Source organism: Campylobacter sp. CNRCH_2015_1657, assembly GCF_025772685.1.
GTDB classification, from domain to species: domain Bacteria; phylum Campylobacterota; class Campylobacteria; order Campylobacterales; family Campylobacteraceae; genus Campylobacter_D; species Campylobacter_D lari_D.
Genome location: NZ_JAKMSO010000002.1, coordinates 1 through 57,671, shown reverse-complemented (window position 1 = coordinate 57,671; position 57,671 = coordinate 1). Strand labels below are relative to the sequence as shown.

Here is a 57,671-nt window from a genome sequence, read left to right as displayed (position 1 = left end):
ATTAAAGAAAGTTGCAATGCATGTCATTCACAACTTATTCGTCCTTTTAAATCAGAAACAGATCGTTATGGTATGTATTCAGTTAGTGGTGAATATGCTTATGATAGACCATTTTTATGGGGTTCAAAAAGAACTGGACCTGATTTATTGCGTATAGGTAATTTTAGAACTACAGATTGGCATGAAAATCACATGTGGGATCCAGTTTCAGTTGTTCCTGGTTCTATTATGCCAGCTTACAAACATATGTTTAGCAATAATGCAAATATAGAAACAGCTTATGCAGAAGCACTAACTGTAAAAAAAGTTTTCAATGTTCCTTATGATGTTGAAAATGGTACAAAACTTGGTACTTGGGAAGAAGCTCAAGCAGAAGTTAAAGCAGAAGCCCAAGCTATAGTAGATCAAATGAAAAATCAAGATGTTAAAGATGCGTTTGCTAGAGGTGAAATTAGAGAAATTGTCGCTTTGATTGCGTATCTTAATAGCTTGAAATAGGAAAAACTATGGATTTAGAACTAATAAGAGAGTTGCAAGCTTATGGCTTTTTTGCTCTTGTAGTATTCTTAGTGGTAGTTTTGTATTCTTATTGGTTTCATTTGTATAGATCTGAAAAAACAGGTAGAAGAAACTATGAAAAATATGCTGATTTAGCATTACATGATGAAATTGGCGATCGTGTTTTAGAGCAAAATAAAAGGAGTGCTTAATGCAATGGTTGAACTTACAAGATAATGTTAATTTATTATCTTTTATTGGGGCAATTCTTATCATATTGATTACGCTTGTTGTGGTAGGAAAATTGTTTAAAAGTATGAAAGAAGAAAAAAGTCAGGGTGAGCTAAGTGAACATAGTTGGGATGGTATAGGTGAATATAAAAATCCTATACCATTTGGCTGGGCTGTGGTATTTTTCTTAGCTATAGTATGGTGTATATGGTATTTTCTTTGGGGGTATCCTTTAAATAGTTATTCTCAAATTGGTCAATATAATAAAGAAGTGCAAGCGCATAATGAGAAATTTGCACAAAAATTTGCAAATTTAAGCAATGAAGATAAGCAAGAAATGGGTAAAAATATCTTTTTAGTTCAATGCTCTTCTTGTCATGGTATTACAGGCGATGGTATCAATGGAAAAGCTCAAAATCTTAATGTTTGGGGTTCAGAAGAGGGACTTATAGAAGTAATTACTAAAGGTTCTAAGGGCTTAAATTATCCTATGGGTGAGATGTTAAGTGCAGCAGATAATGGTATAGATGAAGCTGATATTCCTGCAATTGCTGCTTATGTTGCTTTTGAAATTTCAGCAATTAAAAAAACTGAAAATCCTCAACTTGTAGCAAAAGGAAAAGAATTGTTTGTCACTTGTACAGTATGCCATGGTGAAGATGGAAAAGGAACTATTGATGGTCAATTAGTGGCTCCAGATTTAACAAAATATGGTAGTGCAGAATTTGTAGTAGATGTTTTAAATCGTGGTAAAGCAGGTAGTATAGGTGTAATGCCTCATTTTAACAATGGCTTGTTAAATGAGCTTCAAAAAGAAGCAGTTGGCGAATATGTGATTTCTCTTTCAAGGGGCGAATAATGGAAAATTCAAACAGATGTGTATTTTCACTTTCAGGCGTTAGCGGAATGTTAATAGCAACTATTTTATTATTATCGATTTTAGCAGGATTAACTATTTTGGGTCTAAAAACACAACAAGATGTTATGCAAAAACCTTATAAAATAGAAAATGCAGAACAAATTAAAATGTTTGACTCTAAAAGAGAAGAACATATCATTATAAAGGAATGATTATGGTAAAAGTTCTTGAGTATTTAATCATAGCCGGTTTAGTTGTAGCGGCTGGAATCACTGCTTGGTCGGTTTTAACTGCAAATCATCTTTTTATAGGATGAAAAATATATTTAAAGGCGGTTTTTTAGCCGCCATTTTTATTTGTTTTGCTAATTTTTTACATGCTGAAATATTGTTAAATGATAATATCTTAAACACTGCGATAGAACAAAATATCACTACAAGTTCTAGACAAATTTATGAATTAACTGGAGTAAATATCGCTTTAGCATTAAGTGATAAAAAAGATTTTGAAAGTTTAAAAAATTATGAAGCTAATTTAAGTAAACCATATATTTTACTTGTATTTTCTAAAGCTTCACATAAGGTAGATATACTTGCAAGCGATGATGCTTTGGCTTTTTTTGATAAAGAAGGTGTTTTGAGTCCTTATCCTGAAAAAGGAACAATTTTACCTATACTTGCAAATCCTAAACAAAAAGATATTTATAATGCAGCTATTTTAAATGGTTATGCAGATATAGCCGATCAAGTAGCAAATTATTTTAATATAAAACCTTTTTATGGAAATTCAAATCGTGATACTTTAAATATCATGAGAATTTTAATCTATGGATTTTTATGTGTTGCAATTTTAATGCTAGTTCAAAGAAAAATCAAAAGGAGAAAATAAAAATGGAAAATAAGAAAACATTTTGGCCTTATGGTATTTTGATTTCTTTGGGGCTTATTGTTATAGCTTGTATTGTTACGATTTTTATTGCAAGTAAGGCTCCTGTGTATGAAGATAATTTTTATTTTGATTCTTATCAAAATGTAGAGTTAAATTATAATGAAATTCAAAACAGACAAAAGACTTTTGATGAAAATTTTAAGCTAAGCATTAAAGACAAAGAAAGCTTTATGCATAAGAAAAATCAAGTTTATTATATCAATGAAGGGCAAAATGAGCTTAGGATTGCAATTGAAAATTTAAAAGATTATGATTTAAGTAAGCTTCAAATCCAAACTTTACTTTCGCGTCCACATACAAATGTAAATGATGAGAATTTGCAAGTAAGATTAGAAGGAAGTGATTTGGTGTTTGATTTTAATATCAAAGAAAAAGGTGTTTGGCAAATACTTTTAAAAATCACTCAAGATGAAAATAGTGTAGGATTTTTTAAATTCTTTTTGCAGACTAAATAATGAAACTTTTTGTATTTAGCTCACTAAGAGCTTTAAGAAAGTATTATGAGAAAAAACTACAGGTTGATAGTTTAGTAGAACCGGCTATGAGTATAGCCGAATTTATACAAAAGTTAGTTTTTTCTCCGCATTTTCAAGCAACACACTATGAGTGTTTACTTTTGATGAAAAAGGCTTGTGAGCAAACTAAAAATTTAGAGCAAAGCTTAAAAATACCGAGTAATTTTTTTGCTTTCTTAAAAAATAATGCTTATTTATTTAGTTTCTTTAAAGAGCTTAGTTTAGAAAAAAAAGATATCAACTCATTAAAATTTCATGATGCTTACGCTCAGTATGATGAACATTTGCAAATTTTAGAAGAACTTTTTAAAAATTATCTTACCTTGTTAAAAGAGCAAAATCTATATGATGATATTTCTTTGCCGCTAGATTATGAAATTAATAGTGATTTTTTAAAAAATTATGATGAGATTATTTTTGATTTTCAAGGTTTTTTAAATGCCTTTGAAGTAGAGCTTTTGTTAAAAGTTAAGGAAACAATTCCTCTTAAAGTGCAGTTTAATTGCACTAAATTTAATAAAGATTTTTTAAATACTCTTAGCTTTTTACAAGGACTTTCTCTTAAGGCAAATTATGCTTATTTGTTTGATTTAAATCAAAAAACAATTTTAAAAGAAGAGTGCTTTTTTAAAGAAAGTAAAATTAGTTATAAAAGTTTTCATTTAAGATCTTTGCAAGCTGCTTTTGTTTTTGAAAAAATTAATTCTTTTTTAAAATCCGGTATAAGCGCAAAAGATATTGTAGTGATTACACCTGATGAGAATTTTGTAGATATTTTAAGACTTTATGATAAAAACAATGTTTTAAATTATGCAAGTGGAGAAAGTATTAAAAATACACTTTTTTATCATAGATTAAAGTCTTTGTATGAAAGTGCTAAAGATGATGAGTTTGAGTATGAAGAAAATGAAGAATTTTATGAAAGGTGTAATTTAAACAAACATTTGTGTAATTTACACTTTTTTTCTTCTAGTGTTGATTTTACAGAGTTTAAAAAGTTTTTTGATGAAAATATTTCTTTTGATTTTTTTGAGAATTTTATTTTTAATTTGCTAGAAGATAGTGATGAGGAATTAAAAAATTATATACATCAAGAGCTTATTTTTATCAAAGAGCTTGTAAAAACACACGAGTTAAGCTTTGTGCAAATTTTAGAATTATTTTTCATGCAAATTGATGGTATAAAATTAAGCAGTGTTGGTGGTGGTGAAGTTACTGTAATGGGGCTTTTAGAAAGTAGGGGACTTAGATATGACGGGGTGATTATAGTCGATTTTAATGATGAGTTTATCCCAAAAAGAGTTTCAAGCGAGTTATTTTTAAACAATGAAATTCGCAAAAAAGCAGGACTTATCACTCATGCTCAAAGAGAAAATTTACAAAGACATTATTATTATACTTTAATAGCCAAGGCAAAATTAGTTGGAATTTCTTATGTGGAAAATGAAGAAAAAATCAAATCAAGATTTTTAAACGAACTTGAACTTCCATTTTATGAAGACAAGACTTATAGTAATAATGCTTATGTGAAATATTTTCAAACTTATCCATGTACTTTTAATCTTGAGCCTATTGTAAGTATTAAAGCAAAGCACGATTATTTTCAAAACGATCTTTCTTTTTCAAGATTTCATCTTCTTGTGCATTATGGTTTGGATTATTATTATAAATATGTTTTAAGATTAAAAGAGCCAAAGACTTTAGACGATACACTTAGAGCAAATGAGTTGGGGAGTTTTATCCATAAGGCTTTAGAACTTTATTATACACAAAAATCTAAAAATCATTTTGATTATGAAGTTTTTATGCAAGTGGTAAAAAGCATTAAACAATACCGAGTTGATGCGCTAAATTTAGCTTTAATACAAACTATATTTAAAGAATTCCAAACACTTGAAAATGAGCATTTTAAGCAAGGTTATGTGGTAGAAAAATGTGAATTTAATCCACCAAGAAAAGAATTTATTGCAGAAAATGGAGTGAAAATTCACGCCATAGGCTTTTTAGATAGAGTAGATAATAATGGCAATGAAAGATTGATTATAGATTATAAAAGTGGTAAGGCAGATGAAAAGTCTTATCAACTTGCTTTTTATAAGTTTTTATTAGAAAATCAAAATACCCTATTAAATACAAAAGCTTGTTTTTATGATCTTAAAAATATCAAAATCATACATGAAAATGCTAAAAGTAAGAGCGTACAAGAACTTAAAGATTTGCTTAATGAGCTTGCTAAAGAACCTTTGGAAAAAGAATTTTTTAATCAAAAAAACGACAATACTTACAGCCCTTATACCATGCTTTATAAAAAGGAGTTTAAGCTTTGAGTTATCATTTTGAGCCTTTTTTAGCTTTGGAAGCTAGCGCAGGAAGTGGAAAAACTTTTGCATTAAGTGTGCGTTTTGTAGCTTTGGTTTTAATGGGAGCTAAGATTAATGAAATTTTAGCCCTTACTTTTACTAATAAAGCTACAAGCGAAATGAAAGAAAGAGTTTTTAAAACCTTTTTAGAATTTGATGTGCTTGAAAATGGAGAGAATAAAGCAGAGTGTAATGAGCTTATGAAAATGCTAGGTAAAAGCAAAGATGAGCTTATAGCTTTAAGAGAAAAATACAAAGATGAGTTTTTAAGATCTAAGCTTAATATCTACACTTTTGACAGCTTTTTTTCACAAATCATTCGTTCTTTTGCTTTAAATTTAGGTCTTATGAGTGATTTTGACATTATAGAAAGTCAAGATAGTTATAAAAATTTCATTTCTAAATTAGACGAAGAAGAATTAAGAGCTTTAGCTTATTACATTGTCCAAACAAAAAGTAAAAGTGATTTTTTGCAAAATCTTGAAAGCTTGTATGAAAGATCTTGTGAGATTAATTCTATACAAAATGCACATTTTCCAAATAAAACTTTTTTAGAAAAAAGCTTAAGTGAGTTTATAGCTTATGCAAGAAATTTAAGCACAGATAAAAACTATCAAAAAAATTTCGAATTTGAAAACATAGAAGATTTCTTTACTAAACCTATTATTTGTGATTTAGATAAAAAATATTTTGTAAAAGTCATCGATAGTGAATTTTTACAAAAAAGAGCAGAGTTTTTACAAAGTGCAAAAGAGTATTTTACCCAAATGGAAAACTACCGTATAAGTATGCTTGCAAAGCTTTTGGCGCATTTTAAAGAAGCAAGAAATGAAAATAATGCCAAGCAAAATGCACTGACTTTTTCAGATATAGCTTTAAAAACTCATGAGTTAATTAGTGATGAAACTAATAAAGATTTGATTTATTTTAGACTCGATGGTTATATTTCGCATTTATTAATCGATGAATTTCAAGATACTAATGTTTTGCAGTATCAAATTTTAAAACCCATCATTGCTGAGCTTGTTTCAGGCGAGGGAGTGAAAAAAAATAGAAGCTTTTTTTATGTGGGGGATAAAAAGCAAAGCATATATGGTTTTAGAGGGGGTAAAAAAGAGCTTTTTGATAAGCTTTTAAAAGACTTTCCGCAAATTAAATTAGAGCATTTAGATACTAATTATCGTAGTAAAAAAATCATTGTTGATTATGTAAATGAAGTTTTTAAAGATAAATTTTTTGATAGCTTTTTAAATCCTAGCTTTACTTTGCAAAAAAGCATTAAAGAAGGTGGATATGTGGAAGTTTTACAAAATCATATCCCGCTAAAAAGTTCTTTGCATGAAGCAAGTGGTAAAGAAGTTTTAAAAATCATTCAAAAGCTTTTAGAAAAAGGCGTAAAGCTTAGTGAAATTTGCATTTTGGTATGGATTAACAAAGACGCTACTTTAATGAAAGAATTTCTTGAAGAAAATGACATTAAAGCTTATACGCAAAGCAATGTAGCTTTGATGGATTGTATTAGTGTAAGAGTGCTTTTTGAGTATGCAAAGGCTTGTGTGCTTAAAGATGAGTTTAGTTTGTACTTTGCAAGTAGTATTTTAGAAAAAGAGCTTGAGTTTATCACGCTTGATTTAAACCGCAGTGTAGGTGAGATTTTAAAATACCTAGTACATGTTTTAAAGCTTGATTTAAGCGATGTTAATCTCATTGCATATTTAGAGTATGCAAGTGCTTTTGATAATTTTTTTGATTTTTTGTTTGCTCCATGCGAGTTAAAGTCTTTACAAGTTCAAGATGATGGAGTAAGTATTATGACCGTGCATAAGTCTAAGGGGCTTGAATTTGAAAATTTAATCGTACTTGATAGACTTAGTAAAAAAGCTCCGGATAATGAAACTTTAATGTTTGAGTATGATTTAGAGCAAGGTTGGGAAGTAAAATACCGACACAGTGCTAGAAAACATCTTGAAGATCAAAATTACAATACCTTTTTAGCTAAAAGAGAAAAACTTCAAGCAGAAGATGAGATAAATTGTCTATATGTAGCCCTTACTAGAGCTAAAAATTCTCTTTTTATCATAAAAAATGATGAGAGTTTTAAAACCTTTAAGAGCTATTTTCAAGACTATAAAGAAAAACAAATAGGCATTATAGAAGAACAGCTTGTTAAAACAAAAGAGCCTTTAGAAAATTTAGAACAAATAGAGAGCTTTGAAGAATTTCAAAAGGTAAATTTGCAAGAAGTCAAAGTAAAAAGTCATCTTTCAAGCACGCAAATACATTTTGGCTTGGCTTTGCATGAGTTTTTGCAATATTTTGATTTTAACACTAAAAGTAATTTTGAATTTTGCAAGCAAATGGTGTATAAAAAATACCGTTTTTATTTAGATGATGAAGCTTTTAATGAGCTTTTTAAAAGACTTACTATGCTTTTAAAAGATGAGAGCTTTAACGCGCTTTTAGTGGGTAAAAAGCTACTAAAAGAGCAAATCATCACTTATAAAGGTGAACAAAAACAACTTGATATGCTCGCATTTGATGATAATGAAGCTATCATTATAGACTATAAAACGGGTTTAAATTTAAACGAGCATAAAAAGCAAGTTTTACTTTACAAAGAAGCCATAGAAAAAATCTTAGCCAAGACTTCTACTAAGGCTTTTTTGGTGTATATTTTAAAAAATAAAGTGGAGGTAATGTATGTGTAGTATAGATAAAGAACAATTTTATGGTAATATTTCTCTTTTTCACGATAAAATAAAAAATGGAAACAATCATCGATATTTATCTTGGGAGCATTGCTATAAGTATTTTTATATCTATAGGAAGGATGTAGATTATGATTATGCTTCTTTGATGTTATCTTTTTATTTAGCTAGTTGGGGTATGTATAGAGGCTCTTCTTTTTTGTTGCATTATGATTATCAAATATATAAAACAATGCTAAAAGAGCTGTTAGATATTAACTTATGGGATAAGCATGATTGGATTCAAATAACTGAAGCAGGTAAAATTATAAAAGAAAATTTATTAAAGTATAAAGATAAAAATAAAGATAAAATTAGTGATATACTGATCACAAAAATTTTATTAGGAATTTTTGGCTGCACCCCTGCTTATGATAGATTTTTTGTAAATGGGTTAAAAAAGTATAATATAAACAACAATAAGATACCGATACAATATTGTGAAGATAGTTATATGGGAATTATGGACTTGATAGATAGATGTAAAAGTAGCTTTGAATTTCCAAAAATAAAATTAAAATTCAATGAAGATATATACTATCCGGATATGAAAATTATGGATATGTATTTTTGGGTTTTAGGACAACAAAAGCTTTAAATATTCTTAAATTAAGTATTAATTAAGCTAAAATAACTATAATCTCATTTTTAAAAAAATTTTTGGCAAAGGTAAGATGATGACAAAGATAACAAAGCCAAACGAAGTAAAACGCGAATGGATCGTTTTAGATGCTGAAGGAAAGCGTTTTGGTCGTCTTTTAACAGAAGTAGCGACTATTTTAAGAGGTAAAAATAAACCTTGCTATACTCCAAATGTTGATTGTGGAGATTATGTAATCATTATCAATGCTTCTAAAGCAGTTTTCACAGGTGCAAATAAAGCAGAAGATAAACTATACCACAGACATTCAGGGTATTTTGGAAGCGTAAAAAGTGAAAAATTTGGTGATTTATTAGAAAAAAATCCAGTTAAATTATATAAATTAGCAGTTCGTGGTATGCTACCTAAAACAAACCTAGGTAGAGCTATGCTTAAAAAATTAAAAATTTATGCAGGTAGCGAACATCCTCATACTGCTCAAATTGCTAATAAAGGAAAATAATCATGGCAACAACATACGCAACAGGTAAAAGAAAAACCGCTGTAGCTAAAGTTTGGGTAAAAGCTGGTAGTGGTAAAATCATCGTTAATGGTATGGATTTAAATACTTGGCTTGGCGGACATGAAGCTATAAAATTAAAAGTAGTTCAGCCTTTATTAGTAACTAAACAAGAAACTTCTATGGACATTAAAGCAACAACTTTAGGTGGTGGTTACAGTGCTCAAGCTGAAGCTTTAAGACATGGTATTTCAAGAGCTTTAGCTGCTATGGATGCAGATTTTAGAGCATTATTAAAACCAAAAGGACTTCTTACTAGAGATAGTAGAACTGTTGAACGTAAAAAATACGGTCGCAGAAAAGCAAGAAGAAGTCCACAATTCTCTAAACGCTAATATTTTTTGGATCCATTTTGGATCCATTTTCTCTATTTTTTTAAAAAAATCATATTTTTTTCATATATTTTTATTTTATTTAAAATCAAAGGATTTTTTGTTTAGAATAAATATTTATAATTCCAAGGTCCGATCAGGGAAACCTCCTTTTTGTAGTAAATTTAAGCCCCTTACCCAAAGGGGCTTATTTTATTTTAATCTTCTTTTTTATATAATCGCTCAATTTATTTTATAAGGATTGTTATGAAAAAAATTATAAGCTTAGTTAGTTTAGCTAGTGTTTTATTTGCTTTTGATACTAGCAAAATAGAAATAACCCCGACCTTTAACTATACAACACCAGAAGGAAATTTAGATCTTAAAAATTATGGTGGAGTTGGCTTAAGATTTGGCTATCACTATGATGATTTATGGATAGATCAAGCTGAACTTGGTTTAGAGTATTATGATAATGCAAAATATAATAATCCAAATGATAATACACATACAGATACTAGTGTTTCGAGATTTTATGTGAATGCTATTAAAGGAATTGATTTAGCTAATCATGTGTATTTATATGGATTATTAGGAACAGGTTATGAGTATTTAAGTCATGGGGCTTATGAAAATAAAAGTGGTATGTTTGCTCAATATGGTGCGGGTTTTAAATTCGCGCTTGGAGAAGATTTAGCTTTAAGACTTGAAGCAAGAGATCAAATTAAATTCAACAATGGCGAACATAATTTAATTTCTAGTGTTGGCTTAAGTTTTTATTTTGGCAATAAAGCTCCAAAAACCCCTAATGTTGAAACTAAGCAAATTGAAGAAAAGCCACAAGTAAAACAAATTGATAAAACATGTTCAGAGCCAAGAAAAGGTGCTTTGCTTGATCATATAGGTTGTGAAAAAACAATAGCCCTTGAGGGACATTTTGGTTTTGATCAGACTAATATAAATCCAGAATTTGCTCAAAAAATTCAAGAAGTAGGTAAGATCTTAGAAGAAAATCCTCAATACTATACTATTTTAGAAGGCCATACAGATAGTACAGGTCCTAAGGCTTATAATCAAAAATTATCATTAGAGCGTGCTAATGCCGTAGCGAAGGAACTTGAAAAAACAGGTGTTGCTAAAGAAAAAATTGTAACTAAAGGCTATGGTTTTGAAAAGCCAAAAGCAAGCAATGATACCAAAGAAGGTCGTGCGCAAAATAGACGCGTTGAAGCAAAATTTTTTATTAAAGAATAAACTTTGCTAAAAAAGACAATTTTATTTGATTTAGATGGCACTTTGATAGATTCTACAAGTGCCATTTTAGATGGATTTGATGCTGCTTTTAAAGCTTTTAATGAGCCTTTAAGAGATCATGAAGCTATTAAGGCTTTGATAGGTTTTCCTTTGGATGTAGCTTTTGAAAAGCTTGGTGTGGCAAAAGAGAAAACAAGTGAATATATTAATGCTTATAGAAATGTATATCAAAAAATCTATATAGAACAAACTTCTTTACTTCCTTTGGCAAAAGAAAGTGTATATGAGGCTAGTTTATTTGCTGATTTAGCTGTTGTTACGACTAAAAGTTCTAAATTTTCTAAACCTTTACTTGATCATTTAGGTATAGGAGAGCATTTTAAAGTTATTATAGGTAGAGACGATGTAACTTGTCCAAAGCCAGATGCTGAGCCTATTTTATTAGCTTTGAAGAAACTTTCTAAAAACAAAGAAAATGCTTTTATGGTAGGTGATACTCATTTAGATATAAAAGCTGCTCAAAATGCCAATATTATTCCTGTGGCTGTAAGTAGTGGTTATGAAAGTAAAGAAAGTTTAGCTAAATTTGAAATTCCGCTTTTTAAAAATACCTATGAAGCCATAAAATATATAAGAAATATCCGATAATTTCCCATTTAAACTCTATACCTATAAATAATAAAAAATTTTTATTATTGTTTAAGACAATTAAAGATAAAGTAGTTATTGACTTTAAGTAATTATTTAATTATAAGGATAGATTAAATGAGTAAAATAATGAAAACGATGGATGGTAATGAAGCAGCAGCTTACGCTGCTTATGCATTTACAGAGGTTGCTGGAATTTATCCTATCACTCCAAGCTCTCCTATGGCTGATTATACTGATATATGGGCTTCTCAAGGCAAAAAAAATCTTTTTGGAGTGCCAGTTAAAGTTGTAGAAATGCAAAGTGAAGCAGGTGCAGCAGGGACAGTTCATGGGTCTTTACAAGCAGGTTCTTTAACCACGACTTATACCGCTTCTCAAGGACTTTTGCTAAAAATACCAAATATGTATAAAATTGCAGGTCAACTTTTGCCTGGAGTAATTCATGTGGCAGCTAGAGCTTTAGCATCTCAAGCGCTATCTATTTTTGGAGATCATCAAGATATTTATGCTGCAAGACAAACAGGTTTTGCTATGCTTTGTTCGCATTCTGTGCAAGAAAGTATGGATTTAGCAGGTGTTGCACACCTAGCAGCTATCAAAGGTAGAGTGCCTTTTATGCATTTTTTTGATGGTTTTAGAACCTCTCATGAAATCCAAAAAATTGAAGTAATGGATTATGCACATTTTGATCGCTTATTGGATCGTAAGGCTTTATTGGAATTTAGAAATTCCTGTCTAAATCCAGAAAATCCAAAAACAAGAGGTACGGCTCAAAATGATGATATTTATTTTCAAACAAGAGAGTTGGTAAATAAATATTATGAAGCTGTTCCTGATATTGTTAATGAATATATGCAAGAAATTTCAAAAATTACAGGAAGAGAATACAGACCTTTTGTGTATTATGGGGATAAAAATGCAACGCGTGTTGTTGTAGCAATGGGTTCAGTGACTGAAGCTTTAAAAGAAGTTGTAGATTATTTGAGTAGCAAAGGTGAAAAAGTAGGGGTTTTAAAAGTTCATTTATATAGACCATTTAGTTTAAAATATTTATTTGATGTAATGCCTCAAAGTGTTGAAAAAATTGCTGTTTTAGATAGAACTAAAGAGCCAGGAAGTTTAGGCGAGCCACTTTATTTGGATTTAAAAAGTGCATATTATGGAAAAGAAAAAGCACCTTTAATCGTTGGTGGTAGATATGGACTTTCTTCAAAAGATGTGGATCCTGCTCAGTTAATAGCAGTTTTTGAAAATCTAAATCAAGCAAACCCAAAAGATGGTTTCACCATAGGAATTAATGATGATGTAACCTTTACCTCATTGCCTGTGGGAGAGAAAATTTCTTTGGGTGATGAAAGTACTATAGAGTGTTTATTTTATGGACTTGGTGCCGATGGCACTGTAGGTGCAAATAAAAACTCTATTAAAATTATAGGAGATAAAACAGATTTTTACGCGCAAGCTTATTTTGCTTATGATTCTAAAAAATCAGGTGGTTACACAAGAAGCCATTTAAGATTTTCTAAAAAACCTATTACTTCAACTTATTTAGTTTCTACGCCACATTTCGTAGCATGCTCAGTGGCTGCGTATTTAGAAATTTATGATGTTTTAGCAGGTATTAGAAAAGGAGGAACTTTCCTTTTAAATAGTATTTGGAGTGCGCAAGAAACTATTGAAAAAATTCCAAATGCGGTAAAAAGAGTTTTAGCGCAAAAGGAAATTAATTTTTATATCATTAATGCTACAAAACTTGCTAGAGAGATAGGATTAGGTAGTAGAACAAACACGATTATGCAATCAGCATTTTTCAAACTTGCTAATATCATTCCTTTTGAAGATGCGCAAAAATATATGAAAGAATTAGCTTATAAATCATATAGTAAAAAAGGTGATGCTATAGTTGAAATGAATTATAAAGCTATTGATGTAGGTGCAGATGGACTTGTAAAAGTTGATATTGATCCTTCTTGGGTAAATTTAGCTAATGAAGCAAAAGAAGAAACTATAGCTTATAAAGGTACTGAGTTTGTTGAAAAAATCGCAAAACCTATGAATGCAGCCAAGGGCGATAATTTACCAGTTTCGGCATTTTTGGGCTATGAAGATGGTAGTTTTGAGCATGGTACTACTGAGTATGAAAAAAGAGGCGTTGGTGTTATGGTGCCAAGATGGATAGAAACTAATTGTATTCAGTGTAATCAATGTGCTTCAGTATGCCCTCATGCAGTTATCAGACCTTTCTTGATTGATGAAGAAGAATTAAACAATGCTCCAGCAGGTGTAAAAGAACACAGCTTAAATGCAAAAGGCGTGAAAGAACAAAAATTAAATTTCAAAATTCAAGTTTCGCCGCTTGATTGTACAGGTTGTGAGCTTTGTGTGCATGAGTGTCCTACCAAAGAAAAATCTTTAGTGATGGTACCACTAGGTGAAGAGCTTGATCATGGTGAGCAAGAAAATGCAGATTATTTATTCAAAAAAGTAAGTTATAAAGATAATATTTTAAATAGAGAAAATACCAAAGGCATCCAATTTGCTCAACCTTTATTTGAATTTCATGGAGCATGTCCAGGGTGTGGAGAAACTCCTTATATTACTTTAATTACTAGATTATTTGGTGAAAGAATGATTGTTGCTAATGCAACTGGTTGTAGTTCTATTTATGGCGGCTCAGCTCCTTCAACTCCATATAGAAAAAGCAATAAAAATGGTCATGGACCTGCTTGGGGCAATTCTTTATTTGAAGATAATGCTGAATTTGGTCTTGGTATGAAAATAGCAACTGAAACTACAAGACATAAAATAGAACACATAATGAATGAAAGTATGCAAGAAGTACCTAACGCACTTTCTGCATTATATAAAGAGTGGATTGCAAATAAAGAAGATTCTAAAGTTTCTTTGGAATTAAGAGATAAATTAGTTCCATTGTTAGAAGAAAATAAGCAAATCAAAGCAGTTAATGATATTTTAGAACTTAAAAGCTATTTAAGTAAAAAATCACATTGGATTTTTGGTGGTGATGGCTGGGCTTATGATATAGGTTATGGTGGACTTGATCATGTTTTGGCAAGCGGTGAGAATGTAAATATTTTAGTGCTTGATACTGAAGTGTATTCTAACACAGGCGGTCAGAGCTCAAAATCTTCAAGAACAGGTTCAGTAGCACAGTTTGCTGCAGCAGGCAAGCCAGTACAGAAAAAAGATCTTGGTCAAATTGCTATGACTTATGGTTATATTTTTGTGGCTCAAGTAAATTCTAATGCAAATTATGCACAATTGTTAAAAGCTGTAATGGCGGCAGAAGCTTATGATGGACCTTCTTTGATTATTGCTTATTCTCCTTGTATAGCTCATGGTATTAAAGGTGGACTTGGAAATTCAGGAAATCAAGCAGAGTTAGCTACAAAATGTGGATATTGGCCAACTTATATTTATGATCCGCGTTTAGAAGCTGAAGGTAAAAATCCTTTAACAATTTCTTCAAAAGAACCTGATTGGGATTTATATGAAAGCTTTTTAATGAATGAAGTTCGTTATAATTCTTTGAAAAAATCAAATCCTGAGCAAGCAAAAGAATTATTTGAAAAAAATAAAGCAGAGGCACAACGTCGTTACAGACAGCTTAAGCGTTTAGCAAGTGCTGATTTTAGCAATGAAAATTAATTTTGTTTCGAATTTTTATTCTTGTTTTATGGGTAATTAATGCTTTTGGTGTTAATTATCCATTTTTAAATCAAAATTGTTATGTTGATAATTTAATTTCAATTCAAGATCCTTTTTTTAAAAAGACTACAAATATAAAATCTAATTTTTCTTTGCAAGCTATTGTTTCAAATAAGATTAAGATTAATGATAAGTGGTATGCTTTAAATGATTATATTGATGGTTTTAAAATAGTTGAAATTAGAAATTCTCAAGTTGTATTAAAAAAGGAAGAAAAAATAATGGTTTTAAATTTGTATGAAAAAAATGGTATTTTTATGTATTAATTTTTTGTTTTTTACAAATGTATTTGCCATGCAGTGTAATCAGCATTTTTTTAATATAAGAGTAGAAAACAAAACTTCTTTGCTTGAAATTTTAAATGAACTCGGAAGAGAGTGTGATTTTAGTATTATCATCAAAGATATTTTTGCTCAAGAAAAATTAATGCATGCTCAAAATTATTTACATATAAAGAAAATGTCTTTAAGAGAGATTTTTAAGCTTTTATTGGTGGAAAACAATCTTGCTTATGAATACGATAAAAATGCTTTAAAAATTTATGGAAAACAAGTTAAAACTTTTAAAGTGCATTATATAAGTTCTATTAGAGAAGGACAAAGTATTACTAAAGCTTCAGTGGATTCTAGACCAAAACAAGGAGATTATGATAATTATAAAGAAGTAGATAATTTAGTTATTAGTACTGATAAATTTGATTTTTGGGAGAAAATTTCAGAAGAAATTCAAGCTTTGTTGGATGAAAATACAACTAAACCTATTGTCAATACTAATGCAGGAATTATTACTTTAAATGCAACTCCATATGAACTTGCAAGAGTTGGAAAATATTTAGATGACTTAAATAAAAGACTTAAAAAACAAGTTTTAATTGATGTAAGTATTGTTGCTGTGCATTTAAATAAAAATCATTCAAGTGGAATTAATTGGCAAGAACTTGCTTTTAAACTTAATGGTGATGATAATGATTTTATAATTAATAAAGATGGTGTTAGAAATATTAACTTAAAAGCAAATATTGAAACTAAAGCTATTTTAAATTTATTACAAGAAAATGGTAAAACAACTATACTTTCTAACCCAAAACTTATGGCTTTAAACAATCAGCAAGCTATTATTTCTATAGGCGATACAATAAATTATCAAGTAAAAGAAAGTTCTAAAGGAACAGAAAATGGTACAGTAGTTAGTGAAATATATAATAATTATTCTATTTTTGTAGGAATTTTACTTAATATATTGCCTGAAATTTCAGATGATCATAAAATTATGCTTAGGATTAATCCAAGCTTGAGTGATTTTAAATATAGTTTTGATAATCATAGACAAAGCAAACCAAGAAATATAGCGCCAGATACTATACAAAAAAAGCTTTCTACTGTAGTTGAGGTTGATGATGGACAAACTTTAATTTTAGGCGGATTGATTAGTAAAAATACCATTAATAATCATAATGAAATAAGCATTTTATCTAAAATTCCACTTTTTGGAGCTTTATTTCAAGGAAAACAAAATTATGAAGATATTAGCGAAATAGTTTTTATTATCAAACCAAGTTTAGTAAAAACTAATAATAAAATTTTAAGTTTAAAAGATCTAGGTTTTCAGCATGAAGATGATATGTTTTAAAATCTTAATATGTTTTTCTTTTTTAAATGCTATAGAAATTCAAAACAATAGTTTCGATCAAAACATATTTTATGAAAAATTCATTAATCAACCAAACTATGAAAATGCTTTAAATTTAGCAAAATATTTTTATCAAAATAAAGAATACAAACAAGCAGTTTTTTGGGCTATAGAAGCTAATGATTTTGATTTATTGCAAAAAGAAGCTTGGCTTGTTTTTATTAATGCTAAAATAAAACTCGGAAGATATGAAGATGCTTTAATAGCTAAAAAAGAATACGAAAAGCTTTTGGAGATTTATTTTGAGTGATACACATCAAAAATTAAAAAACTTAAGTGAGTATTCTTTAAAAGAAATTGCTTCTCAATATAAAATGGAATTTTTAAATTTAAATCAAACTTTTGATTTTGAAAAATATCTTCACATTTTGCCTTTTTCTTTAATAGAACAACATGATATTTTTTGTTTTTATGAAGATGATGAAAATATCCATATAGCTTCCTTTAAACCATTGGAAGAGAATGTTTTGGAAAAAATACAAAATTTATATCGTTTTAAAACTATCAAGATTTTTCTTTGTGTTTTTACGCAATTTGAATTTTTGCTAGAAAGGGTTAAATTTTTAATTAAATTTCAAAATCATCTTAATAGATTAGAGCTTAGTTTGAAAAGTGATGAAAATAAAGATGAATTTTTATTAGAGCAGTTTTTGAATTTAATTTTAACTTATGCTTGTTTTTTAAGAGCAAGTGATATCCATTTAGAGCCTTTAGAAAATGAAGTATATATAAGATTTAGAATAGATGGAGAGTTAAAATATATACATAGTTTTGATGCAAAATCATACCAAGCCTTATTGATGCATGTAAAAATTATTGCTTTGCTTAATGTAGCTGAACAAAGACAAGCTCAAGATGGGAGTTTTTCTAAAATCATTTTAGAGCAAAAATATGATTTTAGAGTTTCAATTATGCCTTTATTATTTGGACAAAGCATAGTGTTTAGAATTTTAAAACAAGATGGATATGTTTTAAAACTTGATAAACTTTTTATCAAAGAAGAAAATTTAATTCAGCTGAAAAAACACACGAATGCACCTTATGGTCTGATTTTGTTTTGTGGGCCAACAGGGAGTGGTAAAAGTACTTTTATGCATGCTATTTTAAATGAAATTGAACAAAGTAAAAAAATCATCACCTTAGAAGATCCTATAGAATATAAACTTAAATATGCTCAACAAATTCTTTTAAATTCTAAAGCCGGATTTGATTTTCACAAAGCTTTAAGAGCAGTTTTAAGACACGATCCTGATGTGATTATGATAGGTGAAATTAGAGATGAGGATAGTTTGGATATAGTTTTAAAAGCTTCTTTAAGCGGACATTTAGTTTTAAGTACCCTACACACTAATGGCGCTATAGAAGCTATTTTTAGAATGAAGCATATGGGTGCAAGAGAATACTTAATAGCTCATTCTCTTAATTTAATTATAGCTCAACGATTAGTAAGAAAACTATGTGAATGTAAAGAGCCTAACAAGGAAAAATTTTACTTTCAAAATCAAGTTTTTGAAGGAAAATTTTACAAAGCAAAAGGTTGTGTTGAGTGTATGTATAGTGGATATAAAGGGCGTTTGATGGTAGCTGAATTTTTATTTTTAGATCATAATTTAAAAAATATGATAGAAAATAATGAAAATTATGAAAATATTTCAGCATACGCTTTAAAAAAAGGTTTTTTGACTTTAGGTATGGATGCTTTAGAAAAGGCGAAACTTGGCTTAACAAGTATAGATGAGTTAAGAAAGATTAGTTTTTGAAAAAATTTGTTATTTTTTATGTATTAAATAAAGAGCAAAAACAATATATAATAAGGGCTAGAAATTTATATGAAGCTAGAAATTTTGCGTTAAAGTCATTTGTAAATATTATTAGTGTTGAAGAATATTTCAAACCGATAAAACATAAAATCAAAGAAGAAGAGCTTATTTTCATTCTTAAGGATTTAAATATGATCTTAAAGGCAGGATTAAGCTTACAGGAAGCAATTTTAGAATTTTTAAAATCAAGCTATGAAAAACAAAATATTAAAATTTTTAATACAATTTATAATAAACTCAATAATGGAAGTTCTTATAATGAAGCCTTTAAAGATATTTTAAATTCTAGAGAATGTGCTATTTTAAAAATTTGTGATGGCAGAGAAGATTTACATAAGGCTCTTGATATTATTATTAGTTTAAAAGAAAAAAATCTTCATAGTTTTAAGCAGTTAAAAAAGGCTATAGCTTATCCACTTTTCGTTTTTATGTGTATTATTTTTGCTTTTTTTATTCTTATAACTTTAGTTTTGCCTGAATTTAAAACTTTATTTTTACAACTTGAATTGGATTTGCCAAAAATCACTCAAATTCTTTTTATTATAGCTGATTTTTTTAGTCATTTTTATATGATTATTTTATTAAATATAGGATTTTTTATAATACTTACTTATTCTTTTAGGAAGTCTTTGTTTTTTCATAGAATTCTTTTTTATTCTCCCATTTTTGGAAAAATAATATTTTATCAAGATAAATTTTGTTTTTTCTTAATTTTTTCATATTTATTAAAAGCAGGGGTGGATATAAAAAGAGCTTTTGAACTTGCTTGTGAAGGTATAGAAAATCAATTCTTTAAAAACAAAATGTTTATTATAAAGACTTCATTTGAATCAGGACTTGATTTAGCTCAAGCTTTTTATAACACAAAGCTTTTTGAGCCTTTTGTGATAAGAATGTTAAATTTAGCTTTAAAAAGTTCTAAATTAGATGAAAGTACTTATGAGCTTGCTTTGTTTTATGAATATAAAAAAGAAAATTATACTCAAAAGCTTTTGAGTGTTTTGGAGCCTTTGATGACAATTTTTATGGCGAGTTTGATTTTAGTTTTAGCCTTGGGTGTGTTTTTACCTATGTGGCAAATTAGTCAAGAAATTTAAGCAAGATAATCATAAGCAACCTTAGCTATAGTTAAAGCAACCATAATCAAAAAGAGTTTTTTGATAAAAGTTCCTTGCGTTTTTAAGACTAGTTTTGATCCTATAAAAGCACCTAAAATTTGACCTATACCCATTAAAATACCAACTTTCCAAAGCACCTCATAAGAGTATAAAAATACCCCTAAAGCTACTACATTGCTAGTAAAATTTAAGATTTTAGTATTAATGCTTGCATTTTTCATGCTAAAACCAAGAAATATCACGCAAGCAAAAATCCAAAAAGATCCAGTACCAGGTCCTAAAAAACCATCATAAAAACCAAGTAGCAAGCCAAAGATAATTTGAAAGCTTGTAGTGCTCATTTTAGCTTTATTATGTACATGGCCTAAATCAGGCTTGAAAATAGTGTAAAAAAAGATTAAAACAAGGCAAATTAATACAATAATTTTAACAGCATTTTGATCTATTAGTAAGACTGCATAAGTTCCAATGGCAGCACCAATAGCAGTAAATAAAATTCCCAAGGCTATCTTTTCTATATGCATAGATTTTCTATAAGCTAAAACCGCAGTGAGTGATCCAAAGGTGCTTTGAAGTTTATTAGTAGCTAGGGCTAAATGAGGAGGAATACCACAAGCAAATAAAGCAGGTATGGTAATAAGCCCACCACCACCTACAATCGCATCAACACAACCTGCAAAAGCAGCAACAAAGAATAAAATCACATAATAAGTTAATTCAAGCTCCATAAGCTTTCCTTGTTTTGTCCGATTCTATATAGAGCAAAATCATATTTTATAGGATCAGTAGGATCGAATTTTTTAAGACTTTGCGTAAGTTCTAAAACACTTTTAAAATCATAAATCTTACGCTTTAAAAGCTTAAGTTTTAATGAAACTTTATGAGTATGAGTGTCTAAGGGTATGAGTAAATCTTTTTTGTCTATATTTTTAAACAAACCTAAATCTAATTCATCTTTTCTTACCATCCACCTAAGATACATATTATATCTTTTTAAAGGACCTTTTGGAATGTTAAATTCTTTTGAAAAGAAAAATTCATAACCATAACTTTTATAAGGATTAAGCTTGTAAATTGTTTCTATGAAAGCTTTTATTGCTTGTGTTATGTTTTGCTCTTTTTGATAAGTTTTGGTAAAAATATTTTCTATACTATCTTCATTTTTTAAGCGCTTGAGTGTGATAAAAATTTGAGCTATATCTTGAGAGTTTTGAAAGCGGTATTTTAGATTTTTACATTCTTTTTTAATAATCTCATCGCTTTTCTCAAGCAAGGAAAAATCAAGTTTATTTAAAAAATTTACAATATTTTTAGCATTCCCATAGGCAAATAAAGCACAAAGCAAGGCTATATTTTCATCTTTATAAACACTTGCAATTTGCAAAGGATCAGGATGAGAAAAAAGCTCTTTTTGAGTGTTTTTGCTTAAAATTGCTTCATCTAAAAGAGCTTTAATTTGCATTAAGATTTTAAACCAAGCAAGGTTTCAAGCATTTGATCAACGGTAGTTACGATTTTAGCTGCAGCGCCATAACTTGCTTGATATTGTATGAGTGCTGCTAATTCTTCATTGGTATTTACACCACTTTTTGATTGGTATTCTGCATAAGCTGTATTAAATACCGTCATATTAGTCGCATGCGCAAAGCCATTGCTTTCAGCATCTGAAGCAATTTGGCCTGTAAATTTTCTATAATATCCATCTAAAGTCATAGTATCTACTGTACCATCTTTATTATAAAAATTTACTTTTTGATTTTGAAGTTGCAACATAGCATTAGCTACATCGTTATTTCCATCAACTCCGTTTGAACTAGCTTTTAAGCTATTTGGATCATTTCTAATGCTTGAATTTACATTAATGCTACTTGCATCTTGACCATTGAAAAATGAAGATACATTTAAAGCGCCTGGGAAATTTGTGCCATTGTCCTTAAAAGCTATTTTATAACCTTTTTTTAAGCCATTGATTTGGAAATTTCCACTATCACTTTTTCCATCATAATGATAAAAGGCTTGAAAATAATCATTTAAATCATTACCGCTAACACCATCTTTATTATCATCAACATCTGCATTGATTTGTTTAATAACATCTTCTATAGTGGTATTGACATCTATTTTTATAGTTCTAGTAGCTACTGCATTACCTTTTTCATCATAAACTGTGATGTCAAAGCTTCCTGCTTGGATGTTTTTATCATAACTCATTAAAGAAGTATCAGATTTTAAACCTTTTAAATCATCTGAATTTACTTTATCGGTTGCTGCTTGAGCATAGACATTATTAGTTTGGGTTATGAGTGTTTTTGTAAAGGTATTGAGCATATCTTTATACTCTTGTAATTTTCCATCGCTGTAAGTATCATGATTGCCATCATAATTTCTACCTCTAAGATCAAGTTGAGCACCAAGCTGCCCACCTGAAATTTTGCTTGTTAAATCATAGCGGTTTTCATCATTTACTTCATAATAAATTTGATAAAAACCATTAGGGTTGTTATTATCTAATTTTAAAGGGTGAAAGCTAGAGCCATTTACTATACTAAAACCTTGAATACTTAAATCATAGTATCTTCCAGAATCAGTCATAGTAGATTCTAAAGTACTATCTTGAGAGCTTGTTCCTTTCCAAGCAACAGCATTAACTAACTTTGAAAGTCTAAGTTCGAGCTCATCTCTTTTATCTCTTAGTTGATTTGCATTGTCGGTAGGTAAAACTTCTTCATTTTCAAGTTGTTTATTAATATTTGCAATTTCTTGACCAATGTTATTAATCTCATCTACGGTTTGTTGAATTTGCTCATTAACGGTTTGTTGCATTTTGCTAAGATCTTGTAATGTTTTTTGTATGTTTTGAGCTAATGTGTTTGCACTATTAACAAGATCTATTTTACTTGCTCCATCGCTTGGGTTAGAAGCAAAGTTATTCCACGCATCATAGTAATTTTTATAATCTTGTAAAATACCAGTTCCTTGCATATCAGGAAATCTTTGACTTGCTTCTTGTAAAATTTGTCCTAAATAATTTGTATAGTTTTGTTGAGTAGTGGCGTTTTTTAGCTCATAATAAGAATGCTCATCATGCAATCTTTTAATAGTATCAATTTGCGTACCTGTTCCTAGGTGTAAGCCACCTCTATCAAGAGACATACCTGAACTTTGCACCGCTCTTTGTCTAGTATAAAATACTGCATTTGCATTAGAGATATTGTTACCTGTAGTATTGATTTGAAGTTCAGCAGCTCTTATACCACTAACCCCTGTATATAAACTATCAAAAATTCCCATGACTTAGCCTTTAAACATTGATCTTAAATAATGAATCTGGAATTGTCTTATTATCCCCATAAGCATTATTTGTTCCATTTTGTTCAAACATTGTATTTAAAAGATTGTCGTAAAAATTTTTAATAATAAGAGCCAATTTAGCATATTCTTTATTTTTTTGATGTAAGGTGTTTAAATTTTGCTTTAAAAGAGCAAGTTTTTCTTTATCTTCATCATCTAAAAGTTCGTCTAAACCCTTATTGTTTCCTTGATTGCTAAGTTCTACTAAAGCCTTATCAAGATTTTTTTTAGCAATTTGAAAATCATTTACAAGTTTAGTTTTTTCTTCTACGCTTTTGCTAACATGTTGGTGATTAGCAGCTTGAATTTGAGCTATATCTTCTAAAGTAAGATTGATGAGTTTTTCTAAAATAGAATTTGTTTTGTCTAAGTGTTGTTTAACCATTTTTTATCCTTTCTTAGGCACTAACCCAAAAAAGGATAAAAATTATAATAAAGAATCTACTATTGCTTTTGAAGTGGCTTGCAAGTCTATTTTATACTCGCCATTCTTTATTTGTGAAGCAATAAAAGATGCCTTATTTTCTTCTACCTTTTGAGTTTCTTTTGCCTTGTTATTTTCTTTGTTTTCTGTTTTATTTATATCGCTAGTAGCAACTTGAGCCACATAGCTTTGATGTATAGGGTTTATCATTTTAAGCCTCCAGTTCTATTGAAAAACTCTAAGAACCATATCGACACTTAAAAAAATAACTTAACGCCTTTCTTTTAAATAATCAAATAATAATTTTGAAAAACCTAAACCACCACTTAATGCTTTACTCATAGTATCATTATACATAGATGAATAAATTTCATCACTTGCATCTTTTCCAAATAAAGAATTTTCTTGTTTTAAAGAAATATCCAAAACACTTTTGATTAAGAAAGCTTCAAAAGCATCGGTTTGTTCTTTTAAAGCTTTATCTTCATCATTTAATGCTTGTATATGAGTTAAATCATTTTTAAAAGCACTATCTGCATAGTTTTTAGCAGCCTTATAGCTATTATTATACTTGGTAATGTTTTCATAAAGCTCACTGCTGTAATTTTTACTCGCTAAATAATTATCAACTCTCATCATATCACCTCTAATTCAGCACTGATTGCACCAGCTCTTTTTAGATTTTGCATAATAGCTATGATATCATTTGGTGCTGCTCCAAGTTTATTTAACATTCTAGCTATGTTTGCTACTGTTGTTTTATTGTTTGTGATTTTTAAAGTATTAGATACAGGGTCTAAAATACCACCATCTTTCATATCGATTTCATTTTGTCCTAAAGCTACGGTATTGTTTGGATCAATTTTTATAGTAATATCTTTATGAGTAATTAATATAGGTTCAACTTCTATATTTACTCCCGCAACGATAGTTCCTGTTCTTTCATCAATGATTACTTTGCTCTCTGGGGTATAAGCTATATCTTGTTCTAATACTCTTGCCATAAATTCAACATGAGAAAATTCTTCAGGTTTTGTTAATTTTATAGTTCTAGAATCTAAAGCTTTTGCTATATCTGCGTCAAAAATAGTATTTAAAACTCTTTCTATATTATTAGCTGTTTTAAAATCTGCTTCTTTTAAGCTTAAAATCAAATCTTCACTTTGACTAAAGTTTTGTGGAATTTCTCTTTCTACCACAGCGCCATTAATAACATTTGCTGAGGTTGAGTGTGTTCCTGCTGCACCCGGTCTTGGGCTAAGTCCACCTATAGCTAAAGAACCTTGAGCTACTGCATAAATTTCTCCATCAACTCCTTTTAGAGCCGTCATAAGTAAGGTTCCACCTTGTAAAGATTTTGCATCACCTAAAGAAGCTACACTTACATCAAGTTTATCTCCGCTTCTTGCAAAAGCAGGAAGTTTTGCTGTTACCATTACTGCTGCTGTATTTTTTGATTTTATATCGCCTGGGCTAACTTTTACATTCATACCTTGAAGCATATTTGAAATAGATTGTAGAGTAAATTCACTACTTGTACCATCTCCACTTCCATTTAAACCAACAACCAAACCATATCCTATAAGTTGGTTATCTCTAACACCCACTACATTGGTAAGTTCTTTGATAGTAGCTGCAAAAATGCTTAGATTTAATACCAAGCAAAATAATAATATTCTCATCGATTCTTCCTTTAATCTATGCTATTTTCATAAAAATTAAAGCAAAAAAAGTTCCAAATTTATATAAAGGAGTAAAAACTTAGAGTAGTTGAGCCAAATTTTTTTTCTTTAGTTTTTTCATAATCTTGTATTTTAGTTGGAGTTTTAAAAGTGCTGTGGTGTTCAATGATAATGATTTTTACATTTGAATTTTGTATATTTTCTATCAATTTTAAAGTTTTTTCATAAATATCAAAAAAACCTTCTCTAATATCAAATGGAGGATCAAGATATAAAATAATATCTTCTTTGGAATTTTGAATAATTTGAGGAGTTTTTTTAAAAGTATCATCATTAAAACAAAGAGTATTTTGATCAACACCAGAAGCGTTTTTTAAAGCTATTTCATAAGCCTTTTTATCTTTTTCTATGGCATAACTTTTTAAACAACCATTGCTTCTTGCTTCTAATGCCATTAAAGCACTTCCTCCAAAGGCCTCTATAAAAACCTTATCTTGCAAAGAAAAACGCAAAACATTAAAAACACATGATTTTACTATGCTTTTAGTGCTTCTTGTGGTATCTAGGCTAGGAAGTAAAATTTTTTTACCCTTATAAATTCCACTTTCTATGGTGGTGTAAATTTTTTGAGCTTGTTTTTTTGAGCTTGTTTTTTTATCCTCTTTGTAATTTTTTAAAAAATCTCTTACGCTTTGATATTCTTGTGTTTTATGCATTATTACTTTCTTCTTTGATAAGATTTTTTAACTCTGTTTTATAAAGATCAAATATTGCATCGATTTTTTCATGACTTTCTTGGCGTAGTTGTTCTAAAATGGCTTCACATTTTTGATTCATAATTTTTTTCTCACGCATTGCTATTTTATAGGCAATATTTTGCAAGCTTACATTGAAATCATTTAAAGCACATAGCAACTCTTCTATGTTAAAAGGGTGAGTTAAGAAATTTGATTTTTTGTTGATGATAAATTGTGGCTTTTGTGTGTTGATTTTTTCATCACAGACTAAAAAATCACAATCTTTTTTTAAAACTAAAAAATCTTTTAAAGCAATTTCTAAAGTTTTTTCTAAAATTAAATCCTTGCATTCAAGAGCGATTTTCATTGACTAAACTCACTTTTAATTTGTGTTTTTTTAAAGTGTATGGTACTATACCTAGAGCTAAATTTGCAAGCTCTGCGAAACTTAAAATATAAAAATCTTCAAAATTTCTATTTGAAATTGCTTGTAATTCTTTAGAACACTTATCAAACATATAAAAAGAATAAAAATCTTCTACAACTAAAAAATCACAACCACTATCATAAGCATCTAAAATGATTGCTGTTGCACTTTTATAAGCTAATCGCGCATTTAAACTTAAGAACCCATAGCCACAACTCTTATATTTTCTTTCAAAATCAATTATATTTGCTTTAAGAATCTTAGCAAGTTCTAAAGAGCAATTAGCATGGGAAAATCCTTGATATACACCTATGTTAAATTTATCAAAAAAATATTTAATGTGTTCTGTTTTTAAGTATTTTAAAAAAAACTCTGGAGCGTATTTAATCTTATCGATTTTACTCATAATTTCATAAGAGCTATATTCGCAAGCTAAGATATTATTCTCATCCATCATTCTAGAATATTCATCTAAAATATCTTTAGGATCATAGTCAATAATAAAATAATTTTTACCCAAAGGTTTTTCGCATAATGTGCTTTCAACACCGACTGTATCTAAGACATTTTTGATAATATCAAAATAACAAAATAAATCATTATTGCTATTGGTATAAATTTTATACATTTTAATTCCTTAAAAAATACTTCTTGCAAGACCTGATTTTACAAGCATAACTTTTAATTCTTTGATGTAAGATTCATAGTCAAGCTCATTAGATGAAATAAAATTTTTGAATTTAGTATGATAATAAATTCCTTTTTCTTCATCTGCTATCAATTTTAAAAATTGTGGAGTTTTTTCTGGATATTTAAGTAGCATTTTATAGGCAAATATAAAGAAACTATCTCCTAGATATTCAGGTAGAAATTCTCTTACTTCGCTTGTATAATATAAAAAGTCATATTGCTTGTAAAGCTCTATATCATGTATGTCAATAAGTCCTTTAAAAAGCTCAAGTTTTTCTAAAAAATCACTCTTATCCATGATCAAGTCTTTAATAGCTCTTTTAGTATCGAGTGGTTCTATGATGAGTTCTTTTCCAAATCTTTCAATAATATTACTTAAATCTCTTCTTTGTCTAATGGTAACTTGATTAACTTTAATACAACTTTCTGGATTTTCTTCAAAATCAAAATATATATCATCTTTTTTAATCTGACTTAAAATATCATAAACACTTTTAAAATTTTTACTATCATAAACATATGGTTTATAATAAGCTAAATAATCACTATCTTTATCAAAACGAAAAATTCTTAAAGTTATTTGCATTTTTTATCCTTGGTATTATTTTTGATTATATACATTTTAAACTTATAAAAATTTGATTATTATATAAAATTAAAAGCTTTTTGTATAAAATATTCACATGGATAAAGAAAAATTTATTATAAATGCTTTTGCAAATTCTATCAACGGAGATGATGGAGCAATCATCGATGGATATTGTTATTCTAAAGATTTATTTTGTGAGGATGTGCATTTTAAACGCTCTTGGATGAGTTTAGAGCAAATTGGCGCAAAAGCTATGCTCGTTAATATTTCTGATGCAATTGCTATGAATGCTACACCAAAATACGCTCTTTTAGGGCTTTCTTTACCAAAATGTTTAGAAATGAAACAAGTTAAATCTTTGCAAAAAGGCTTGCTAGATAGCGCAAAAGAATTTGGGGTGCAAATTATAGGCGGAGATACTATAGCAGATAGGAAAATTAATATTAGTATAACTATTATTTCTAAAGTGAATAAAAGGGCTATTTTTAGAAAAGGTTTAAAAAAGGGAGATTTGCTTGCTTTTAGTGGGAAGTTAGGTGAGAGTTTAAAAGGTTTAAATATACTATTTCGCGGTGGAAAATTACATTCTAAACATCGTTTTATAAAACCAAATTTAAGGCAGAAATTTTTTTATGATATAGCAAAAAAAGTCAGAGTAAGTATGGATATTTCAGATGGTTTAAATAAGGATCTATCGAGAATGCTCTTTATAAATCAACTTGGTATAAAATTTCTTAAAAAATTAGATAAATTTAGCTTAAATAGTGCAGAAGAGTATGAAATTTTATTTGCTTTTGATAAAAAACATAAAGTATTTATACAAAATATGGCTAAAAAACATAGAATTAAACTAAATATTTTTGCAAAAACAACAACAGGAAGGTATAAATTTTATGGAAGAGAACATCATTTTTAAGCCCTTATATACTTTAAAACACAGCCCGATAAATGTGTATTTTTCAAAAAATAGTAATGATTTTGTAGTAAGAGAAAAGCCTTTGTATGAATTTAGTGGTAAAGGTGAACATCTTATTTTACATATACAAAAAAAAGATCTAAGCACCAGTGAAGCTTTGAGAATTTTAAGTGAGCAAAGCGGTGTTAAAATGAGAGATTTTGGTTATAGTGGTTTAAAAGATAAACAAGGCTTAACTTTTCAATATATTTCTATGCCTAAAAAATTTGAAGAGGGCTTAAAAAATTTTAAACATGATAAGATGAAAATTTTAGAAAGTTTTTATCATGATAATAAACTTAGAATAGGGCATTTAAAAGGAAATTCATTTTTTATAAGATTAAAAAAAGTTTCAAAAGTAGATGCTTTAAAAATAGAACAAGCTTTCAAAAATATCCAAGAACAAGGTTTTGCTAATTATTTTGGATATCAGCGTTTTGGTAAATTTCAAGATAATTTTTTACAAGGACTAGAAATTTTAAAAGGTAAAAAAATCAAAAATAAAAAAATACAAGAATTTTTAATTTCTGCCTTTCAAAGCGAACTTTTTAACAGATATTTGAGTAAAAGGGTGGAATTATCACATTTTATCAATGATTTTAGTGAAAAAGAAATAAAACAAATTTATGATTTAGATAAAGATGAAATCAAAAGTTTAAAAAATCAAAAGCAGTTTTTTAAGCTTTTAAAAGGTGAAGTTTTAGGGCATTATCCTTTTGGTAAATGCTTTGTATGTGAAGATTTGCCAAGTGAAGTAGAAAGATTTAATCAAAAAGATATTAGTTCTATGGGGCTTTTAATAGGCTCTAAAGTTTATGAAACAAATGAAGGTCTAGCTAAAAAATTAGAAGATGAGATTTTTTCTTTTGCATATGAGTTTAAAGATAAAATGCAAGGTTCAAGACGCTTTATGTGGTCTTATTTGCAAGATTGTAAAAGTTATTATGATGAAGAAAAAGCTCATTTTACTTTAGAATTTTTCTTGCAAAAAGGTTCATATGCTACAGTGGTTTTAGAAGAGATTTTACACGCAGATATTTTTGATCAAACCTATAATACATAATTTTAAAAATTGATATTGAGTATCAGTTAAAATTTATCTTTTATAAATTATAATAACAATTATCATTTTTATAAAAGGAAAGCTCAATGTCAGTTTTGGTTATAGGTGCAGATGAAATTACTCCAATTAAGGCAGTTTTGACAAATTTAGGCGCAAAAAGTATAGAGCATTGGGATGCTAGAAATGAAAATAGGGTAAATAGAAAACCTATTCCACAAAATACTGAATGCATAGTTATGCTTACTAGTTTTTTAAATCACAACACCATGAAAAAAATTAAAACAGAGGCAAAAAAACGCAATATACCTTTGGTTTGCGCTAAACGCAGTGTGAGTTGTGTATATTGTGAATATTGTAAGGTTTTTGGTCTTGATCAAACTTATGAATGTACAAAGAAGGCATAACATGTTTGGTTTTAATAACAAAGAGGATTTGGTACCTAAAATATTTAGAGATTTAGAACAAGAAAATATTAATTTTATTTTTTTGAATTTGTATAATTCTTTGGTGGAAAATGATCTAAAAATACCTTATATTTATGCAAAAAAAGCTACTAGTTTAAGAAATATTTTTGAGTTAAAAATCCAAAATATGATCACAGAAAGGGTTTTGAAATTTAGTAAAATAAAACAATTTTGTCCATATTCTCATAAAATCATCAAAGCATATAAAGAAGGAAATTTAAATAAATTACAGCTTGAAGCAAAGATGCCAAAATATGCTTTAGCTAGATTAATACAAAATGTTTTTATGTCATCAAATTTTATCTTAGATCCACAGGTGGCTTTTGAGTCTTTTGTGTATGATAAAATTTGTAAAAGCAATGTAAAGGCTAGGGTAGATATTCAAGAAAATATCATTATTATCAATGATAAAATGGCTATTATGCCTTCTTTTTTTGAAGATAATAAAAAGGATATAAATTTAGCTTTGCAAATTATCAAAAAAAATGTTTTTGAAATATTTTATATTGTGTATCCAAGAAATAAAAATTTTACTCAACATAAAGAAATAAGACATAATTTATGTGAAAATAACAAAACTTTGCTAAAATTAGTTCCCTATACTATTAATAATCAAATTTTAAGGAGATGTTAAATGTCAGTAGCAGTAATTTATGGTAGCTCTATGGGAAATACCGAAGGTGCGGCAAATATGATCGCTCAAAAATTAGGAATTTCAGATGTGTTAAATATTGCAGATATTAATGCAGAAAAAATCAATTCTTATGATAAATTAATCTGCGGAACTTCTACTTGGGGAAGTGGAGATTTTCAAGATGATTGGGATAGTTTTGATTTTTCAGCTTTAAATCTTAGTGGAAAAACCGTTGCAGTTTTTGGTATGGGAGATAGTGAAAGCTACTCAGATACATATTGTAGTGCTATGGGAAAACTTGCTCAGGCTTTAAAAGCAGCAGGTGCAAATTTAGTAGGTTCAGTTTCTACAGGTGGTTATACTTTTGAATCAAGTGATGCGGTAGAAGGAGATAAATTTGTAGGGCTTGCATTAGATAATGATAACCATGAGGATTTAACCGAAAGTAGAATTGATGCTTGGTTAGAACAAATTAAACCTTCTTTTTCTTAAATCTAGATGCCAAAAAGGCATCTTTTAAAATTTTCTTTTTTTTGTTTCACTTAATATATCTTGTGCTAAAGAATCTACTTCATTTGCAATAGCATTTGTATGTATTGCTGTTTGAGAATTTTGTTGTGTAAGTTTTTCTATAGTAGCCACTGACTCATTAATTTGGCTAATATCATTAGCTTCTTCCTTTATAGCTTCGCCCATATCATTTATAGACTGGGCTAAGATATTAGTATTAGCTTCAATCTCACCTAAAGACTTTTGAGTTCTTTCTGCTAAGTTTCTAACTTCATCAGCAACAACAGCAAAGCCACGACCATGTTCTCCTGCACGAGCTGCTTCAATAGCAGCATTTAATGCAAGTAGATTAATTTGATCAGCAATATCTGAAATCATAGTGGTAACACTTTTAATATCATTACTTTGTTTAACTACATCTTGTGCTTTGATAGAAATTTCACTCATAGTTGAATTCATTTGCTCTAAAGCTCTTGCACTTTCTTGTAATGATGAGGTTTGATGTGTGGCATCATTTGTAAGTTCATGCATACTTTGTTTGAGTGCTTCGGCTTTTTGATTTAATAACTCACCTTGGTTTAGTGATTTTGAAAGCATGTTTTTGATTTCATTCCCAAGGGCATTGATTGCTTTTTCAACATCGCCTTTTGGGGTATTAATAGCTGCAGTAAAATCCAATTGTTTATAACTATCAAATACCGCTTGAATTTCGTTTAAATTATTACCAATTTTTTGTTGTAAAGTATCAAGCATTTTATTTAAAACATCTATGAGTTCTTGAATTTGTGGATTGTTAGCATGAGAGCTAATGTGTAAATTAAGCTCACCTGTTTCTATTTTTCTAGCAACATTTACAGATTCTTCAATAGCTTTTGCATCTTTACTTAAAGCCTCTTTGATAATATTAATATTTTCATTAATCTCATCAGCCATTTTTCCAAATTCATCTTGAGTTTTTAGTTTAATAGGGTGTGAATGAATGTCTTTATGATTTAAATAGTTAAAGAAATTATGCAAGCCTGAAGATATAATAGCAATTGGCTTAAGATTATAAGAAATGATTATTCTAATAAAAATCAAAGTAATAAAAATAGCAATTAAGGAAATAATAATTTGTTCCATCAATGTTTGTTTAGCTGTATCACTGTAAAAATCATAATCAGCTATAGAGCAAATAGTATATTTTGGATTGATACTACCATTACAAATTAAAGCTTTGATCCCTTCTTCTTTAGTTTGAATTTTGAAAATATCCCTAGAAAGACTTTTGTTTGCACCTTCAGTTGTTTTAAAATAATTTGAAATAATATCTTTACTAATATTAGTTGAGGTTAAGATTTTGGAAGAATCGGTATGAAAAAGATAAGTTCCATCATCAGCTAAAACAGCAGCATGTGAATAAGGTGTTTTACCTATAGCCAAAACTTCTTCTGAGAATTTTTTCAAATCATAATCAGCAGCAACTACACCTATAACTTTTCCATTGTCTATAATAGGACTAGCATAAGAAATGGTTGGTTTTTGCATGCTAGATGATATGTAAGGATCTGTGACAATTAACTCTCTTTTTTCCTTGGCTTCTTTATACCATCCTCTAGATCTAGGATCATAACCACTTTCTGGAGTTTGATTATTGCCATTTGATCTAAATATAGTTCCATCTTCAAAACCCACATAGGTTAAATCAAAACCCAAAGAATTTCCTATAGAATTTAATAAACTAGTATATTGTGTTGAATTTAGATTATTTTTATTTTCTTTGATGTATTTTGTTAAAGAATTGATCACATTGCGTCTATCGCTTGCGTATAAATCAAATCTTTTGCTCACATCAAAAGCAACCTTTTGTTGAAACTGAACTAACAGTGTATGGCTATTGGATTTAGATTTAACATAATTAAAAAAACCTAAAATACATAGCAAAACTACAACAAAAATACAAACTAAGAAAGCTATTTTGTTGGAAAAATTACCTAGTAGGTATTTCTTAATAGAAGAGAGCATTTTTTCTCCTTGATAAAGTCAATATTTGACTTTATGATTATGATGGTTTGTATGATTTTATTAAAAAAATATTTAAAAAATTATAAAAAAATTAATTTTTATTAAAAAATATTATATTTTTAGGATATTTTTAAATAAAAAATTCTAATTTTTTAGAAAGTAGAATTTTATTATCGGTATATTTTGCCCATTGTATATTTAGAGCAAAAATACAAGCTTTTGCAAGTTTTGCAAAGGGAAATTTTTCATAATATATTTTTTCTTGTTCTGCGGTAGCTTTTCTAAAAATAGCTTTAATTTGCACTCCTTTAATAAGATTGATAATATTTGTATCTAGTGCTATATTAACTCCTACTTTTGGATTTTTATAAGAAAGCTGAATGTGTTTAGTATGTTCTTCGCTAGCAAAAATCAATGCAAGATTTTTATCATCAAAAGCATAATAGCAACTTGCGCAATATATTTCATCATTATCTTGCACGCTCAAGGTTAAGAGTTTTTGAGAATGAATGAATTTTTTAATTCTCTCATCCATTATTTTTAGCTTCTAAATTTAAGATCTTTTGGTAACTTAAATGAGTTAAAAAAATTACATAAAATACTTGTAAAAATAGTCCAAGTAAAGGAATGCTTGATAAAATAAAAAATATTAAAGTACTTATTTTAAAGTTCAAAGGTGAAGAGTTCTTATAAAAATTATTAAAAGAATTTTTATCCAAGACATTGCTTAATACATCTAAGAGTAAAAGTTTATGAAATAAATAATAAAAAACTCCATAATAAATCACAATACTTATAAAAGGTATGATTAGTAAAAAAGTAGCGATTATAAATAATACGCAAAAAGTCAATATAAATTTAAATGTTTTGAGTAAAACTTCTAAAGAATTTACTTCTTTTTGTATGAAATAGTTGTAGTATTTTTGATTTATTTTTTTTACTATATAAGGCGTTAAAAAAGAAATAATTAGCATGGATAAAAATACTGAGGCAAAAACTACTATGAAAAATCCACCTATGGCACTCAAAAATGTAAGTGAAAATTGTACTATGGAAAAGCTAAAAAACCAAGCCATGAAAGTTCCGCTAATGACATCTTCAATATAAGAAAAAAAGATATCATAGGTGTAGAATACAAGCAAGGCTAAAATAATCAAACTAACAAAAAAAGGCAAAAAAGAAAATTTTAAAAAAGGTTTACTAAAAAAATTTTGCAAGCTTAGATATAAAATATTCATTTTAATTCATCGTAATAATTTTGAAGTTTTTTGTAAATTTCTTTATAATCTAAGGTTTCTTTTAAAATTTGATTTAAAACTTCATTATCTTCTACACCATTCCATGTTTTTTTATATGTGCCTTCTTTATAGCCATTTTCTTGTCTGAATTGATTTAAAATATTTTTTCCAATATATGTTTTGTAAAGTTTAAAGAAATTTAAGCCACATTTTCTAGCTAGAATAAAATAGACACTTAAAAGCTCACCTAAATCATAATCAAATCCACTGCATTTATGGATAATAAGCTCAATATCATTTAAAATTCCATAAATATCTGCTTCATTTGGATTAGAAGTTTCTTTGCAAAAATCATCAAAAAAACTTACAGAAGAAACTTCTTCTGCTATGAAATTTTTATCATTAATTTGTTTTTCTTTGTATTCTTCTAAAATTAAACTCAAGATAAAATGCCATATATCTACTATTTCAATACATACATTATCCCAGTTTGCAGGAGTGTGTATACTTTTCCAATGCTTCCAAGCAAAAGAATCAATAAGTTCAGCACACTCCATATAAATGCATCTTCTAAAGCTAATTAATTTACCTTCTTTGGTATAGCCATTTTCCCATCCTATACCATTAGTATCATCATTTAATTTTTGCTGGAGTTCTAGCATGCTTTTTAAAATATCTTTTACTTGCATTTATTTTCCTTCTTAAGCGTAAAATCCAAATTCTTTATTATTTTCTTCTTCTTTTTTCTTTTCTTGATTGTTATATTGCTTCCAAATTTCTTCTAATAATTTAGCACTATCTTGGAAAATCTGTTTTTTAATATCTTCAAGATCAGTTTTTGTCATTTCTTTATTTATACTTTTATCCATAATATTAAATAACTCATGCAAGGTTGCTTTTTTGTGCTCTTCATTTTTTGGTATAGGCAGAGCATCGCCAATTTTCATCGCAGTGGTGATAAGCTCTTTTGGCTTTAAGGTTCCTACTCTTGAGTTTTTCATAAATTCATCAATTTGAGGCTGTACTTTGGCTACTGCTTCTTTAATTTCTTCAATTTCTTCTTGCGAAAGTTTTGTGCCACTATATGAAAACGAAAAACCAAATTGATTTCTTAAACTCAAAGATGCTGAATTTCCATCTTTATCTAATTTTGCTTCTTTTTTATCGTACATAGAAAAAGAAAGATGATTGCCGTTTTTTGTTTTTATATCCATAGAAAAATTTTGAGAGTTGTAGCTAGAAATTTGCATAATGTTCCTTTCAAATCAAGATAAAGTTATATCGTCAAAATAACTAAATCTTAAATAAATTTGCAAAGTTTTTAAGCTTTGCAAATTTCAAATACTAGGGAGATAAATATTTTATCATTAAGTCTTTAAACACTCGTTAAATCCCAAAATAATTTTAGTATTTTTTCATTATTTGAGTGTATTAAAATTTGTTTTTTGTTATGTATATTTTTACATGCTTTTAAAGCCTGTTTTAAATTTTCTTTTAAAGAAAAAATCAATCCAAAAGCAATAGCTTCTTTATCTAAACCACCTAAAATATAAATCAAAGGCATACGCATTGACTTAGAAACATCAAGCTTTGCTTGTTCATTAATGGTAGTTTTAAAATCAAATTTGCTAGGATGTTTGAACTTATAAGCTAAAGCAAGATCTAAAAACTCATCTAAATGGCTTAATTTTTTTCCGCTAATAAAAGGATATATAAAATAAAATAAATCTAAGATATTATTGCTAATTTTGCTTTCATCATCATAATTTTCTTGTATAAAATTATAATATGTTTTAAATTGCTCTTGGTAATTTTGCACTAAAGTCATAGCCATTTTAGTTTTTGCAAAATTATTTAAAAAAACTTTAGGATTAGCTTCAAAACTAAAGTCTAAAAAATTAATCTTTGTGTCATTTTGATAAAAAATTCCACTAGTATCACTTTCTAAATCTAACAAAATATTATCTGAATTAAGCTCATTGTTAGAACTATTATGGACTATTTTATTATCCAATATAATAGAAAAATTATTATAAGCAAATTCATTGCTCATAGGTTTTTCATAAAAACCAAAATCATCCCAAAAATTCTCTTCACTACAGGCAATACAGCCATGTCCTGCAGCTACTGGCCAAGAGGTTTTGGAATTAAATTTAACCTTAGGGCAATTATTATAAGCATAAGGTCCTTTACAACCTACTTTAAAAAGACAATAACCTTGTTTTATATTTTCATCGTTAAAACTTTGAGCAAAATTGCCTGCTTCAAATTTAGCTTTTCTTTCACATAAATCATGCAAACATTTACCATAAAAAGCCAAAGGTCTATTTTGTTCATCTAAAGCCATGTCTTGTTCAAATAATATATAAAAGCAAAGCGCTGCGATGATATTTACATCACTTGGAGGACAACCTGGTATATTGATTACTTTTTTTTCCAAGACTTTGGAAATTCCTATGCTTTTGGTAGGGTTTGGATGTGCAGCTTGAATTCCTCCATAGCTTGAGCAAGTTCCCATAGCAAAGATTGTTTTAGCATTTTTGGCACATTTTTGTAAAATTTCATATCCATTTTCACCATGTGCTCCTATAGTTAGATAAAAAGGATCTATAGCACAAACCCCACCTTCAACGGCCAAAAGAAAATCTTTTTTTTCTAAAACTTCCTCTAAATGCGATTCTGCTTGGTGTCCGCTTGCACTCATAAAGGTTTCATGATATTCTAAAGAAATGAAATCAAAAATCAGATCTAAAAAGTCAGGCAATGAAGTTCTAAGCAAACTCTCACTACACCCTGTGCATTCACTTAAATGAAGCCATATGAGACTAGGTGGGGTGTGAAGTTGAAAATATCTATGTGCTAAGGGGCCAAAATCATTTGGCAAACCTAAAATTTTAATGATGGAATTTACGGCTTCTAATGAGATATTTTTCTCTTCTTTGTGCGAGTTTTCTAATAGAGCGATTTTATGCTCTAATATGCTTTTTAATTCTTCATTGCTTAAAGACATTTTTTAACCTTTGGTTGTTTGTATCATATTTAAAAAATCACTTGCATTTAATGCGGCTGAACCTATTAATACTCCATCACAATTTTTTAAAGCACAAATTTCTTTAATATTGTTTTGATTAACACTTCCACCATATAAAAGCTTAGCGTTAGTAAATTCTCTTAAAAAATTAAGTATGGTATTAATATCATCAAGATTAGCACTAACTCCTGTGCCTATAGAATAAATAGGCTCATATGCTATGATAAGTTTTTTATAAGATAAATCAATATTTTCAATTTGTTTTTTTAAAAAATCCAAGCTTTTATTAGTATTTTTGGTTTCTAAACTTTCGCCTATACAATAAATGATATTAAAATCAAGATTTTTTGCAAAATCAAATTTAGCCCTTAAAAAGCTTTCATTTTCACTTAAAGCTCTCCTTTCAGAGTGGCCTATTAAAACGCTTTTGATATTAAATTCTTCCAAGTGAATTTTACCTATTTCTCCGGTATAGGCTCCATTTTCACAAGGGTAGAAATTCTGCGCGCCTTGCTGAAATGAAAAATTGTCTTTTAAGAAAGCTATGCTAGGAGGGAAGATGAAAATTTCATCTTCTTTGTTTAAGTTTTGGTTTAATTCTTGAGCATAAAGTTCAAAGCTTGATCTTGTATGATTGCACTTTAAATTTGCTGCAAAAATCATTCATTATCCTTTATAGTCAAAGGTTTTACACCAGGAAGTTCTTTTCCTTCTATAAGTTCTAATGATGCTCCACCACCAGTTGAAATGAAAGTCATCTCATCAGCATCACCAGCTCTTGCTACAACATCAGCAGTATCGCCACCACCTATTACAGTTGTTGCGTGAGATTCACTAATATAATGGCTCATTTTAATGCTACCTTTTGAGAATTTATCGATTTCAAAAACCCCCATAGGTCCATTCCACCATATAGTTTGAGCATCAGAAAGTGCCTCTTTAAATAATCTTACGCTAGCAGGACCTATATCAAGTCCCATCCAACCTGCAGGAATTTCTTGCACAGGGGTGTATTTCATTACTGCCTCTTGGGAGCAAGTTTGTGCTGCTGTAACATCCACAGGAAGGTAAATTTTTACACCTAGATTTTTACCTTTGAGTAAGATTTTATTTGCTTCTTCAATTAAATCTTCTTCTAAAAGAGAATTTCCTATATCATAACCTTGAGCTTTTAAGAAAGTAAAGGCCATACCTCCACCTATGATTAATTTATCTACTTTTGGAAGTAAGTTAGTCAAAGCTTGTAATTTTCCACTTACTTTAGAACCACCTACTACGGCTACAAAAGGACGTACAGGGTGTTTGATAAGATTGCTTGCAAACTCAATTTCTTTTTGGAGTAAAAATCCCGCACCCTTGTTTGTATTATCAAAGTATTTTGTAATAGCTTCAACGCTAGCATGGGCTCTATGACAAACCCCAAAAGCATCATTAATATAAACATCAGCCATAGAAGCAAGTTCTTTGGCTAAATTTTCATCATTCTTAGTTTCACCCTTTTCAAAGCGTAAATTTTCTAAAAGCAAAATTTCACTTGATTTTAATTCGCTAGCTTTTTTCTTTGCATCTTCACCTATAACATCTTTAGCCATGATGACTTCTTTAGCCATTAAGCGTGCAAGTCTTTTTGCAACTGGTTCTAAAGAGTATTTTGAAGCTATTTCTTTTGGACGCCCTAAATGTGAAGCTAAAATAACCGCACAGCCATTATCTAAACAATACCTTATAGTAGGGATGGCCGAGCGAATACGACGATCATCGGTGATATTTAAAAACTCATCTTGAGGAACATTAAAATCACATCTTATAAATACTTTTTTCTTTGCAAGATCAATATCTTTAATCGATAAAATACTACTCATCTTAAGCCTTTGCTATAAATACTGCCATATCTACTAAACGAGAAGAATAACCCCATTCATTATCATACCAAGCAACCACTTTAACAAAATCATCACAAATTACTTGAGTTAAATCACTTGCTACAATTGCACCATAAGAGCAAGTTATAAAATCACTTGAAACTCTTTCTTCATCATCAACTAATAATATGCCTTTTAAATTACTAGCAGCTGCTTTTCTAAAGGCTTCATTGATTTCTTCTTTACTTACTTTTTTCTTTAAAGTTGCAGTTAAATCCACAGTTGATACATCAGCTACAGGCACACGCATGCTTTGACCATGTAATTTTCCATCAAGTTCAGGCATAACAAGCTTCATAGCTTTTGCTGCACCGGTAGAAGTAGGGATGATATTTTGTGCAGCAGCGCGTGATCTTCTTTTATCTCTTGCTTTTGCATCAATAATACTTTGACCATTGGTGTAAGCATGTATAGTAGTCATTAAACCTTTTTCTATGCCAAAATTATCTTGCAAAACTCTACAAATTGGTCCTAGGCAGTTGGTGGTACAACTTGCATTTGAGATGATATTTTCGCCTTTATATTCGTGAGCATTTACTCCTAAAACATAGGTTGGAGTTTTATCTTTTGCAGGTGCACTCATGATGACTTTTTGCACTCCATGATCTAAAAATCCTTGACATTTTTCCATAGTTAAGTGTGCACCGGTGCACTCTAAAACAATTTGTGCGCCATATTTTGCAAAGTCTAAATCTGCTATATTTCTACTTTTTAAAACTTTTATTTTTCTATTATCAATTATTAAATCATCATTTTCATTTTCAACACTACCATCATATACCCCATGAACGGTGTCGTATTTAAAAAGATATTTTGTGAGTTCAATATCAGTAGTATCATTAATCGCTACAAGTTCTATATCATCGCGTTTCATGATAATTCTTGCAACACATCTTCCAATGCGTCCAAAGCCATTTATTGCAACTTTTACAGCCATTTTCATTTCCTTTTTATGATTAAGTAGATAAAATTCTACTAAAAAAAGGTTAAATTTTAATGAAAATCGCACTTTTTGGCGGTAGTTTTGATCCGCCTCATTTAGGTCATAATGCTATAGTCTTAAATGCATTAGAAAATTTAGAGCTTGATAAGCTCATTATTATGCCTACTTTTATTAGTCTTTTTAAACAAGAATTTACTGCAGATGAACAAAGACGCTTAAAATGGTGCAAGGAAATTTGGGGAAGCTTAATAAAAGTTGAAATTTGTGATTTTGAAATAAAAAAGCAAAGACCTGTGCCTAGTATAGAAAGTGTTGAATTTTTATATAAGCAATATGAAATTTCAAAATTTTATCTTATTTTAGGAGCTGATCATTTGCAAAGTCTTGAAAAATGGCATGAATTTGAAAGATTGCAAAATTTGGTAGAATTTGTTATAGCTAAAAGAGATGATATTTTTATACCAAAACATTTTAAAACTTTAGATACTAAAGTAAATATCTCTTCATCTTTTATAAGACAAACTTTACAAACAACGCAAGTTTGTGAGCAAATCAAAGAAGAAGTTAAGCTTTATTATTCTAAATTTAAAAATATTTAACAAAAGGAAAACAATGCAAGAAAGAATTAATAATATAGTGCAGATTTTAGATGATAAAAAGGCAGATTTAATAGAAAGTTTTGATATGCAAGATAAGGATTATTTTGTTAAATTTGTAGTGATTGCTACTACTATGGGGGAAAGACACGCGCTTTCTTTGATTGATGATTTAAAAACTAATCTTAAAAGCAAAGGTGAGGAGTTTTTAAATATAGAAAGTAGTGAAGAATGGACTGTGCTTGATTTAGGAGATATTTTGATTCACTTAATGAGTGAAACCTATAGAACAAAATATAATATAGAAGAATTTTTGAAAAGTTTAAATAAAGAAAATCAAAACTAGGGTTAAGATTTGGATAATTTAATTACTGAGTTATCAGATTTAGCTAAAGAATATTTTGAAAATTCAGAATTTGAAAAATGCGATGAAGTTTTAAGCGAGCGTATTGTTTTTGGAAGCTTATCATAATAGAGCATTTTGTGGATTTAATTGTTTGAAATTTCAAGAAGTACTTTTGGCTTTCAATAAAACCATGTACTAGATAATACATATTATTTAGTATATTTTAACAGAGCTAGAGTTTATATACTTTTAGATAAGCAAACAAAAGCCTTAAAAAAATTGTAAACTTGTATTGATCTAGCTCTTGTTTAAGAAGCGACTTTGAGAATTTGGAAGATTATCAAAAGGCTATAGAATTTTTTAATAAAATGATTGAGTAAACAAGTTTTAGAATATACCAAAGAATTATCAAAGCTTGATGGAGAAAATGAGTTTGCATTAAAAAATCAAAATATTTTAATGCAAAAATTAAAACAACAAAATAAAAAATGGTGGCAAATTTGGAATTAAATTAGAGTTTGTTGATGTATTCTTCAATCTCTTTTTTGATTTTGTCTTTTTTGTCTTTTAAAGCTTGTTTTTTGTTTTTATACTCTGTTTTACTCATATAATCTTTTTGTTTTTTTAATTCTTTTAACTCTTGTTCGATTTTTTCTATCTCTTGCTCTTTAAGTTTTTTAGCCTCTAATTTTTTATCATAAAAAAGAGGATCTTTTGCACAATCTGCTTGAACTTCTTTTAAGGCTAATTCTAAACTTAAAGCTTTTTCTTGATGATTGTAATTTTTAGCATAAGCTATTTCTTTTTGAATTTGCTTTATTTTAACCTCACATTGCGTGGAAAATGCAATTGAGCAAAGTGTAAGTAAAAATAACAATTGCTTCATAGTTTAAACCTTTCTTTTTTCAAATTTTAGTTTATTATATTAAATAATTTATTTGCTGTTTTTAATAAAAACATGAGTTTTAAAAAAAGTTATTTGACCTTTTATAAAAATAAAGATGAATTATTATCAAGCTTATAGTTTGATTTTCTCATATTTTAAACTTATATGATTTTTGTACTAAAATAATCCTAAGTAGATAATGTAATAGGACTTGATAACTAGAATTAATAAATTTTTAAACATGAATATTATTTATTTTTTTAAGTAAAATTGATACAAATCCTTCAAAATCAGGCAATTTTAAATCCTTAATTTCTCTTTGTTGTTTTCCCCACATGCATTCAGGAAAAAACCCATCTTCTTTAAAACGTGCCATAATATGAAAATGCACTCTTGGCACATAGTTTGCAAAGGAAGCTATGTTGATTTTTTCTGGGTTATAATACTCTCTAAGGCTTAATTCGCAAGCTAAAACATATTGAAAAAGCATATTTTGTAAAAAGGTTGGACAATCACTTAATTCTCTGTAATTTTCTTTAGTAAAAATTTTCACCCAAGGAATTTGAGAATTTTCTTTTTCTATAAATAAATAATCATTTTCATAAATCATACTAACTCTTAAGAAAAGACTAGGATTATTCCTAGTCTTTTGATTATTTTTTTACTCCTATCATTTTTGTAGGATCTACAAATTTAGCAAAGTCTTCTTCGCTTACTAAGCCAAGCTCCATAGCACTTTCTTTTAAAGAAATGCCTTTTTTGTGAGCATTTTTTGCTACTTTAGCTGCATTTTCATAGCCAATATGTGGGTTTAATGCAGTTACTAGCATTAAAGAATTATGTAAGTTAAAATCAATTTTTTCTTTATTTGGCTCTATACCAACAGCACAATGGATATTAAATGAATGCATAGCATCAGCTAATAAATCAAGGCTTTGCAAGAAGTTATAAATAATCACAGGTTTAAAAACATTAAGCTCGAAATTTCCTTGGCTTGCTGCAAAACCAATAGCTGCATCATTTCCCATAACTTGCACTGCAACCATAGTTAAAGCTTCGCATTGAGTAGGATTAACCTTGCCTGGCATGATAGAACTTCCTGGTTCGTTCTCAGGTATGTTTAACTCTCCAAGACCACATCTAGGGCCACTTGCTAGCCATCTAATATCATTTGCTATTTTCATTAAATTTGCAGCTAAGCCTTTCATAGCTCCATGGGTAAAATTAATTGCATCATGGCTTGTTAGTGCATGGAATTTATTTGGACTTGAAACAAATTTAGTACCTAAAAGCTTGCTTAATTCTTCGCTTACTTTTTCACTAAGTTCTGGATGCGCATTCAATCCTGTACCAACAGCTGTCCCACCTATTGCAAGTTCTCTTAATGTAGGTAAAGAAGCGATGATTTGCTCTTTTGAGTGAAGTAACATAGAAAGATATCCGCTAAATTCTTGAGCTAGGGTAAGTGGTGTAGCATCTTGAAGGTGAGTTCTTCCTATTTTAATAATTCCTTCAAATTCTTTTACTTTTTTTTCAAAAGTTGCAATAAGCTCATCTAAAGCAGGGATAAGTTTTTTCTCTACTTGCTCTACCGAAACTATACTCATAGCAGTTGGAAAAGTATCATTTGAACTTTGACTCATATTTACATGATCATTTGGATGAACAAGCTTTTCTTTTCTAAAATCTCCACCCATAATTTCAGTTGCACGGTTTGCTATAACTTCATTCATATTCATATTGCTTTGAGTGCCTGAACCTGTTTGCCATATTGCTAGTGGGAAATTATCGTCAAATTTTCCTGCTACAATTTCATCGCAAGCTTGCACGATAGCATTTTTTTTAGCATCATCTAATTTACCAAGTTTATTATTTACCAAAGCCAAAGATTTTTTAAGATTTGCAAAAGCATAAATTAAAACTTTTGGCATTTTTTCACAACCAATTTTAAAATTTTCAAAACTTCTTTCAGTTTGTGCTCCCCAATATTTATCATTAGGAACTTTAATCTCTCCCATAGTATCGTGTTCGATTCTGTATTCCATGGCCTTTCCTTGTAATAAAATAAGTTGTGATATTTAAACTAAATAAACCCTAAAGTTTGCTTATAATTTAAGAAGTATTTATAAAATTTTTGAAGAAAGGTGTAGTTTTTTTCAAAACTACACAAATATTATTCTACTGTAACACTTTTTGCTAGATTTCTTGGCATATCCACATCATTGCCAAGTCTTATAGAAACTTCTAAAGCTAGAAGTTGTAAGATTACCATCATTTCGAAAAATTCGCACATATAGTGCTCTTGCTTTGAAGTTTTTATAAAATCATCACTTAAATCAAAATCAAGTGGAGAGATAGCAAGTAAAGTAGAATCCCTTGCAGCTAATTCTTCTACATTTGATTTTGTTTTTTCATAAAGACAATTTTGCGGCATTAATGCAACGGTAAAAAGCTCACTATCTGCTAGAGCAATAGGTCCATGTTTCATCTCTCCTGCTGGATAGCCTTCAGCATGTAAGTATGAAATTTCTTTAAGTTTTAAAGCTCCTTCTAGTGCTAGTGGATAAAATACATCTCTTCCTATAAAGAAAAAGCCATGGCCATGTAGGTATCTTTTTGAAATTCTATGTACTTTTTCATGCAAGTTTTGTTCAACTTTAACTATACTTGGTAAACTTCTTAGAGCTTTGATTTCTTTACTCATATCTAAATTTGCTTTTTGTGCAAGATAGATTGCAAGCATCCATAAAGTTGCTACTTGAGTGGCAAATGCTTTAGTTGAAGCTACGCCTTTTTCAATACCCGCTCTAGTAAGTAAAGATATATCAGCCAAACGCACGATGTTAGAATTATCCACATTGCATATTGCTAAAGTTTTAACTCCTTGTGTTTTTGCTATTTTTAAAGCTTCTAGTGTATCAGCTGTTTCGCCGCTTTGAGAGATTACTATAAAAAGAGTATTTTTACCTATAATGGCTTCTCTGTATCTAAATTCACTTGCTACTTCAACTTTAGTTTTAATTTTTGCAAGTCTTTCAAGTAAATAAGCCCCACTTAATGCTGCATGATAGCTTGTACCACAAGCACAAAGTGTGATTTCATCTATGTTTTGTAAAAGAGTTTCATTTATATCTTCAAAAACAATCTGCTCACCTTGTAATCGTCCCATTAAAACTTCGCCTAAAACTCTACTTTGCTCATAAATTTCTTTTTCCATGAAAAACCTATAACCATCTTTTTGAGCATAACTTTTATCTTGACTTAAAGCCACAAAAGTAGGTTGTATACAAGCTTGATCATGACAAATTTTGCATTCATTTAAATTAACATATCCATAATCTCCATCTTCAAGATAAGTTACTTTATCCACTAAAGAAACTAAAGGTGCATCACTTGATGCAAAATAATATTCATTTTCATCGCCATTTTTTCCGATGATGAGTGGCACAGCATTTTTAGCAAAATAAATTGTATTAGGATCTTTTTTACTCACAAGCAAGATTGCAAAAGCACCTTTTAGTTCAGCTATGGTCTTTTTAAAAGCTTCAAATGGTTCTAAATTACTCGCATGATATTCAAATAAATGTACAATAACTTCAGTGTCAGTTTGACTTAGAAAATTAATACCTTCTTGTGTGAGTTTTGTTTTTAATTCTTGGTAATTTTCTATGATTCCATTATGTATTACACAAGAGTATTGTCCTAAATGTGGATGCGCATTTATTTCGGTTGGTTTTCCATGAGTTGCCCAACGCGTATGGCCTATAGCAAGCCCAAATCCATCACTATTAAAATTAGCAGTTTTGTTAGCTAAATTTTCTAATTTTCCAACTGCTTTAAAAAAGTCTAATTCTCCATCTTTCATTACTGCTATACCGGCGCTATCGTAGCCTCTGTATTCAAGCTCTTTTAAACCTTCTAATATGATTTTTTTCTTTTCTTTAGTTCCTATATAACCTACTATTCCACACATCTTTTACTCGCTTATTAGTGATTTAAGAATTTGATCTTTATGATCTTGCAAGCTTTCATTTTTATGCAAAATCAAAACATTTCGCGTTCTTTCTTTTATGGTTTGAATTTTTGCTGCACTTAAGATAATATCATATCTTGCAAGTACATCCATTACATAAGCCATTAAACCTTTTTGATCTTTTGTGTTTAAGGTTATTTTGGCATAGCTTTTGGAATAATTCATGTCTAATTTTAATTCATCTTTTTTAATGTTTGGTTTTTTTGCTTTTTTTTGTACTTTTAAATGCAATTTAGAATTAAGTAAATTTTCTAAACTTTGTTTTTGAGTATCGCTTACTATATCTGAATATTCAAATTTCAAATAAACTTTTTCATCAAATAATTCAAAAAAACTCATAAAGACTAAATTTAAAGAACTTAAAGTATTGAGTATATTTTCAAGATTGTTTTTTCTATTCATTATAAGCTCTAGGGTAAAATTATCTTGATTATCAAGCCAAAAAGTAAAATTTTCTTTTTGTGCAATTTGTGCTATTTTAATGATTTTTTCAAAACTATTTTTTATAAAAAAGAGATTAGATTTAATATGAGTGATATTATCTTGAGTTTGCTCATCAAGATCTAAAAAAGCCTTACTTCTTTTTAGAGTTTGTTCTTTTTTTACTCTTCTTTGGCTCTCATCAATTAAATTCTCATCCTCAAAGCCTTCTAGCGCATTTTGAAACAATCTTTCTAAACTTTTATAATAAAAATGATTTTCTATACCTAAAGCTTTAGCATTGCAAAAAGATAAAAGATGTAAGGTTTTTAAGGTATTTATATCATTTAATTTGGAAATAAAATTTAAAACAATAGTAGAATTATAAATATCTTCTTTTTCTATAATGTCTTTAAAAGCGTTAAAATTTTTATACAATCTTAAGCCAAAATCTAAAAGTTCATTATCAACTTGGAATTTTCCTACATAAGCCCTGTAAATATTTGCTAAAGAAATTTCATTTTCTTCATGAATAGCACTTAGAAGTATGGTAAGCTTTATTATTAGAAGTGTTTTTTTATCAAATTTGCAATCTTTTTCTTCAAAGTATTTTAAGCAAAGTAATGCTCTATCTAATGCGCTATAAACACCTTCTTCTTCGAGTAAAAATTTACTTTGAATTAATGGTTTGCAAAAATCTTTTAAAATATTTGCATTGTTTAGTAGTTTTAAAATACTAAAAGAATGTTTTTTTTCTAATATACCTTTAAATAACTCCAAATTTTCATCATTATTTTTTGCTCTTTTTAATGCAAAAATTAGTTTAATATCAAAAATAAATTCCTCATCTTCTAGTTTTAAAAGTCGATTGAGTATTGAATTTAAATTTTCATTTTCATCTGAATAGGTAAAAAAGTTATCTTGTATTTCATAAAGTTTATTTTCTTTATAATGTTTTTCCTGGATGCATCTTGCTAAAAAATGTGTATAAATTCCACAAATTTGCATACTTTGCATTGCTTTTTGAATGAGTATGGATTTAAGATCTAAATTTTTCTTTTCTTTTTTATGCATTAAGTTAGCAAGTTCTTGTGAATTTTGTATTAAAAATAAATTTGTGTTTTTACCTTCTAAAAGATTCATTGCACATTTAAGTGAAAATAAAAAATCACTCGCAAGCTTAAATTCGCTAAATTCTTTTTCATTGATAAAATTAAGCATATAATTTTTGGGAGAATCTTTAAATAAAATATTTAAATTTTCTATATTAAGTTGCTCATCTAAACCGCCAAAATTTTTATTAATATCAAATTCTTGCTTGATTAAAGGTTGATAATAAGGGTTAAATTCTTGCAAGATTTTTAGAGCAAATTCTTCTTTTAACTCATCTTGAGCTTGGGAAATTTTTTCTTTGATTTGTTTAAATAAAATCTTAGAACCACTAATATAGCGATATTGTAAAATATTTTGTTTAAGCTCATTTTTAGCTATATTATAAAGTCCATTTATTTCACAAATTTGATAGTTAATGCTTAAACCAATATCGTTTAAAAAAGTAATAAATGCTTTCATTAAAGGCTTAATATTATAAGCTTTTATATCTTTATAAATAAGCAATAAATCAATATTTTCTTTTATGCTTAAATTCATTTTAGCATATTGTTTAATGGCGATAATACAAAAAGGAATTTTGTCATTATGTGGAAAAAAATCATCAAAAAAATCATTTAAAACAAGCTCATAAATATCTTCTATAAAACGATCAATCTCTTTAGAATGGTAAAAGCTAAAAGAACCTTGCTTTAAAAAAAGTCTAGAACAATATGCTTCATAGTCTTTTAAAGAATTTTTTAATTTTTGAATTTTTTGCATATCCATTTTTGAAAATTATTCCTTGCTTTAAATTTTTATTAAAATCATACCAAAAAATACTTTGTATTAAATTTTAAGTAAGTTAAAATTATAATTGTAGTTTAAAATTAAAAATATGGTAAGAATATGCAAACAATTATAGAAAAATTAGAAAATCAAGAAAGATTAAACGAAGAAGAGGCTAATAAACTTTGGGATTTAGAGCTTTTTACTCTAGCTAAATATGCACAAAAAATTCGTACTAATTTGCATGGCAAAAAGGTTTATTTTAATATCAATCGACATATTAATCCTACAAATATATGTGCAGATACTTGTAAATTTTGTGCTTTTTCAGCACATAGGAAAAATCCTAATCCTTACACTATGACACATGAAGAGATAATGAAAATAGTTGATGAGACAGTTTTAAGAGATACGAAAGAAATTCATATTGTTTCAGCGCACAATAAAAATACATCATGGCAGTGGTATTTAGAAATTTTTAAAATGATTAAAGAAAAATATCCATTTTTACACATTAAAGCTCTAACTGCTGCTGAGGTTGATTTTTTAAGTAGAGCTTTTGATATGAGTTATGAAGAAGTAATAGAAAAAATGCTTGAGTATGGTGTTGATTCTATGCCAGGTGGTGGAGCTGAAATTTTTGATGAAGAAGTTAGAAAAAGAATTTGTCATGGTAAGGTAAGTAGTGAAAATTGGCTAAAAATTCACAAACTTTGGCATGAAAAAGGCAAACAAAGTAATGCTACTATGTTATTTGGGCATATAGAAAGTAGAGAAAATAGAATTAATCACATGATAAGATTAAGAAATCTCCAAGATCAAACAAGTGGGTTTAATGCTTTTATTCCTTTAGTTTGGCAACAAGATAATAGTTTTATTACAGGTAAAAAGCCACTTGGCTCGGTGGAAATTTTAAAAACTTTAGCTATAGCAAGAATAGTGCTTGATAATATTAAAAATATCAAAGCTTATTGGGCAACTATGGGTATAAATTTAGCTATGGTGGCTCAAGATTTTGGCGCAAATGATTTAGATGGTACCATAGAAAAAGAAAGCATACAAAGTGCAGGTGGAGCAAAAAGTTCAAATGGCTTAAGTTTAAAAACCTTCATAGAGATGATTCAAAGTTCAGGTTATATAGCAATAGAGCGAGATAGTTTATATAATGAACTAAAAATTTATTAAGGATTAAAATGGATTTTTTTAAACTTAAAGAGCATAATAGCGATGTAAAAACTGAAATTTATGCAGGTATTGCTACCTTTTTAGCAATGATTTATATTATACCGGTTAATGCTAATATAATGAGCAATTCAGGTATGCCACTAGAAGCTTTAATCGTAGCAACCGCTTTGGTAACTATTATAGCTACTACTTTAAGTGCTTTTTTTTCTAATACTCCTGTGGCTATGAGTGTAGGCATGGGATTAAATGCGTATTTTACTTTTAGCGTGTGTAATACTTATCAAATTCCTTGGCAAAGTGCTTTGGGGGCTGTTTTTTTATCAGGTATTGTTTTTACTTTATTATCTTTTACTAATTTTAGAATTTGGGTTATAAAAAGCATACCAAATGATCTAAGAAAAGCTATATCAGCGGGTATTGGAACTTTTATAGCTTTTATGGGACTTGTGCAAATGGGAATTATCACCAAAAGTGAAGCAACTTTAGTAGGCTTGGGAGATTTTTCAAGCACTAAAGTACTTTTTGGATTATTTGGTTTGTTTTTAGTTTTTGTTTTTTGGGCTTGGAGGATTAAAGCTGCTTTTATCTTAGCTGTTTTTGTAAGTGCTTTGTGTGCTTGGATTTTTGGTATTGATGGAGCTAGGTTTCCAGAACAACTTTTGTCGATGCCAGTTATAAACGGAGATAATGGCTTAAGTGCAATATTTGGTAAGCTTGATATTAAAGGAGCTTTAGAGCTTAGTATGATTCCTATAGTGCTTACTTTTTTTGTTACTCAGCTTTTTGATAGCGTAGGGACAATCACAGGCGTAGGTTCAAGAGGAAAAATATTTGATGATCCAAAACAAGGTGATAAAAAACTAGGAAAAACTTTAGGAGTAGATGCTGTTAGTTCAGCTATGGGAGCAGTTGTTGGTACCTCTACTGTAACGGCATTTGTGGAGAGTTCAGCAGGAGTTGAAGCAGGCGGTAGAACAGGTCTTACAGCTTTAGTTACTGCTATATGTTTTGTTTTCACTTTATTTTTACTACCGGTATTTAAAGCTATTCCTGCAAATTCTATTTATCCTGTATTGGTTCTTGTTGGAGTTTTAATGTTTATGGAAGTTGCAAATATTAATTTTAAAGATAAAGCAATAGCTGTGAGTGCGTTTTTTATTATTATTATGATGCCGCTGACTTATTCTATTACAACAGGTTTTGCTTTTGGTTTTATTGCATATTTATTTATGCGTATTATGCAAAAAGAATTTGATAAAATTAATCTTGGAATTATCATTTTAAGTGCAATTTCATTATTGGTATTTTTATTACAATTTTTATAGGAAGTGATTATGTATTATTATGCTTATGAAGAATTTCAAAAAGAAATTATCCCTTTTACGCGCAAAATAAAAGAGGAATTTAATCCCGATGTTTTACTTGCTATAGCAAGAGGTGGTATGACTTTGGGCCATTTTTTAGCAGAAGGTATGGGTAATAGAAATTTATTTTCTTTAAATTCTATCCATTATGAAGATACTCAAAAATTAGATACGATTAAAATTTTTAATATTCCTGATCTTAGCTCATATAAAAAAGTTCTTTTGGTAGATGATATCATAGATAGTGGTGAAACTATGATAGAAATTAAGAGAGTCTTAAGTCAAAAGTTTCCTCATTTAGAGCTTAAAGTAGCAAGTGTTTTTTACAAAACTTCAGCATTATTAATCCCTGAATTTTATATTAAAGAAGCTAAGGAATGGATTGATTTTTTCTGGAGTATTAAAATTTAGTTTATTATTAGCTATAAATAATACAATATAATTAAATATTAAACTAAAAGGAAGGACAAACATGAGTTTAACAAGAAGAAAATTCTTAAAAGGTCTTGCTGCAACTTCAGCAGTTGCTTCCGTTAATCCTTTAATGGCAGCACAAACAAAATTTTACGATACTAAAAAAATTCCTCATGCAACTCACTTTGGTGCTTTTTGGGCTGAAGTAAATTCAGAAGGAAAAATAGTAAAAGTTACTCCACAAAAATCTGATAAACATCCTTCAGTAATAACTGATGCCATTATCGATAGAACTTATTCAGACACTAGGGTAAAGTATCCTTGTGTTAGAAAAAGCTTTTTAGAAGGTAAAAAAAGACCTAAATTAAGAGGTAAAGAACCTTTTGTAAGAGTAAGTTGGGAGAAAGCTTTAGAGCTTGTATTGGAAAAATTAAAAGAAACCCCTATTGAAAATTTATTTAATGCAAGTTATGGTGCATGGGGACATGTAGGTTTATTGCACAATTGTAACTCAGTAGCAGGAAGATTTTTTAATACCGCTTTAGGTGGCCATATTGGCACTGATGGTGAGTATAGTAATGGTGCTGCTGGTAAAGTAAATGCTAGTATAGTAGGAGATTTGGAAGTTTATTCTTTACAAACTTCTCATGAAGTTATTTTGGAAAACACTCAGGTTTATGTTTTATGGGGAGCTGATCTTTATAAATGTAATCAAATTGATTTTAAAGTTGCAAATCGTGGTAATGATGATTATTATAAAAAATACAGCAAATCAAAAATTAAATTTATAACTATCGATCCTCAATATACTCAAACAGCAGAAATTTTAAATGCTCAGTGGATTAAGATTCGTCCAAATACTGATGTTGCTTTAATGCTTGGTATGATGAATTATTTATATAAAAGTGGAAAATATGATAAAAAATTCATTGAAAAATACACTGATGGTTTTGACAAATTCTTACCTTATCTGCTTGGAAAAACTGATGGTATTGATAAAACTCCAGCTTGGGCTGCAAATATTACCGGCGTTGAAGAAAAAGTTATTACCGCATTGGCAGATACTTTTGTAAAAAATAGAACCTTTTTAGCAGGTAACTGGGCTATGCAAAGAGCACACCATGGTGAGCAAGCTGATTGGACTTTAATGGTTTTAGCTTCAATGATAGGTCAAGTAGGCTTACCTGGTGGTGGATTTGGTTTTTCTATGCATTATTCAGGTGGTGGTCAAGCATTTTCAGGTGTAAGATTACCAGTAGGTTTACCACAAGGTAAAAATAATCTTGATACTAATATTCCTGCAAGTAGAGTTTCAGAAGCTATTTTAAATCCAGGTAAAACAGTTAAATTTAAAGGTAAAGAAATCACTTATCCTAAAATTAAACTCATGTATGTAGTGGGTGCTTCTGTATTGGGCCATCATCCAAATACAAATGAACTTATCAAAGCTTTAAGAACACTTGATACATTAATTGTACATGAGCCTTGGTGGACTCCTATGGCAAAAATGGCAGATATTGTATTACCTTCAACTACAACTTTAGAAAGAGATGATATTAGCTTTGGTGGCTCTTATTCTCAAGATTATGTTTATGCTATGAAAAAAGTAATTGAGCCTTATTTTGAAAGTAGAAATGACTATGATATTTTCGAAGAATTAGCAAAAAGAATTGGCGAGAGAGAGCATAAAAAATTTACAGGTAATAAAACAAAACAACAATGGCTTGAAGGTTTTTATGGAAGAAGTGATTGTCCTTATTATATGGAATTTGCTGACTTTTGGAAACAAGGTTTTATCCATTTTGAACCACCAAAAGAAGCTTATAATTTTGTAAGACACTCTGAATTTAGAGCCGATCCTGTGGCAAATAAACTTGCAACAGAAAGTGGAAAAATCCAAATTTATTCTCCAAAATTTGAAAAATACAATTTAGATGATTTTAAAGCACATCCAACATGGTTTGAGCCTGCAGAGTGGCTGGGTAATGAAAAATTAGTTAAAAAATATCCTTTCCATTTAGTAAGTCCACATCCAAGATATAGAGTGCATTCTCAACTTGATAATACTTGGGTAAGAGATTTGTATAAAATTCAAGGTAGAGAGCCTGTGATGATTAATACAAATGATGCTAAAAAACTTGGCATTACCCACGGAGAAGTTGTAGAAGTATATAATGATCGTGGATCACTTTTAGCAGGTGCTTTTGTAACAGATAATATCATGGAAGGGGTTATTAGTATCCAAGAGGGTGCTTGGTATGACCCTGAAGATGTAAGCGATAGCAAGCCAAGATGTAATGCAGGCCATGTAAATGTTTTAACAAGCTCAAGACCAACTTCAACTATGGCTCAAGCAACTAGTGTAAATACTTGCTTAGTGGGCATTAAAAAGCTAAAAGAAGTTATAAAACCTTATAATTCAACTACACCACCAGAAATCATAGGAGCTTAAAATGAAGAAAATTATATTGACATTAACTTTTTTAGCTAGTGCTTTGTTTGCTAAAGATATGTTTATTTTTAATGAAAAAGTAGATCTTTTAGATAGTGCTAGTAAAAAAGTAGTAGGACAAATTTATGAAGGCTCTAAAGTGGAGCTTATAAAAGAAGAAGGTGAATACTCTTTAATTAAAGTCAAAGGTGAGGTTGTGGAGTCAAATCCAAAAAGCCTTGCTTATACCAAAGATGGAATTTATCTTTTACTTACTTTAAATGCTAAAAATGCAAACAATGAAATGGAATTTTTAGTTAAAAGTAAAGATTTGACCGATCAAGAAATTCTTGCTTGGGATGAGATAGAATTAACTTATTATGATACTTGCACAAGTTGTCACGCAGCACATAAACCAAAAGAACATTTAATGGAAGAATGGGATGCATATTTATCTGCTATGCAAGGTTTTGCTAAAATCACTGATGCGGAAAAAGATAGAATTTTAAGATTTTTACAATCTCACGCAAGTAATGGGCCTGTAAAACTTGACTAATCAAAAATGAAAAGGTATTTATTAGCCGTTTTATTTTTTGATTTTTGTGCTTTATTATATGGTGTAAGCACTTTATCTATCAGCTACAATGAAGCACAAATTTATTTTTACGATCATAGCTTAATTGCTATGATTGCTAGATTTGGTACTACTCTTCTTGGGCAAAATGATTTTGGATTAAGACTTCCATTTGTTTTGTTGCATTCTTTAAGTTGTATTTTGTTGTATATTTTGGCTTTAAGATACACCAAAACTTCTTTTGATGCTTTTATTTCTGTTGTGCTTTTTATATTGCTTCCTGGTAGTGTAGCCAGTGCTTTGCTTATCAATGAATCTAGCGTAGTAATATTTTTTACGCTTTTGATTTTGGTGCTGTTTGAATATAAAAAATTTTTTTTATTTTATATCTTGTTTTTTTTAGTTCTTTTTGTAGATGGAAATTTTGTAATTTTATATTTATCTTTTTTCTTTTTTGCTATATATAAAAAAGATAAATTACTTATTGCATGCTCTTTGATTTTATTTGCTATTGCAATGAGTATTTATGGTTTTGATGCAAGTGGAAAACCTAAAGGATATTTTTTAGATACTTTAGGTATTTTTGCAGCTTGCTTTTCACCTTTAATTTTTCTTTATTTTTTTTATGTTATTTATAAAATTCTTTTACAAGATGATAAACCTCTTTTATGGTTTATTAGTGCAACTACTTTCGTTTTTTGTTTGATTTTTTCTATAAGACAAAGACTTTTTTTAGAAGACTTTTTACCTTTTTGTGTAGTTTGTACTCCATTATTAGTTCGTTATTTAATGTCTTCTTATCGCTCAAGAATACCACAATTGCGCCTAAAACATAAAATTTTTATAGAATGCTCTTTAGTTTTTTTACTATTTTTTTATCTTGGTATTATTTTTAATCAAAGTTTTTATTATTTATTAAAAGATCCAAAAAAACATTTTGCTTATGATTATCATATTGCTAAAGAATTGTCTTTAAAATTAAAACAAAGAAATTTTACACATATTTTCACTAAAGATAAAGAGTTAGCTTTAAGACTTAAATTTTATGGTATTTCCAAAGGTAAATTAGAGCTTCATTCTAGTAAAAAAGCTAGTAAGATATATGTTAGTTTAGGTAAGCATAAAATTTATTATTATATAAAATGAAACAAGCTTTTACTTTAATAGAACTAGTTTTTGTTTGTATTATATTATCTTTATTGTTTTCTATGGGGTATTTTTATTACAAACCTGACTATTTGCGTTTAGGGGCTGAACAAATTTTAAATGATATTAAATACACAAGACATTTAGCATTAATACAAAATGATTTTAAAGTAAAAGAATTTAATATTGCTAAACGAGAGTGGTTTAAAGCTAAATGGCAATTATATTTCATACGCTCAAAGTCAGCTACAAATAATGAACAAACTTATACTATTTTTTTAGATAAAAATGGTGATGGTAATGCAAATATAGGTAAAAACATGATTAATAAAGACAGAGAAATAGCTGTTGATTTAATTAATCCAAACTTATTGATGAACTCAGGACAAAGCGGAGTAATAAATCAAAATGATTCTAAGGCGAATTTAAAATATAATATAGAAAAAACATATGGTATTTCAAAAGTTTTGTTTGAAGGTGCTTGCAAGGGAAGTACGCGTTTAATTTTTGATGATTATGGTCGCTTATACACACCTTTGAAAAATGCTATGCGTCCTTATGATAAACTCTCATCTTTTAATAATAACTGCATTATAAGATTATCTAATAAACAAGATCAGCATATATGTATAGTTATAAATCCTATCAGCGGTTATGCTTATATACCTAATTTTTCTTCACTAAACCAGCAGAGTATTATTTTAAATAATAAACAAATATTTTGTCATAATATATAATTTTTATTAAAATTTATTATTTTTTTGATAAAATATATTTACTAAAATACTTCAATTTAAATACAAAAAAGGAGATATATGAATGTAAATACACAAATGAGTGTGAAAAATAAATTGTCCATTGTTGTTGGTGTTATTGTCTTTTTAGCTTTATCAATAATCACTATAATGGCATTTGTTTCTAGTAGAAATAATTTAATTTCAAACAGTAAACAAGCGAATGAAGATTATTTATTGATCACAGAAACTCAAGTGGAAGGATATGTTGATGGTTATATAGATATTTTACTTGCCATAAAAAAATACATTGATTCTTTGGGAAAAAATCAAGTTTTAAATTTTGATTCTATGGAGCAAATGCTAGGAGATGATTTAAAAATTTTTAAAGATGGATCAAATACTTTAGCTGTCTATGTTGGTTTTCCCGATGGAACTATGCTTGTAAGTGATACTGTTTCTGATAAAAAAGGGGTTAATTTTAGAAAAAGAGGTGGTGGAATTTCTTCTTATGATGATCCAAGTTACGATGCTACTTCTAGAGACTGGTATAAAGGGGCTATTGCAAATGATGGAGTGTTTATAAGTGATGTTTATGAAGATTCTGTTACAAAATTACCTAGTTTTACTTATTCTACCCCGATTAAGAAAAATGGTAAGTTGATAGGTGTTTTAGGTGTTGATTTACTACTAACATCTTTGCAAAAGACCTTTGAAAAACTTCCAGGAAATGTTTTTGTTTTTGATACAACAAGCTCTATTCCTTTTGCTTCAAATAATAAATCACTAATCTTAACTCAACATCCAAGTATAGAAGAGATAAAAAAATATCATCAACAATTTGGAGATTATAAAACATTTGAATATATAAGCGTTGATACACAAGAAGAAAGATTTGGAATTTGCGCTAATATAGATAATTCAAAAGCTAAAGTAAGCTATATTGCTTGTGCAACTCAAAAGCAAGATGAGTTGGAAATGTTGGTTTTAAAAGACGCATATAAGCAAATTATTTTTTCTATTATTATATTGTTTATTTCATGTTTTGCTATTTACTTTTTTTCTTCAAAATTACTATCCCCTTTACAAGCAATCCAAAAAGGTATCAAT

At 28.8% G+C, this 57,671-nt stretch carries 60 protein-coding genes and 1 pseudogene (1 of these 61 running past the window's edge); 35 read left to right on the top strand and 26 right to left on the bottom strand.

Features of this window, described 5'->3' with window-relative positions; translation table 11 throughout:
- From ccoO to L8X27_RS01985, 19 genes are all read left to right on the top strand, one after another.
- Positions 1-498: the 3' portion of a cytochrome-c oxidase, cbb3-type subunit II gene (gene ccoO, locus L8X27_RS02080; protein WP_087700416.1), read on the top strand. 168 nt of this gene lie to the left of the window's left edge; 498 of the gene's 666 nt are visible here — the last part of the coding sequence; its start codon lies beyond the left edge, outside the window; it ends in the stop codon at positions 496-498.
- A gap of 8 nt (positions 499-506) precedes the next feature.
- The gene (locus tag L8X27_RS02075; protein ID WP_133319395.1) at positions 507-710 is read left to right on the top strand and encodes a cytochrome c oxidase, cbb3-type, CcoQ subunit; all 204 of its coding nucleotides are present in this window, start codon (positions 507-509) and stop codon (positions 708-710) included.
- Positions 710-1,588, top strand: coding sequence for a cytochrome-c oxidase, cbb3-type subunit III (gene ccoP / locus L8X27_RS02070; protein ID WP_263671006.1), 879 nt, complete (start codon positions 710-712; stop codon positions 1,586-1,588). The genes L8X27_RS02075 and ccoP overlap by 1 nt, the downstream gene beginning before the upstream one ends.
- Complete coding sequence (locus L8X27_RS02065) at positions 1,588-1,800, top strand: DUF4006 family protein (protein WP_133319393.1); 213 nt, start codon at positions 1,588-1,590, stop codon at positions 1,798-1,800. The genes ccoP and L8X27_RS02065 overlap by 1 nt, the downstream gene beginning before the upstream one ends.
- A gap of 100 nt (positions 1,801-1,900) precedes the next feature.
- On the top strand, positions 1,901-2,476 hold the full coding sequence (locus tag L8X27_RS02055; RefSeq protein ID WP_261529512.1) for a hypothetical protein: 576 nt from the start codon (positions 1,901-1,903) through the stop codon (positions 2,474-2,476).
- A gap of 2 nt (positions 2,477-2,478) precedes the next feature.
- Positions 2,479-2,991 (top strand): FixH family protein, encoded by a 513-nt coding sequence (locus L8X27_RS02050; protein ID WP_165955270.1) that lies wholly within the window; start codon positions 2,479-2,481, stop codon positions 2,989-2,991.
- The gene (locus L8X27_RS02045) at positions 2,991-5,378 is read left to right on the top strand and encodes a PD-(D/E)XK nuclease family protein (protein ID WP_263671004.1); all 2,388 of its coding nucleotides are present in this window, start codon (positions 2,991-2,993) and stop codon (positions 5,376-5,378) included. The genes L8X27_RS02050 and L8X27_RS02045 overlap by 1 nt, the downstream gene beginning before the upstream one ends.
- On the top strand, positions 5,375-8,119 hold the full coding sequence (locus L8X27_RS02040) for a RecB-like helicase (protein WP_263671003.1): 2,745 nt from the start codon (positions 5,375-5,377) through the stop codon (positions 8,117-8,119). The genes L8X27_RS02045 and L8X27_RS02040 overlap by 4 nt, the downstream gene beginning before the upstream one ends.
- On the top strand, positions 8,112-8,756 hold the full coding sequence (locus L8X27_RS02035; protein ID WP_263671002.1) for a hypothetical protein: 645 nt from the start codon (positions 8,112-8,114) through the stop codon (positions 8,754-8,756). Before L8X27_RS02040 ends, L8X27_RS02035 begins: the two co-directional genes overlap by 8 nt.
- Positions 8,757-8,835: 79 nt before the next feature.
- On the top strand, positions 8,836-9,261 hold the full coding sequence (rplM, locus tag L8X27_RS02030; RefSeq protein ID WP_039617653.1) for a 50S ribosomal protein L13: 426 nt from the start codon (positions 8,836-8,838) through the stop codon (positions 9,259-9,261).
- 2 nt (positions 9,262-9,263) lie between these two features.
- Entirely contained in the window at positions 9,264-9,653 is a 390-nt protein-coding gene (rpsI, locus tag L8X27_RS02025) for a 30S ribosomal protein S9 (protein ID WP_039617655.1), read from the top strand.
- Positions 9,654-9,896: 243 nt separating this feature from the next.
- The gene (locus tag L8X27_RS02020; protein ID WP_263671001.1) at positions 9,897-10,883 is read left to right on the top strand and encodes an OmpA family protein; all 987 of its coding nucleotides are present in this window, start codon (positions 9,897-9,899) and stop codon (positions 10,881-10,883) included.
- Between the two features lie 3 nt (positions 10,884-10,886).
- Positions 10,887-11,531, top strand: a complete 645-nt coding sequence (locus L8X27_RS02015) for an HAD family hydrolase (protein ID WP_220566444.1) — start codon at positions 10,887-10,889, stop codon at positions 11,529-11,531.
- A gap of 117 nt (positions 11,532-11,648) precedes the next feature.
- Positions 11,649-15,203, top strand: a complete 3,555-nt coding sequence (nifJ, locus tag L8X27_RS02010) for a pyruvate:ferredoxin (flavodoxin) oxidoreductase (RefSeq protein ID WP_263671000.1) — start codon at positions 11,649-11,651, stop codon at positions 15,201-15,203.
- Between the two features lie 2 nt (positions 15,204-15,205).
- Entirely contained in the window at positions 15,206-15,529 is a 324-nt protein-coding gene (locus tag L8X27_RS02005) for a hypothetical protein (RefSeq protein ID WP_263670999.1), read from the top strand.
- Complete coding sequence (gene mshL, locus L8X27_RS02000) at positions 15,501-16,892, top strand: pilus (MSHA type) biogenesis protein MshL (protein ID WP_263670998.1); 1,392 nt, start codon at positions 15,501-15,503, stop codon at positions 16,890-16,892. Before L8X27_RS02005 ends, mshL begins: the two co-directional genes overlap by 29 nt.
- Complete coding sequence (locus tag L8X27_RS01995; RefSeq protein WP_133319381.1) at positions 16,873-17,202, top strand: CDC27 family protein; 330 nt, start codon at positions 16,873-16,875, stop codon at positions 17,200-17,202. Before mshL ends, L8X27_RS01995 begins: the two co-directional genes overlap by 20 nt.
- Positions 17,195-18,712 carry a GspE/PulE family protein gene (locus L8X27_RS01990; protein ID WP_263670997.1) on the top strand — a complete coding sequence of 506 codons (1,518 nt, stop codon included), beginning with the start codon at positions 17,195-17,197 and terminating at the stop codon, positions 18,710-18,712. Before L8X27_RS01995 ends, L8X27_RS01990 begins: the two co-directional genes overlap by 8 nt.
- On the top strand, positions 18,709-19,869 hold the full coding sequence (locus L8X27_RS01985) for a type II secretion system F family protein (RefSeq protein ID WP_263670996.1): 1,161 nt from the start codon (positions 18,709-18,711) through the stop codon (positions 19,867-19,869). Before L8X27_RS01990 ends, L8X27_RS01985 begins: the two co-directional genes overlap by 4 nt.
- Here the strand turns inward: L8X27_RS01985 and L8X27_RS01980 are convergent.
- The 11 genes from L8X27_RS01980 to L8X27_RS01930 are packed head-to-tail and all read right to left on the bottom strand — an operon-like array spanning position 19,866 to position 27,787.
- Positions 19,866-20,618 (bottom strand): TSUP family transporter, encoded by a 753-nt coding sequence (locus tag L8X27_RS01980; protein ID WP_220566448.1) that lies wholly within the window; start codon positions 20,616-20,618, stop codon positions 19,866-19,868. The two genes, L8X27_RS01985 and L8X27_RS01980, sit on opposite strands and share 4 nt — an antisense overlap.
- A complete protein-coding gene (locus tag L8X27_RS01975) occupies positions 20,603-21,352 on the bottom strand; it encodes a TIGR02757 family protein (protein WP_133319377.1) in 750 nt (249 codons plus the stop codon). Before L8X27_RS01975 ends, L8X27_RS01980 begins: the two co-directional genes overlap by 16 nt.
- Positions 21,352-23,181: a flagellar hook-associated protein FlgK gene (gene flgK / locus L8X27_RS01970; protein ID WP_263659835.1), complete on the bottom strand. Its 1,830-nt coding sequence runs from the start codon at positions 23,179-23,181 to the stop codon at positions 21,352-21,354. The genes L8X27_RS01975 and flgK overlap by 1 nt, the downstream gene beginning before the upstream one ends.
- Positions 23,182-23,191: 10 nt before the next feature.
- Positions 23,192-23,626 carry a flagellar export chaperone FlgN gene (gene flgN / locus L8X27_RS01965; protein ID WP_133319375.1) on the bottom strand — a complete coding sequence of 145 codons (435 nt, stop codon included), beginning with the start codon at positions 23,624-23,626 and terminating at the stop codon, positions 23,192-23,194.
- 42 nt (positions 23,627-23,668) lie between these two features.
- Positions 23,669-23,875 carry a flagellar biosynthesis anti-sigma factor FlgM gene (locus L8X27_RS01960; RefSeq protein ID WP_133319374.1) on the bottom strand — a complete coding sequence of 69 codons (207 nt, stop codon included), beginning with the start codon at positions 23,873-23,875 and terminating at the stop codon, positions 23,669-23,671.
- Positions 23,876-23,935: 60 nt separating this feature from the next.
- Entirely contained in the window at positions 23,936-24,301 is a 366-nt protein-coding gene (locus L8X27_RS01955) for a rod-binding protein (protein WP_263670995.1), read from the bottom strand.
- The gene (locus tag L8X27_RS01950) at positions 24,301-25,347 is read right to left on the bottom strand and encodes a flagellar basal body P-ring protein FlgI (protein ID WP_263666252.1); all 1,047 of its coding nucleotides are present in this window, start codon (positions 25,345-25,347) and stop codon (positions 24,301-24,303) included. The genes L8X27_RS01955 and L8X27_RS01950 overlap by 1 nt, the downstream gene beginning before the upstream one ends.
- A gap of 59 nt (positions 25,348-25,406) precedes the next feature.
- Positions 25,407-26,063, bottom strand: coding sequence for an RsmD family RNA methyltransferase (locus L8X27_RS01945; RefSeq protein ID WP_133319372.1), 657 nt, complete (start codon positions 26,061-26,063; stop codon positions 25,407-25,409).
- Positions 26,056-26,451: a hypothetical protein gene (locus L8X27_RS01940; protein ID WP_263670994.1), complete on the bottom strand. Its 396-nt coding sequence runs from the start codon at positions 26,449-26,451 to the stop codon at positions 26,056-26,058. Before L8X27_RS01940 ends, L8X27_RS01945 begins: the two co-directional genes overlap by 8 nt.
- On the bottom strand, positions 26,435-27,139 hold the full coding sequence (locus tag L8X27_RS01935; RefSeq protein WP_263670993.1) for a hypothetical protein: 705 nt from the start codon (positions 27,137-27,139) through the stop codon (positions 26,435-26,437). Before L8X27_RS01935 ends, L8X27_RS01940 begins: the two co-directional genes overlap by 17 nt.
- 9 nt (positions 27,140-27,148) lie before the next feature.
- On the bottom strand, positions 27,149-27,787 hold the full coding sequence (locus tag L8X27_RS01930; protein WP_133319369.1) for a DUF5644 domain-containing protein: 639 nt from the start codon (positions 27,785-27,787) through the stop codon (positions 27,149-27,151).
- Positions 27,788-27,884: 97 nt separating this feature from the next.
- Between L8X27_RS01930 and L8X27_RS01925 the strand changes: the two genes are divergently transcribed.
- The 5 genes from L8X27_RS01925 (at position 27,885) to fldA (ending at position 31,398) form a co-directional block, all read left to right on the top strand.
- Entirely contained in the window at positions 27,885-28,706 is an 822-nt protein-coding gene (locus tag L8X27_RS01925; protein WP_263659831.1) for a thiamine-phosphate kinase, read from the top strand.
- A complete protein-coding gene (gene truD / locus L8X27_RS01920) occupies positions 28,675-29,808 on the top strand; it encodes a tRNA pseudouridine(13) synthase TruD (RefSeq protein ID WP_263671117.1) in 1,134 nt (377 codons plus the stop codon). The genes L8X27_RS01925 and truD overlap by 32 nt, the downstream gene beginning before the upstream one ends.
- Before the next feature lie 86 nt (positions 29,809-29,894).
- Positions 29,895-30,212, top strand: coding sequence for a DUF2325 domain-containing protein (locus tag L8X27_RS01915; protein WP_039666680.1), 318 nt, complete (start codon positions 29,895-29,897; stop codon positions 30,210-30,212).
- 1 nt (position 30,213) lies between these two features.
- Positions 30,214-30,906, top strand: coding sequence for a hypothetical protein (locus tag L8X27_RS01910; protein WP_133319366.1), 693 nt, complete (start codon positions 30,214-30,216; stop codon positions 30,904-30,906).
- Positions 30,907-31,398 carry a flavodoxin FldA gene (gene fldA, locus L8X27_RS01905; RefSeq protein ID WP_133319365.1) on the top strand — a complete coding sequence of 164 codons (492 nt, stop codon included), beginning with the start codon at positions 30,907-30,909 and terminating at the stop codon, positions 31,396-31,398. It begins immediately after the preceding gene.
- A gap of 24 nt (positions 31,399-31,422) precedes the next feature.
- On the opposite strand, the gene L8X27_RS08030 is transcribed toward fldA, so the two are convergent.
- From L8X27_RS08030 to gap, 10 genes and pseudogenes are all read right to left on the bottom strand, one after another.
- On the bottom strand, positions 31,423-31,947 hold the full coding sequence (locus L8X27_RS08030) for a methyl-accepting chemotaxis protein (protein WP_393921402.1): 525 nt from the start codon (positions 31,945-31,947) through the stop codon (positions 31,423-31,425).
- 801 nt (positions 31,948-32,748) lie between these two features.
- A pseudogene (locus tag L8X27_RS08025) lies at positions 32,749-33,420 on the bottom strand (cache domain-containing protein); the annotation flags it as partial.
- A gap of 130 nt (positions 33,421-33,550) precedes the next feature.
- Complete coding sequence (locus L8X27_RS01895) at positions 33,551-33,955, bottom strand: hypothetical protein (RefSeq protein WP_263661056.1); 405 nt, start codon at positions 33,953-33,955, stop codon at positions 33,551-33,553.
- Complete coding sequence (locus L8X27_RS01890; protein WP_133319362.1) at positions 33,948-34,658, bottom strand: EI24 domain-containing protein; 711 nt, start codon at positions 34,656-34,658, stop codon at positions 33,948-33,950. The genes L8X27_RS01895 and L8X27_RS01890 overlap by 8 nt, the downstream gene beginning before the upstream one ends.
- A complete protein-coding gene (locus tag L8X27_RS01885) occupies positions 34,655-35,347 on the bottom strand; it encodes a dUTP diphosphatase (protein ID WP_133319361.1) in 693 nt (230 codons plus the stop codon). Before L8X27_RS01885 ends, L8X27_RS01890 begins: the two co-directional genes overlap by 4 nt.
- A gap of 12 nt (positions 35,348-35,359) precedes the next feature.
- Positions 35,360-35,908 (bottom strand): ATP-binding protein, encoded by a 549-nt coding sequence (locus L8X27_RS01880; protein WP_263670991.1) that lies wholly within the window; start codon positions 35,906-35,908, stop codon positions 35,360-35,362.
- Positions 35,909-36,033: 125 nt separating this feature from the next.
- Positions 36,034-37,668 carry a hydrogenase small subunit gene (locus L8X27_RS01875; protein WP_263670990.1) on the bottom strand — a complete coding sequence of 545 codons (1,635 nt, stop codon included), beginning with the start codon at positions 37,666-37,668 and terminating at the stop codon, positions 36,034-36,036.
- A gap of 3 nt (positions 37,669-37,671) precedes the next feature.
- Positions 37,672-38,352: a triose-phosphate isomerase gene (locus tag L8X27_RS01870; protein ID WP_263670989.1), complete on the bottom strand. Its 681-nt coding sequence runs from the start codon at positions 38,350-38,352 to the stop codon at positions 37,672-37,674.
- Positions 38,349-39,551, bottom strand: a complete 1,203-nt coding sequence (locus L8X27_RS01865; protein ID WP_263670988.1) for a phosphoglycerate kinase — start codon at positions 39,549-39,551, stop codon at positions 38,349-38,351. Before L8X27_RS01865 ends, L8X27_RS01870 begins: the two co-directional genes overlap by 4 nt.
- Before the next feature lies 1 nt (position 39,552).
- The gene (gene gap, locus L8X27_RS01860; RefSeq protein ID WP_263670987.1) at positions 39,553-40,548 is read right to left on the bottom strand and encodes a type I glyceraldehyde-3-phosphate dehydrogenase; all 996 of its coding nucleotides are present in this window, start codon (positions 40,546-40,548) and stop codon (positions 39,553-39,555) included.
- 59 nt (positions 40,549-40,607) lie between these two features.
- Here gap and nadD point away from each other — a divergent pair, with 59 nt between their 5' ends.
- The 3 genes from nadD to L8X27_RS01845 all read left to right on the top strand — a co-directional run bounded on the left by nadD (position 40,608) and on the right by L8X27_RS01845 (position 42,006).
- Positions 40,608-41,153 (top strand): nicotinate (nicotinamide) nucleotide adenylyltransferase, encoded by a 546-nt coding sequence (gene nadD / locus L8X27_RS01855; RefSeq protein ID WP_220566299.1) that lies wholly within the window; start codon positions 40,608-40,610, stop codon positions 41,151-41,153.
- Between the two features lie 13 nt (positions 41,154-41,166).
- Entirely contained in the window at positions 41,167-41,496 is a 330-nt protein-coding gene (rsfS, locus tag L8X27_RS01850) for a ribosome silencing factor (protein ID WP_133319354.1), read from the top strand.
- A 372-nt stretch (positions 41,497-41,868) separates the two neighbouring features.
- Positions 41,869-42,006, top strand: coding sequence for a hypothetical protein (locus tag L8X27_RS01845; protein WP_220566298.1), 138 nt, complete (start codon positions 41,869-41,871; stop codon positions 42,004-42,006).
- Position 42,007: 1 nt separating this feature from the next.
- Here L8X27_RS01845 and L8X27_RS01840 read toward each other — a convergent pair whose 3' ends face one another.
- The 5 genes from L8X27_RS01840 to L8X27_RS01820 form a co-directional block, all read right to left on the bottom strand.
- Positions 42,008-42,382, bottom strand: coding sequence for a DUF1090 domain-containing protein (locus tag L8X27_RS01840; protein ID WP_263670984.1), 375 nt, complete (start codon positions 42,380-42,382; stop codon positions 42,008-42,010).
- Positions 42,383-42,617: 235 nt separating this feature from the next.
- Positions 42,618-42,992, bottom strand: a complete 375-nt coding sequence (locus tag L8X27_RS01835) for an HIT family protein (RefSeq protein WP_263670983.1) — start codon at positions 42,990-42,992, stop codon at positions 42,618-42,620.
- 43 nt (positions 42,993-43,035) lie between these two features.
- Positions 43,036-44,427, bottom strand: a complete 1,392-nt coding sequence (gene fumC, locus L8X27_RS01830) for a class II fumarate hydratase (RefSeq protein WP_263670982.1) — start codon at positions 44,425-44,427, stop codon at positions 43,036-43,038.
- A gap of 128 nt (positions 44,428-44,555) precedes the next feature.
- A complete protein-coding gene (gene glmS, locus L8X27_RS01825) occupies positions 44,556-46,355 on the bottom strand; it encodes a glutamine--fructose-6-phosphate transaminase (isomerizing) (protein WP_263670981.1) in 1,800 nt (599 codons plus the stop codon).
- A gap of 3 nt (positions 46,356-46,358) precedes the next feature.
- A complete protein-coding gene (locus tag L8X27_RS01820) occupies positions 46,359-48,713 on the bottom strand; it encodes a nucleotidyltransferase (RefSeq protein WP_263670980.1) in 2,355 nt (784 codons plus the stop codon).
- A 120-nt stretch (positions 48,714-48,833) separates the two neighbouring features.
- Here L8X27_RS01820 and mqnE point away from each other — a divergent pair, with 120 nt between their 5' ends.
- From mqnE to L8X27_RS01780, 8 genes are all read left to right on the top strand, one after another.
- The gene (gene mqnE, locus L8X27_RS01815; RefSeq protein ID WP_133319349.1) at positions 48,834-49,898 is read left to right on the top strand and encodes an aminofutalosine synthase MqnE; all 1,065 of its coding nucleotides are present in this window, start codon (positions 48,834-48,836) and stop codon (positions 49,896-49,898) included.
- Between the two features lie 8 nt (positions 49,899-49,906).
- The gene (locus tag L8X27_RS01810) at positions 49,907-51,223 is read left to right on the top strand and encodes an NCS2 family permease (protein ID WP_263661047.1); all 1,317 of its coding nucleotides are present in this window, start codon (positions 49,907-49,909) and stop codon (positions 51,221-51,223) included.
- A gap of 9 nt (positions 51,224-51,232) precedes the next feature.
- Positions 51,233-51,673: a phosphoribosyltransferase gene (locus tag L8X27_RS01805; protein WP_133319347.1), complete on the top strand. Its 441-nt coding sequence runs from the start codon at positions 51,233-51,235 to the stop codon at positions 51,671-51,673.
- 61 nt (positions 51,674-51,734) lie between these two features.
- Complete coding sequence (locus L8X27_RS01800; protein WP_133319346.1) at positions 51,735-54,128, top strand: molybdopterin guanine dinucleotide-containing S/N-oxide reductase; 2,394 nt, start codon at positions 51,735-51,737, stop codon at positions 54,126-54,128.
- A 1-nt stretch (position 54,129) separates the two neighbouring features.
- Positions 54,130-54,663: a hypothetical protein gene (locus tag L8X27_RS01795; RefSeq protein ID WP_263660495.1), complete on the top strand. Its 534-nt coding sequence runs from the start codon at positions 54,130-54,132 to the stop codon at positions 54,661-54,663.
- A 6-nt stretch (positions 54,664-54,669) separates the two neighbouring features.
- Positions 54,670-55,827, top strand: coding sequence for a hypothetical protein (locus L8X27_RS01790; RefSeq protein ID WP_263670978.1), 1,158 nt, complete (start codon positions 54,670-54,672; stop codon positions 55,825-55,827).
- Positions 55,824-56,564 carry a Tfp pilus assembly protein FimT/FimU gene (locus L8X27_RS01785; protein ID WP_263670977.1) on the top strand — a complete coding sequence of 247 codons (741 nt, stop codon included), beginning with the start codon at positions 55,824-55,826 and terminating at the stop codon, positions 56,562-56,564. The genes L8X27_RS01790 and L8X27_RS01785 overlap by 4 nt, the downstream gene beginning before the upstream one ends.
- Before the next feature lie 78 nt (positions 56,565-56,642).
- A partial coding sequence (locus L8X27_RS01780; protein WP_263670976.1) for a cache domain-containing protein occupies positions 56,643-57,671 on the top strand: 1,029 nt, incomplete at its 3' end.

Coding starts and splice junctions, on each gene's coding strand:
- L8X27_RS02075 (WP_133319395.1), top strand. CDS start 507: ATGGATTTAGAACTAATAAGAGAGTTGCAAGCTTATGGCTTTTTTGCT.
- ccoP (WP_263671006.1), top strand. CDS start 710: ATGCAATGGTTGAACTTACAAGATAATGTTAATTTATTATCTTTTATT.
- L8X27_RS02065 (WP_133319393.1), top strand. CDS start 1,588: ATGGAAAATTCAAACAGATGTGTATTTTCACTTTCAGGCGTTAGCGGA.
- L8X27_RS02055 (WP_261529512.1), top strand. CDS start 1,901: ATGAAAAATATATTTAAAGGCGGTTTTTTAGCCGCCATTTTTATTTGT.
- L8X27_RS02050 (WP_165955270.1), top strand. CDS start 2,479: ATGGAAAATAAGAAAACATTTTGGCCTTATGGTATTTTGATTTCTTTG.
- L8X27_RS02045 (WP_263671004.1), top strand. CDS start 2,991: ATGAAACTTTTTGTATTTAGCTCACTAAGAGCTTTAAGAAAGTATTAT.
- L8X27_RS02035 (WP_263671002.1), top strand. CDS start 8,112: ATGTGTAGTATAGATAAAGAACAATTTTATGGTAATATTTCTCTTTTT.
- rplM (WP_039617653.1), top strand. CDS start 8,836: ATGACAAAGATAACAAAGCCAAACGAAGTAAAACGCGAATGGATCGTT.
- rpsI (WP_039617655.1), top strand. CDS start 9,264: ATGGCAACAACATACGCAACAGGTAAAAGAAAAACCGCTGTAGCTAAA.
- L8X27_RS02020 (WP_263671001.1), top strand. CDS start 9,897: ATGAAAAAAATTATAAGCTTAGTTAGTTTAGCTAGTGTTTTATTTGCT.
- nifJ (WP_263671000.1), top strand. CDS start 11,649: ATGAGTAAAATAATGAAAACGATGGATGGTAATGAAGCAGCAGCTTAC.
- mshL (WP_263670998.1), top strand. CDS start 15,501: ATGAAAAAAATGGTATTTTTATGTATTAATTTTTTGTTTTTTACAAAT.
- L8X27_RS01995 (WP_133319381.1), top strand. CDS start 16,873: ATGAAGATGATATGTTTTAAAATCTTAATATGTTTTTCTTTTTTAAAT.
- L8X27_RS01980 (WP_220566448.1), bottom strand. CDS start 20,618: ATGGAGCTTGAATTAACTTATTATGTGATTTTATTCTTTGTTGCTGCT.
- L8X27_RS01975 (WP_133319377.1), bottom strand. CDS start 21,352: ATGCAAATTAAAGCTCTTTTAGATGAAGCAATTTTAAGCAAAAACACT.
- flgK (WP_263659835.1), bottom strand. CDS start 23,181: ATGGGAATTTTTGATAGTTTATATACAGGGGTTAGTGGTATAAGAGCT.
- flgN (WP_133319375.1), bottom strand. CDS start 23,626: ATGGTTAAACAACACTTAGACAAAACAAATTCTATTTTAGAAAAACTC.
- L8X27_RS01960 (WP_133319374.1), bottom strand. CDS start 23,875: ATGATAAACCCTATACATCAAAGCTATGTGGCTCAAGTTGCTACTAGC.
- L8X27_RS01955 (WP_263670995.1), bottom strand. CDS start 24,301: ATGAGAGTTGATAATTATTTAGCGAGTAAAAATTACAGCAGTGAGCTT.
- L8X27_RS01950 (WP_263666252.1), bottom strand. CDS start 25,347: ATGAGAATATTATTATTTTGCTTGGTATTAAATCTAAGCATTTTTGCA.
- L8X27_RS01945 (WP_133319372.1), bottom strand. CDS start 26,063: ATGCATAAAACACAAGAATATCAAAGCGTAAGAGATTTTTTAAAAAAT.
- L8X27_RS01940 (WP_263670994.1), bottom strand. CDS start 26,451: ATGAAAATCGCTCTTGAATGCAAGGATTTAATTTTAGAAAAAACTTTA.
- L8X27_RS01935 (WP_263670993.1), bottom strand. CDS start 27,139: ATGTATAAAATTTATACCAATAGCAATAATGATTTATTTTGTTATTTT.
- L8X27_RS01930 (WP_133319369.1), bottom strand. CDS start 27,787: ATGCAAATAACTTTAAGAATTTTTCGTTTTGATAAAGATAGTGATTAT.
- L8X27_RS01925 (WP_263659831.1), top strand. CDS start 27,885: ATGGATAAAGAAAAATTTATTATAAATGCTTTTGCAAATTCTATCAAC.
- L8X27_RS01915 (WP_039666680.1), top strand. CDS start 29,895: ATGTCAGTTTTGGTTATAGGTGCAGATGAAATTACTCCAATTAAGGCA.
- L8X27_RS01910 (WP_133319366.1), top strand. CDS start 30,214: ATGTTTGGTTTTAATAACAAAGAGGATTTGGTACCTAAAATATTTAGA.
- fldA (WP_133319365.1), top strand. CDS start 30,907: ATGTCAGTAGCAGTAATTTATGGTAGCTCTATGGGAAATACCGAAGGT.
- L8X27_RS08030 (WP_393921402.1), bottom strand. CDS start 31,947: ATGCATGAACTTACAAATGATGCCACACATCAAACCTCATCATTACAA.
- L8X27_RS01895 (WP_263661056.1), bottom strand. CDS start 33,955: ATGGATGAGAGAATTAAAAAATTCATTCATTCTCAAAAACTCTTAACC.
- L8X27_RS01890 (WP_133319362.1), bottom strand. CDS start 34,658: ATGAATATTTTATATCTAAGCTTGCAAAATTTTTTTAGTAAACCTTTT.
- L8X27_RS01885 (WP_133319361.1), bottom strand. CDS start 35,347: ATGCAAGTAAAAGATATTTTAAAAAGCATGCTAGAACTCCAGCAAAAA.
- L8X27_RS01880 (WP_263670991.1), bottom strand. CDS start 35,908: ATGCAAATTTCTAGCTACAACTCTCAAAATTTTTCTATGGATATAAAA.
- L8X27_RS01875 (WP_263670990.1), bottom strand. CDS start 37,668: ATGTCTTTAAGCAATGAAGAATTAAAAAGCATATTAGAGCATAAAATC.
- L8X27_RS01870 (WP_263670989.1), bottom strand. CDS start 38,352: ATGATTTTTGCAGCAAATTTAAAGTGCAATCATACAAGATCAAGCTTT.
- L8X27_RS01865 (WP_263670988.1), bottom strand. CDS start 39,551: ATGAGTAGTATTTTATCGATTAAAGATATTGATCTTGCAAAGAAAAAA.
- gap (WP_263670987.1), bottom strand. CDS start 40,548: ATGGCTGTAAAAGTTGCAATAAATGGCTTTGGACGCATTGGAAGATGT.
- nadD (WP_220566299.1), top strand. CDS start 40,608: ATGAAAATCGCACTTTTTGGCGGTAGTTTTGATCCGCCTCATTTAGGT.
- rsfS (WP_133319354.1), top strand. CDS start 41,167: ATGCAAGAAAGAATTAATAATATAGTGCAGATTTTAGATGATAAAAAG.
- L8X27_RS01840 (WP_263670984.1), bottom strand. CDS start 42,382: ATGAAGCAATTGTTATTTTTACTTACACTTTGCTCAATTGCATTTTCC.
- L8X27_RS01835 (WP_263670983.1), bottom strand. CDS start 42,992: ATGATTTATGAAAATGATTATTTATTTATAGAAAAAGAAAATTCTCAA.
- fumC (WP_263670982.1), bottom strand. CDS start 44,427: ATGGAATACAGAATCGAACACGATACTATGGGAGAGATTAAAGTTCCT.
- glmS (WP_263670981.1), bottom strand. CDS start 46,355: ATGTGTGGAATAGTAGGTTATATAGGAACTAAAGAAAAGAAAAAAATC.
- L8X27_RS01820 (WP_263670980.1), bottom strand. CDS start 48,713: ATGGATATGCAAAAAATTCAAAAATTAAAAAATTCTTTAAAAGACTAT.
- mqnE (WP_133319349.1), top strand. CDS start 48,834: ATGCAAACAATTATAGAAAAATTAGAAAATCAAGAAAGATTAAACGAA.
- L8X27_RS01810 (WP_263661047.1), top strand. CDS start 49,907: ATGGATTTTTTTAAACTTAAAGAGCATAATAGCGATGTAAAAACTGAA.
- L8X27_RS01805 (WP_133319347.1), top strand. CDS start 51,233: ATGTATTATTATGCTTATGAAGAATTTCAAAAAGAAATTATCCCTTTT.
- L8X27_RS01800 (WP_133319346.1), top strand. CDS start 51,735: ATGAGTTTAACAAGAAGAAAATTCTTAAAAGGTCTTGCTGCAACTTCA.
- L8X27_RS01795 (WP_263660495.1), top strand. CDS start 54,130: ATGAAGAAAATTATATTGACATTAACTTTTTTAGCTAGTGCTTTGTTT.
- L8X27_RS01790 (WP_263670978.1), top strand. CDS start 54,670: ATGAAAAGGTATTTATTAGCCGTTTTATTTTTTGATTTTTGTGCTTTA.
- L8X27_RS01785 (WP_263670977.1), top strand. CDS start 55,824: ATGAAACAAGCTTTTACTTTAATAGAACTAGTTTTTGTTTGTATTATA.